The sequence below is a fragment of the Lysobacter sp. GCM10012299 genome (assembly GCF_042649405.1).
GTDB lineage: Bacteria > Pseudomonadota > Gammaproteobacteria > Xanthomonadales > Xanthomonadaceae > Lysobacter_J.
This window is the reverse complement of the sequence record NZ_JBHRZC010000003.1, coordinates 1-57671: the sequence shown is the minus strand read 5'-3', so window position 1 is coordinate 57671 and position 57671 is coordinate 1. Positions and strand designations below refer to the sequence as shown.

49 protein-coding genes (1 of these 49 running past the window's edge) are annotated in these 57671 nt (G+C 64.1%); 41 read left to right on the top strand and 8 right to left on the bottom strand.

What is annotated here, in order from left to right; all coding sequences use genetic code 11:
* From ACFOPO_RS08355 to ACFOPO_RS08320, 8 genes are all read left to right on the top strand, one after another.
* Nucleotides 1–1201: the 3' portion of a hemagglutinin repeat-containing protein gene (locus ACFOPO_RS08355; protein WP_386702736.1), read on the top strand. Its footprint begins 7016 nt before the window's first position; 1201 of the gene's 8217 nt are visible here — the last part of the coding sequence; its start codon lies beyond the left edge, outside the window; the stop codon is at nt 1199–1201.
* A gap of 689 nt (nt 1202–1890) precedes the next feature.
* Entirely contained in the window at nt 1891–2490 is a 600-nt protein-coding gene (locus ACFOPO_RS08350; RefSeq protein WP_386703276.1) for an AAA family ATPase, read from the top strand.
* 426 nt (nt 2491–2916) lie between these two features.
* The gene (locus tag ACFOPO_RS08345) at nt 2917–4152 is read left to right on the top strand and encodes a hypothetical protein (RefSeq protein ID WP_386702735.1); all 1236 of its coding nucleotides are present in this window, start codon (nt 2917–2919) and stop codon (nt 4150–4152) included.
* A complete protein-coding gene (locus ACFOPO_RS08340) occupies nt 4134–5702 on the top strand; it encodes a hypothetical protein (protein WP_386702734.1) in 1569 nt (522 codons plus the stop codon). The genes ACFOPO_RS08345 and ACFOPO_RS08340 overlap by 19 nt, the downstream gene beginning before the upstream one ends.
* Nucleotides 5699–7882: a helix-turn-helix domain-containing protein gene (locus ACFOPO_RS08335; RefSeq protein WP_386702733.1), complete on the top strand. Its 2184-nt coding sequence runs from the start codon at nt 5699–5701 to the stop codon at nt 7880–7882. The genes ACFOPO_RS08340 and ACFOPO_RS08335 overlap by 4 nt, the downstream gene beginning before the upstream one ends.
* Nucleotides 7879–8445 carry a hypothetical protein gene (locus ACFOPO_RS08330; RefSeq protein WP_386702732.1) on the top strand — a complete coding sequence of 189 codons (567 nt, stop codon included), beginning with the start codon at nt 7879–7881 and terminating at the stop codon, nt 8443–8445. Before ACFOPO_RS08335 ends, ACFOPO_RS08330 begins: the two co-directional genes overlap by 4 nt.
* An 863-nt stretch (nt 8446–9308) precedes the next feature.
* On the top strand, nt 9309–9527 hold the full coding sequence (locus ACFOPO_RS08325) for a polyprenyl synthetase (RefSeq protein ID WP_386702731.1): 219 nt from the start codon (nt 9309–9311) through the stop codon (nt 9525–9527).
* Between the two features lie 39 nt (nt 9528–9566).
* Nucleotides 9567–9950 (top strand): hypothetical protein, encoded by a 384-nt coding sequence (locus tag ACFOPO_RS08320; protein ID WP_386702730.1) that lies wholly within the window; start codon nt 9567–9569, stop codon nt 9948–9950.
* A gap of 143 nt (nt 9951–10093) precedes the next feature.
* Here ACFOPO_RS08320 and ACFOPO_RS08315 read toward each other — a convergent pair whose 3' ends face one another.
* Entirely contained in the window at nt 10094–12721 is a 2628-nt protein-coding gene (locus tag ACFOPO_RS08315; protein ID WP_386702729.1) for an excinuclease ABC subunit A, read from the bottom strand.
* Between the two features lie 291 nt (nt 12722–13012).
* Between ACFOPO_RS08315 and ACFOPO_RS08310 the strand changes: the two genes are divergently transcribed.
* The 8 genes from ACFOPO_RS08310 to ACFOPO_RS08275 all read left to right on the top strand — a co-directional run bounded on the left by ACFOPO_RS08310 (nt 13013) and on the right by ACFOPO_RS08275 (nt 20331).
* A complete protein-coding gene (locus tag ACFOPO_RS08310; RefSeq protein ID WP_200607244.1) occupies nt 13013–13666 on the top strand; it encodes a penicillin-binding protein activator LpoB in 654 nt (217 codons plus the stop codon).
* 121 nt (nt 13667–13787) lie between these two features.
* Nucleotides 13788–14276 (top strand): hypothetical protein, encoded by a 489-nt coding sequence (locus ACFOPO_RS08305; RefSeq protein ID WP_386702728.1) that lies wholly within the window; start codon nt 13788–13790, stop codon nt 14274–14276.
* A gap of 14 nt (nt 14277–14290) precedes the next feature.
* A complete protein-coding gene (locus ACFOPO_RS08300; RefSeq protein WP_386702727.1) occupies nt 14291–15118 on the top strand; it encodes a hypothetical protein in 828 nt (275 codons plus the stop codon).
* A 35-nt stretch (nt 15119–15153) separates the two neighbouring features.
* The gene (locus ACFOPO_RS08295) at nt 15154–16401 is read left to right on the top strand and encodes a hypothetical protein (RefSeq protein ID WP_386702726.1); all 1248 of its coding nucleotides are present in this window, start codon (nt 15154–15156) and stop codon (nt 16399–16401) included.
* On the top strand, nt 16398–17414 hold the full coding sequence (locus ACFOPO_RS08290; RefSeq protein ID WP_386702725.1) for a hypothetical protein: 1017 nt from the start codon (nt 16398–16400) through the stop codon (nt 17412–17414). Before ACFOPO_RS08295 ends, ACFOPO_RS08290 begins: the two co-directional genes overlap by 4 nt.
* A gap of 275 nt (nt 17415–17689) precedes the next feature.
* Nucleotides 17690–17950: a hypothetical protein gene (locus ACFOPO_RS08285; RefSeq protein WP_386702724.1), complete on the top strand. Its 261-nt coding sequence runs from the start codon at nt 17690–17692 to the stop codon at nt 17948–17950.
* Between the two features lie 180 nt (nt 17951–18130).
* On the top strand, nt 18131–18835 hold the full coding sequence (locus ACFOPO_RS08280) for a hypothetical protein (protein WP_386702723.1): 705 nt from the start codon (nt 18131–18133) through the stop codon (nt 18833–18835).
* Nucleotides 18836–19002: 167 nt separating this feature from the next.
* Nucleotides 19003–20331 carry a choice-of-anchor Q domain-containing protein gene (locus tag ACFOPO_RS08275; protein ID WP_386702722.1) on the top strand — a complete coding sequence of 443 codons (1329 nt, stop codon included), beginning with the start codon at nt 19003–19005 and terminating at the stop codon, nt 20329–20331.
* 18 nt (nt 20332–20349) lie between these two features.
* On the opposite strand, the gene ACFOPO_RS08270 is transcribed toward ACFOPO_RS08275, so the two are convergent.
* On the bottom strand, nt 20350–21411 hold the full coding sequence (locus tag ACFOPO_RS08270; protein WP_386702721.1) for an alpha/beta fold hydrolase: 1062 nt from the start codon (nt 21409–21411) through the stop codon (nt 20350–20352).
* A gap of 268 nt (nt 21412–21679) precedes the next feature.
* Between ACFOPO_RS08270 and ACFOPO_RS08265 the strand changes: the two genes are divergently transcribed.
* The 4 genes from ACFOPO_RS08265 (at nt 21680) to ACFOPO_RS08250 (ending at nt 26384) form a co-directional block, all read left to right on the top strand.
* Nucleotides 21680–21913, top strand: a complete 234-nt coding sequence (locus tag ACFOPO_RS08265; RefSeq protein ID WP_386702720.1) for a hypothetical protein — start codon at nt 21680–21682, stop codon at nt 21911–21913.
* A 114-nt stretch (nt 21914–22027) separates the two neighbouring features.
* Complete coding sequence (locus ACFOPO_RS08260) at nt 22028–24370, top strand: catalase (protein WP_386702719.1); 2343 nt, start codon at nt 22028–22030, stop codon at nt 24368–24370.
* A gap of 55 nt (nt 24371–24425) precedes the next feature.
* Nucleotides 24426–25589 (top strand): zinc-dependent alcohol dehydrogenase, encoded by a 1164-nt coding sequence (locus ACFOPO_RS08255; protein WP_386702718.1) that lies wholly within the window; start codon nt 24426–24428, stop codon nt 25587–25589.
* A gap of 273 nt (nt 25590–25862) precedes the next feature.
* Entirely contained in the window at nt 25863–26384 is a 522-nt protein-coding gene (locus ACFOPO_RS08250; protein WP_386702717.1) for a hemerythrin domain-containing protein, read from the top strand.
* Nucleotides 26385–26402: 18 nt separating this feature from the next.
* On the opposite strand, the gene ACFOPO_RS08245 is transcribed toward ACFOPO_RS08250, so the two are convergent.
* Nucleotides 26403–35117 carry a GH36-type glycosyl hydrolase domain-containing protein gene (locus ACFOPO_RS08245; RefSeq protein WP_386702716.1) on the bottom strand — a complete coding sequence of 2905 codons (8715 nt, stop codon included), beginning with the start codon at nt 35115–35117 and terminating at the stop codon, nt 26403–26405.
* Between the two features lie 221 nt (nt 35118–35338).
* Here ACFOPO_RS08245 and ACFOPO_RS08240 point away from each other — a divergent pair, with 221 nt between their 5' ends.
* The 6 genes from ACFOPO_RS08240 (at nt 35339) to ACFOPO_RS08215 (ending at nt 41806) form a co-directional block, all read left to right on the top strand.
* Nucleotides 35339–36322: a L,D-transpeptidase family protein gene (locus ACFOPO_RS08240; protein ID WP_386702715.1), complete on the top strand. Its 984-nt coding sequence runs from the start codon at nt 35339–35341 to the stop codon at nt 36320–36322.
* Between the two features lie 39 nt (nt 36323–36361).
* Nucleotides 36362–37057 (top strand): M23 family metallopeptidase, encoded by a 696-nt coding sequence (locus tag ACFOPO_RS08235; RefSeq protein WP_386703274.1) that lies wholly within the window; start codon nt 36362–36364, stop codon nt 37055–37057.
* 73 nt (nt 37058–37130) lie between these two features.
* The gene (locus ACFOPO_RS08230) at nt 37131–39077 is read left to right on the top strand and encodes a response regulator (protein WP_386702714.1); all 1947 of its coding nucleotides are present in this window, start codon (nt 37131–37133) and stop codon (nt 39075–39077) included.
* Between the two features lie 148 nt (nt 39078–39225).
* Nucleotides 39226–39867, top strand: coding sequence for a DUF4142 domain-containing protein (locus tag ACFOPO_RS08225; RefSeq protein ID WP_386702713.1), 642 nt, complete (start codon nt 39226–39228; stop codon nt 39865–39867).
* Between the two features lie 5 nt (nt 39868–39872).
* On the top strand, nt 39873–40877 hold the full coding sequence (locus ACFOPO_RS08220) for a CorA family divalent cation transporter (protein WP_386702712.1): 1005 nt from the start codon (nt 39873–39875) through the stop codon (nt 40875–40877).
* A 158-nt stretch (nt 40878–41035) separates the two neighbouring features.
* Nucleotides 41036–41806, top strand: a complete 771-nt coding sequence (locus ACFOPO_RS08215; protein WP_386702711.1) for a hypothetical protein — start codon at nt 41036–41038, stop codon at nt 41804–41806.
* A gap of 78 nt (nt 41807–41884) precedes the next feature.
* Here ACFOPO_RS08215 and ACFOPO_RS08210 read toward each other — a convergent pair whose 3' ends face one another.
* Nucleotides 41885–42103 (bottom strand): hypothetical protein, encoded by a 219-nt coding sequence (locus ACFOPO_RS08210; protein WP_386702710.1) that lies wholly within the window; start codon nt 42101–42103, stop codon nt 41885–41887.
* Nucleotides 42104–42221: 118 nt separating this feature from the next.
* On the opposite strand from ACFOPO_RS08210, the gene ACFOPO_RS08205 reads away from it, so the two are divergent.
* The 3 genes from ACFOPO_RS08205 to ACFOPO_RS08195 are packed head-to-tail and all read left to right on the top strand — an operon-like array spanning nt 42222 to nt 45579.
* Nucleotides 42222–42986, top strand: a complete 765-nt coding sequence (locus ACFOPO_RS08205; protein ID WP_386702709.1) for a histidine phosphatase family protein — start codon at nt 42222–42224, stop codon at nt 42984–42986.
* Nucleotides 42983–43849, top strand: coding sequence for an NAD(P)H-hydrate dehydratase (locus ACFOPO_RS08200; protein WP_386702708.1), 867 nt, complete (start codon nt 42983–42985; stop codon nt 43847–43849). Before ACFOPO_RS08205 ends, ACFOPO_RS08200 begins: the two co-directional genes overlap by 4 nt.
* 53 nt (nt 43850–43902) lie before the next feature.
* The gene (locus tag ACFOPO_RS08195) at nt 43903–45579 is read left to right on the top strand and encodes an NAD(P)/FAD-dependent oxidoreductase (protein WP_386702707.1); all 1677 of its coding nucleotides are present in this window, start codon (nt 43903–43905) and stop codon (nt 45577–45579) included.
* A gap of 162 nt (nt 45580–45741) precedes the next feature.
* On the opposite strand, the gene ACFOPO_RS08190 is transcribed toward ACFOPO_RS08195, so the two are convergent.
* A complete protein-coding gene (locus ACFOPO_RS08190) occupies nt 45742–46086 on the bottom strand; it encodes a 5-carboxymethyl-2-hydroxymuconate Delta-isomerase (RefSeq protein WP_386702706.1) in 345 nt (114 codons plus the stop codon).
* Between the two features lie 21 nt (nt 46087–46107).
* Complete coding sequence (locus tag ACFOPO_RS08185; RefSeq protein WP_386702705.1) at nt 46108–46602, bottom strand: lipocalin-like domain-containing protein; 495 nt, start codon at nt 46600–46602, stop codon at nt 46108–46110.
* A 109-nt stretch (nt 46603–46711) separates the two neighbouring features.
* On the opposite strand from ACFOPO_RS08185, the gene ACFOPO_RS08180 reads away from it, so the two are divergent.
* Both ACFOPO_RS08180 and ACFOPO_RS08175 read left to right on the top strand, forming a co-directional pair.
* Nucleotides 46712–47551 carry a LysR family transcriptional regulator gene (locus ACFOPO_RS08180; RefSeq protein WP_386702704.1) on the top strand — a complete coding sequence of 280 codons (840 nt, stop codon included), beginning with the start codon at nt 46712–46714 and terminating at the stop codon, nt 47549–47551.
* Between the two features lie 197 nt (nt 47552–47748).
* Complete coding sequence (locus tag ACFOPO_RS08175; RefSeq protein WP_386702703.1) at nt 47749–48498, top strand: glucose 1-dehydrogenase; 750 nt, start codon at nt 47749–47751, stop codon at nt 48496–48498.
* Between the two features lie 21 nt (nt 48499–48519).
* Here ACFOPO_RS08175 and ACFOPO_RS08170 read toward each other — a convergent pair whose 3' ends face one another.
* Nucleotides 48520–49557: a glycoside hydrolase family 43 protein gene (locus ACFOPO_RS08170; RefSeq protein ID WP_386702702.1), complete on the bottom strand. Its 1038-nt coding sequence runs from the start codon at nt 49555–49557 to the stop codon at nt 48520–48522.
* A gap of 348 nt (nt 49558–49905) precedes the next feature.
* Here ACFOPO_RS08170 and ACFOPO_RS08165 point away from each other — a divergent pair, with 348 nt between their 5' ends.
* Nucleotides 49906–50157, top strand: a complete 252-nt coding sequence (locus ACFOPO_RS08165) for a YdeI/OmpD-associated family protein (protein ID WP_386702701.1) — start codon at nt 49906–49908, stop codon at nt 50155–50157.
* 36 nt (nt 50158–50193) lie between these two features.
* On the opposite strand, the gene ACFOPO_RS08160 is transcribed toward ACFOPO_RS08165, so the two are convergent.
* Entirely contained in the window at nt 50194–51012 is an 819-nt protein-coding gene (locus ACFOPO_RS08160) for an arginase family protein (protein WP_386702700.1), read from the bottom strand.
* Here ACFOPO_RS08160 and ACFOPO_RS08155 point away from each other — a divergent pair.
* From ACFOPO_RS08155 to ACFOPO_RS08115, 9 genes are all read left to right on the top strand, one after another.
* On the top strand, nt 51011–51559 hold the full coding sequence (locus ACFOPO_RS08155; protein ID WP_386702699.1) for a DUF4279 domain-containing protein: 549 nt from the start codon (nt 51011–51013) through the stop codon (nt 51557–51559). The two genes, ACFOPO_RS08160 and ACFOPO_RS08155, sit on opposite strands and share 2 nt — an antisense overlap.
* 156 nt (nt 51560–51715) lie before the next feature.
* Nucleotides 51716–52144 (top strand): hypothetical protein, encoded by a 429-nt coding sequence (locus tag ACFOPO_RS08150; protein ID WP_386702698.1) that lies wholly within the window; start codon nt 51716–51718, stop codon nt 52142–52144.
* A gap of 152 nt (nt 52145–52296) precedes the next feature.
* Nucleotides 52297–52665, top strand: coding sequence for a hypothetical protein (locus tag ACFOPO_RS08145; RefSeq protein WP_386702697.1), 369 nt, complete (start codon nt 52297–52299; stop codon nt 52663–52665).
* Between the two features lie 601 nt (nt 52666–53266).
* Nucleotides 53267–53494, top strand: coding sequence for a hypothetical protein (locus tag ACFOPO_RS08140; RefSeq protein WP_386702696.1), 228 nt, complete (start codon nt 53267–53269; stop codon nt 53492–53494).
* 180 nt (nt 53495–53674) lie between these two features.
* The gene (locus tag ACFOPO_RS08135; RefSeq protein WP_386702695.1) at nt 53675–54130 is read left to right on the top strand and encodes a hypothetical protein; all 456 of its coding nucleotides are present in this window, start codon (nt 53675–53677) and stop codon (nt 54128–54130) included.
* 78 nt (nt 54131–54208) lie between these two features.
* A complete protein-coding gene (locus ACFOPO_RS08130; protein ID WP_386702694.1) occupies nt 54209–54607 on the top strand; it encodes a hypothetical protein in 399 nt (132 codons plus the stop codon).
* Between the two features lie 664 nt (nt 54608–55271).
* Complete coding sequence (locus ACFOPO_RS08125) at nt 55272–55706, top strand: hypothetical protein (RefSeq protein ID WP_386702693.1); 435 nt, start codon at nt 55272–55274, stop codon at nt 55704–55706.
* A 173-nt stretch (nt 55707–55879) separates the two neighbouring features.
* Nucleotides 55880–56248, top strand: a complete 369-nt coding sequence (locus tag ACFOPO_RS08120) for a hypothetical protein (protein WP_386702692.1) — start codon at nt 55880–55882, stop codon at nt 56246–56248.
* Nucleotides 56249–57014: 766 nt separating this feature from the next.
* Nucleotides 57015–57449, top strand: coding sequence for a DUF4826 family protein (locus tag ACFOPO_RS08115; RefSeq protein WP_386702691.1), 435 nt, complete (start codon nt 57015–57017; stop codon nt 57447–57449).
* The last annotated feature ends 222 nt before the right edge of the window (nt 57450–57671 follow it).

Here is a 57671-nt window from a genome sequence, read left to right as displayed (position 1 = left end):
GGGTAGGCTCGATGTTGACGTAGGAGGCGCGCTGAACGTCGAAAGTGTCCAAGACACCCAGGCGTACGAGCGGCAACGAGCCGCATGGGGCGCATCGGGCGGGGTGGCAGTTAGTGGTGCAGGTGGGGGCTTAGTCCCAACAGGAAGCGCCCATGCCGAAGGCGGAAAGGATTGGAACAATTATGCGGTGGTCGGCGAGCAATCCGGCTTGCAAGGGACAACGGACAGTACCATCACTGTAGATGGGGACCTGAACCTCAAGGGCGGGTACCTAGCAGGCAATGGCCAATTGGAACTTGGCGGAGGCATCAATGCTAAGACCATTACCGATACGCATGAGAAGGATGGCGGATATGGCGGCGGCGGTGGTGGCTATTCAAAGAACGGCATGCCAACGGTGAAGGCCGTGGGTGGGCGTGTCGATCACGAACATTACGAGGCGGACAACCTTGCGACGGTCGAGATGACCATCGCAGGCAAAGCCCAGGCTGGCAATGCAGCCGCCGATGCTAGCGGGAGTAACAATGCACCGACGATTCATGGAGACCTCAATAGTGACAAGAGCAAGGCGTTGGATGTCAAGCGCGATGAGTCGTACGCGGGTACTGACATGGCATTCAGTGCAAGCGCCCCTGTCCCTAAGAAAGGCAATAAGGTCGACGTGAAGCCGGTTCCTGATTCGGATTCCGATCCGGTCGTCAAGCCAAAAACTCGAGAAGCGGGAACGCAGACCGACGAAGAGAAGCCGGAGCCCAAGGTCAACGGGTCTTACGACATAGACATCCGTTACAAGGGCCAGATCGAGTACACCAAGGCGAAGAACTCGATCCGTGAGATTAATCAGATGAGCAATGCGGATATTAAGGCTCTTGCAACAAAACCAAAGACCATCACCCTAAAGACGCCTGGGGGTGACAAGGATTTCAGTTTCCGGTCGCCGGGGGACTTGAAGCAGCTGCACGGTGTGCCGATCTATGATGGCGAGCATAAGCCAGTGTTCCTTCATGTTATCGACTATGGCAATGGCAGCTACAACGTGGTCTATAAGACGCGCCCGCCCCGTGACGCAGCGCCGCCGGCAAACACGCCGGTAATCCCGAGCTCTCCGAGAGCGCCAATACCCGACGAAGGTTCCCAGGGCCCGGTTCGTCCGGCTTCCCCACCTGCCGATGGCTCGACGGAGAAGGCCACCCAGACGTGACAAGCGAAGTGAAGCGACCTTAGATTGCATCGCTCTAGGGCCATGGATGGCCTTTTCTCGATAGTGAATGACTTCGGTTTGGGCCCGCTGAGTTGCGTCACAGGTCAGAGGCAGCGCGGGGCGCGGCAGGAGTTGATGCACGCAATCGCCACAGCGCCCGATGAGCGGTGGGGCTGGACCTGCAGCGTGCCTACGACCACCGCTGGAGTGGCACCGGGGCTGTTCGTCGGCTTTGCTCGAAGCGCTACTCTCACCGATCGCGCAGGCCAGCCGCGATTCGGTGATACAACTCGGAGCCGCTTAGGCCTGTGCGTTCACGCACGCGGGGCAAGCGTTGCAGTACGGCCTCGGCCTTATCACCGGGCGGAAGATTGCGAGGTTGTCGCGTGGTGATCGTTGCTTTCTCTACAGGACGGCCGGCGCGGCTTTGCGCGGGTCACTGCGATTGCAGCGATTTCCGATTGTCGTGATGGCCGCGCGCTTGAAATAGCCGGAAGAGTTCAAGAAACTCCACTGCGCCCCAGCATGAAACCCTCCCACATCCAGCTGGGAACCCGCCCACCCCGTGGGAGGGAACCTCTTTGGGCCGCGTGGCGATGTCTATTCCCAACTTTGACCAATGATGCACCTATGAGACTTACCAAGCTCCGGCTAAGCGGCTTCCAGTCTTAGGGGAGGCGCCCACCGCGATCACCTTTAGGAAGATGACTTACTTGCTGGGCCCCAATGGCGCGGGAAAGACCACGGTCTTGCAGGTATTGGCGCGGCTGTTTGGTTTTGACCCTGCCCAGCGTCGTATCCGTCGGACGGACTTCAACATTCCAGTGGCGGAGGCGCAGAAAGCAGACACGCGCACGTTGTGGATCGAGGCTGAATTCGAGTTCCCCGAGCTCTCGTCCAAGAGTAAGGCCAAGCACGCCACCATTCCTGTCTACTTCGCTCACCTCCAACTCCCGAGCGCTGACGGCGTTGCGCGTGTCCGTTTCCGCCTAACCGCCACCCTTGACGAAGGCGGGGACATTGAAGAGAAGTTCGAGCATATCTTCGAGACCGATGACGACGATGAGCCAACAAAGACCGTTCCCGCTCACAAGGCGGTGCGCAGTAACATCCAGGTGCACTACCTACCAGCGCGCCGCGACCCTTCTGACCATATTGCGTACACAGCAAATTCTTTGCTGGGCAGGGTATTGCGGGCGGCGAAAGGATCCGTGCATCGCCGCTGCGTATTCCGGTCGAGCTGCCCTCCGGTTCAAATCGACATTGACCGGTCAGAGGCACGCGCGTGAGCTCCGGATTTTTCATCCGCGCCAAAATTCTGGCAACGTATTGATTAAGGTCGATTTATCCTTCTCCCGAAATTCTTGGATCAAGAAAGGATAATTGCTGCAAGATCAGCCTCTTGCCCAGCTTCAATAGCCACATGGCGGCACGGTCTGAGTCGGTTGATGATGGGTCATGAGGATGGGCACTGTTGTGCGGCCGGCGTATGAGCGGTGATCGGCCAGCAAGACCCCCATGGGCCGCTGGCCGTGCTCGAAGGCTCGCGCCAGCAAGATTGAGAGGGAGTTTCAGGGGCAGCCGTTTTCGTTACACTTCTTCGCACCTGACGCATGCACGAAGCTGGCATGACGTCATCCACCAATGCAGGTGGGTAAACCGAAGAACTAGGCGCTTGGGTGGCGTCAATTCCCGTGTCTGCTAAAGGGGGTCGCGTGGCAGCACCATGCAAACTCACCTATCAGATCCTGGCATTCGGAGTGGATCGTCGCGCCACGCGCCATATCGTGGTGCACCGTCAGTCGCGGAAGATTCCGATCGCCCTGTCGGTCTACGAAACCCATCTGGCCCAAAAGTCAGATTCTCCGGCTACGCGGGAGAAGGCATTGCGGCATCTGGCTATGCTCTACACCTGGGCCGACACGCGGGGTCTGAACCTGGACTCTATCTTTTTGTCCGGTCGTTCCCTCGGTGCCCGACAGATCGCGGCCTTTGCTTCGTGGATCAAGCAATCGGCCGGGCATGCCGGGATCGGAGCGCTTCCTCTGAATCTCCGCCGGTCCCTGAACGCTGTCCTGACAGCATGTTCGCAAGCCGAAGCCTTCTTTGTCCGGCAATTTTGTCGCGTGCCTACCGACGCAGTGGGCCACACGCTCCATATCATGGAAGTACTGAATCATCAGAAGTCGAGTTGGAAGGATGAGAAGGCGAAGGATCGCGCGCGATCGGTGGCCCCGGATCTGACGGACGAAGAAATCCAGTGCATTGAGACCTATCTGGATCCACAGCGCGCCGGGGATAGCTCATCCATGGTGGTGCGCGACTATCTGCTCTGGCGCATGTCCATTGAGCTGGGTCTGCGCATCGGTGAATCGCTCGCCATGCGCCTACGCGATTGCCCTTCCCGGGATCAGAATTATTTCCAAGTCGTGCGCGTGGAAGAACGCGAGAATCAAGAGGATTGCCGACACCCCTATGCGCCTCGACCCAAGACTCTTACGCGGGATCTGGGCTTTATTTTGAAAGAAACCCGATTTCCTAGGCTGGTCAACGACTACATTGCCCAACACCGTTTTGAATGGGCGTCGGGTCCCAGGGGGCGGTTTCGACGATTCCTGCTGTCCCATCCGTTCCTGCTCATCTCCCGCGCTGGTGACCCGCTTTCCACGAAGGGGGCGGCCGATATTGCCACGCGGATCAGTCGAGACACCGGGATCGACTTCCACTGGCATCTGGCCCGGCATGCCTTCTTTAACCGTGCCTACGCCGGTGTTTTGGGTGTGGAGGGCGAGGATCAGCATCAGGCACGATTGCAGGACTTGATCCTGTGGGGCGGATGGCAGAGCGAGAAGAGTCTGGACATCTATACCCGGCGTGCGCGCCGGGAGCGGTCGCGGAACGTCCTAATGATATGGCAGACCGGAGGAAGCGAATGGGCAGCACTGAGCTGACACTGGACGAGGCGTCCGGCCTTTGGGTGAGCGCGGACGGGCACCGGTACGTCCGAAACGAGTTTGATCCGGACCATCCGGTGATGGTCGATGTTACCGGCTCGTGCTGGACCGTCACGTATGGCGGACTGAATCATTCGCTCGACTGGAACTCTTTGGGACTTCCCGAGCCGCTGCTTGAGCCGCTGCAACAAGTTCTGATTGCGCGGCTGAGACGCTCAGCCCCCAGCAGCCTCTCCCCTTGGCGACTGACCCTGACAGTGTTGGCGAGGTGTGCCAGTCACTTTCAGATCCCGCTGACGCCCGATTTGTCGTCGATTGGGGCATCGCAGTGGTTGCGGATTTGGCAGACGATGAAAGTAGGGTATCGGACCTGGCTGCGGGAGATCTACCGGGAACTGGCCGATCGGCGGCTGGCAGGGGCGCGGCAAGATATCGTGCTGGAGATGCGCTCGTGGAAGGCACGCCATGAGTTGGTCCACATGCAAAACGTGCTGGACTGGAATCAGGAATCGGGCCCCTTGATCAGCGCGGAGATGGAGGTCTTGCGGGGAGAATTGGCACAATCGGCGCAGGACGAACCTATGGGCGACTGGATCACCCGCCTGTTCGCGCAGGTCTGCCAGGAAACCCTGAAGCGATCCGAGCAACTGCTATCCATGCGCTGCGATGCGCTGAAGGTGTTCCACCCGAAAGCCCAAGGCCATCCGGCTGAGTACTTCGTTGAGGTTCCGGGTGCCAAGGCACAAACCGGTACGCAACGGCTGTGGCCGGTGAGCGAACGGCTGGGCCTGGACTTGGTCAGGTACTGCGAGTGCGACGACATTCGCATCCTCCAAGTTCGGCACGACCGTTTTTTCGTGATTCCCGGCGAGGACGGCGAAAGAGCTTGGGAGGCCTACGGTCAGGTTTCCTCGGCGCTAATGGGGGTGCGGGTTCATGATTGGGCTCGAAAGCGGCGTATCCGAAGTCCCCGCACCGGTCGGCTCCTGAACCTGCGGCCCAAACGCCTGCGTCATTCGGGGGCCACGGCGATGGCCCTTCAGGGCGTTCCGCGTGAAGTGATCCAGGACACTTTGGAACACGACTCCCCGATATCGGCCGATGCCTACATCAAGGCGGTCGGTGCCGAGCTGTTGCCGGTGGTGGAGCGTGCCAGCGACCGGGGAATTGGCAAGGTTTTCGAGGCAATCTCGGGGCGCTACTTCTTCAAGGGTGAGATACGCGACAAGGTCGAGCGGCGCCCGATCCACATCCCGATCGCGCTAAAGAATCCTGCCCCTGCGGTCGTCGGCAGCTGCGGTACCGAGGGGTCGTGCGCAAAGCATCCCTTTTGGGCCTGCTATAACGGGTGTCCCAACTTCCTGGCATGGCGCGAAGCCGATCATGGCGCCGCTCTGGCGTTTGTTCAGGCCGAACTGGATCGATGGAGTCTGGCCGAAGGCGGCAAGGAGCGGAGCAAACTGTTCAAGGATTTCGAGCGCATCGCCACTGCTATACAGGAGGTGATTGACCAGATCAGGGAGACGGGTGCCGAGGGGACGATATGATCCTGCAGCATTTGCGCGCCCGGCTCGCCCAGTGGCATGCCAGTCAAGCCGTGACGGACATCTTGGCCGATCTGGTTGCTCTGGTTCCAACGGGAAGCCACTTCGAGGCTGACCGGTGGGAGTGCCTGGACTGGCGGGTGCTGAACGATAACCGCATCACCGATATCGTCGTCTTTTCCGGAATTGAGCATGCGGCGTTGAAGGTGCTGGCCAAAGTGTGGGTGCTGGATGGACGGCTGAAGTTGACAGCCGGATTGCAGACTGCCCGCAGCCGCATCGTAGCAATGACCTACCTGTCCCGGATTCTGGGCCCCCGAGCGTTGCATACAGTGCGAACGGATGACTTTTCTCAGGCCGAGAAGCTGGTCGCGAAGGAATACGGTCCGGGGACGGCATTTCGAACATCGGCCCACCTGGCGGCGGCGTCAAATTGGTTGGCCACGACGCTCCAGCGGCCGTTGGATTTCCAGAACACGCTCCCGAACCCCCGGGTACACGGCCGCTACGGAACGGAGGCGGGCCGACAAGCCAAGCTGGTCTCGACGCAGGTGCTCGGCGATCTGCTAGCGGCCCGGCATCAAACCGATCTGCATGTTCGTGATCGGTTTTACATCGACACGTTAATGGTGGAGATGGGGACCGGATTTCGGCCCGCCGAGCTCATGACATTGCCCGTCGACTGCATCCTGAAAGAAACCGGCTTGCAGATTCTTCATTTTCCCCGGAAGGGTGGAGCGCCCCTTCCGCGTCCCGTGCCATCGCGATTGGCCGAGGCGGTTGAGCAGGCGCTGAAGAGTATCCAGGAGCTCACCGAGCCGGCGCGCCAGTTCTTGCGATCGTCGGCGGGAACGGGCCTGTTGGATTGGCGCTGCATCCTGCGCGACCCGGAGGCCACGCGCTATTTCGTTCGACAGTGGGCGAGCGCATGGGTGGCCGACCCCAAGCATCGCCTCATCAACCCGGACGGAGCTTGGTGCAACAAGACAGAGTGCTTCGTTGACGCAATCGGCGCGTTGCATGAGGCGGGCGGCAACAAGTCGGAAGCCGCTAGGCGACTGGGCATCAACCGGCACAAACTCCAGTCCTTTCTGGAAGACCAGGAACGGGCGACCCGTGGCGAATTGCCTGGGCTGCGGCGAGTGGGCCGCCGAGGTGAAATGCGCCATGACTGGGACACGGACCGACGCGTGATCTCGGTCCAGCGTCTGATCGCCCATTGCGGCGTGATGCTGACCAAGCACTCCTGCATCGACCTGGTGCAGGACCTGTTGGGCGAGGCCCAGCAGGCACAGTTGCGCGGGCAGCGCTACGCGCAGCCAGAGGCCCAGCCGGAGTTCGAGCGGCGCTTTGCCCGTAACATTGAAGCGCTGGTCAAGACCAAAGACGGTCAACCCTTGCTGATGCAGGATGAGGCATTGTTCGTGCTTCCGCGGTATTTCCTGTCCGATGCCCGGTCAACCCTGGAGGCTGAGCCACAGAATCTGCGTATCAGCAGCCTGGCAAACTGGATGTGCGGTTTTGCACGGTCCCATGGAACGGGCAAGCAAGAGGACAGTGTCTTCAATCGCCTGAATATCATTGATGAAGAGACGGGCGAGGTAGCGAAGTTCACCCCCCGCGACGTCCGCCACTGGTTGAATACCCTATATCAGAACGGCGGGCTGACGGATGATCAGATTTCGCTGATCTTCAATCGTCGCAGTCGTAGGCACACGCCGGAATACGATCAGACACCCAATAACGTCCGTGTCGAACGGTTGAAAAAGGCCGTTCGCATCCAACTAGTCACCGGGCGAGTAGCCGAGACCTACCACGGGGTGTTGTCCGGGTACTCGCGGGAGGAGGCCGAGCGCTATCTGGAAGCGGCGCTGCGGATGATCAATCCCATGCCACATGGCGTCTGCACACTCAACTGGAGCACCGTGCCCTGTCCACATCAGCTCAGTTGTTTTAGTTGCGAGAGCCAAGCGCCTGGGCCCTGCGAACACCTGATCATCGATCCTGGCGATCCCGCACAACGGGAAGAAGTTCAGCGCATCGTCCACGAGTCAACCCTGATCGCGTCCGTAATCGAGCAACAGGGCGTTACAGACTCGCCTCAACTAGATCACTTTCGACGCGTGGCCACCAACGCAAGCACGCTGCTGGATTCGATGCCGAATCAAAAAGGCGTGCAATGAGTACTAAACAAGCCCCGTCAGCTGAAGCGGAAACGTCGTTCGTGTGCCGACAGATTCGCGGGGAAGCACTACGTGCCCGAATTCTCGACGTCATTAGGCAACTCGCGGCCGAGGCAGCTGCTCAGCGCTTGGCGTATGTCTATAACGCCAGCGAGGTTGCCCGCCGGGTACCGACCACCAGAAAGACGCTGGCGAAACATGACAACACGGTATCTAAGGCATTGCTTGATTTGGCCTCACGTAGACGGCAGGTGAATGGTGACGGCACGATCGAACTATTACGGGCGCAGATTGCCAAGTTGCAAGAGGTCATCAAAGAGCAGGAAGGTCTGATCGATGGCCTTAGGCGCCACCATCTTGAAATCTACAGTCGCCTGCGTGCCAACTCAATTGAAGGGGAGCTCTTGGTTCGGCCCATTGTGGCCGCTGAAGCCAGGGCAATGGCGACCTGTCCGACATGCCAGTCTTCGATAGATCAGAAGGGTGGGGGCGGTGTGCTGGCTCCAGTCGCAATTAGAGTGGGATTTGACAAGCCTCGACACGGGCATATGTCGGGGAGTTAGGGCGCGAAGATCCTCGTGACCTCGTCAGCTTCGATTGCGTAAGTTGAAGTTATTCAGGCGATCCCACCGCGACGCCCCGCAAAACCCAGCGCATCGTGGGACAGCATCCATTTCGCAGAAGGACCCGCGCGGCCGCAATGTGTGGCGGCGATTCCGTTGCCTGGAGTCGCTCAGCCGCCGTATCCGGTCGAAGGACTGCGCCGGGCGTGGGTCCGGCAGACCGGCTTCGTCATTCGCGCCGACTGCTTCGCATGCATTGCGTATATGCCCCGCACACTGCTCGACGGCGGGCTCGCCTGGTGGTGTGCTGTCGATCGGACAAGGGGTGCAATTTTTGGTGGAACCTTGCGGTAGCGAAGCGAACCCGCCAGTAAGTATCCAGCTCGAAAGTAGCCAGTAGCGGAGTCGTCCTTGTAGACAAACGCCTACAACTCTAGCGCAATTCCACTCTGCCTGGAAAAGTATCCAGTTGCCCACCAGTTTCTAGAAGTGCGGTTGAGCTGAGGGCAATGCAGGAAAAAGAGGGCTCCGAAAGGAGCCCTTTTTGCTGCCTGCCACCAGCGGCCATATTCTTGATCGGACATCACGGAGGTCTTGCTGCGATGCATGTGCCAAGGATTTACGCGGACTTCAATGGGCTGGTCTGCGGCGTCAAGAACCGAGATCGAACCCGTGTCGCCCTCGACACTTTCGTGTTCCGGATAGATTCGGTATGTCCTTCTTGCGGTGCGGATATGGCGTTGCCAATCGCGCCGCCTTGATCGAAACATTCTTGAAGCAATCCTCCAGCAGGAGCGCCCAGTAATGCAGCGCACGGACCTGCTGGTGCACAATCTGACGTCTCGAATAGATGGGGTCGCATCATGGATATTGAAGCCCTTCTGAGTGCGGCTTTGCGCGAGGCAGGTTATGGGCCGGACGCCATAGGCTCGGCGATGCCAAGGATCGTGCGCATTCTGAAGGCTGAGGATGTGCGTATCGAGATGGGTCGCAGCCTGTCCCGCAAGGAGCGGGAATACGTGCGCCTTCAGCTCGAGCTTGGACTTTCCGTGCCGGAAGTCGTCGCAGGCTTGAAGAAGTGAGCGACAGAAGTCGCGAGCTGTTCGACGGACAAACAGGACATGCCGCATTCTCATCAACAAGCTCTACGCTGGCTGGACCTGGTGATGGCGCAGGCTTTTGCCGAGAGGGACCTGTTGGCCGCACACGTCGCGATCGGCGCCATCACGTCTCTCTGTAGTTGCGGATGCCACGGGTTCGAGTTCGCCGTGCCGAACAATCCCGAGATCAAGCCCATATCAGCTGGGTCGGGCATGTTTTGCGAAATGGCGTTCTCCTCCAACCTCTCCGAAGACGTGGCCATTCTCTTGTTCACGGATGCCCGTGGGTACTTCGCCGGGGCGGATGTAACTTACGGCCCCGCCAACATTGGCCCGATGCCTGACGGGATAGAGGTCAACGCGCTCAAGGGCATTTGGCCCAGCCGCCCTGCTTCGAAGAGTTAGCAGGCCCAGAGTCCGCTTCTGACAAATCACGGCCTTCTTCACGGTTTATGGCAGCGGCTTTGAACACCGGTTTCGCCCTGGCCTCAAGCGACATTGCTTGTGGGCGACATGTTCGGGCCCCTCGCAACCCCTTGCTTTTGGGATCAAGGGAACCACTCTTTCAAGTAAGCAGCGGTTCGACTTTCCTTTGCACGGCTCACGTCTGCAGGCGTTCCGAACGCCACGACGCGCCCGCCTTCATCGCCCGCACCTGGCCCGATATCAACGACCCAGTCGCTGTCAGCTACCACACGCATGTCGTGTTCAATCACGACCACCGTGTTGCCGGCTTCGACCAGGCCATGCAGTTGCGTCATCAGCTTGTCGACATCGGCCGGATGCAGGCCCGTTGTCGGCTCGTCGAGCACATAGAGCGTCTTTTCGCGCTGACTGCGCTGCAACTCCGTGGCCAGCTTGATTCGCTGCGCTTCGCCGCCGGACAACTCCGTCGCCGGCTGCCCCAGGCGCAGATAGCCCAGCCCAATGTCATGCAACAAGGCCAGGACGCGCTGGATGGAGGATTCATTCTCGAAGAACGCCAGCGCATCATCGACTGTCATGTCCAGCACCTGCGCGATGTTCCGCTCCTGCCATTTCACTTCGAGCGTCTTGCTGTTGTATCGACTGCCGTGGCAGGTCGGGCAGGGCGCATAGACGGTGGGCATGAACAGCATTTCCACGCTCACGAAGCCTTCGCCCTCACAGGTTTCACATCGCCCTTTGTCGACGTTGAATGAGAAGCGCCCGGCCGTGTAGTGCCGTGTCTTGGCCAGTCGCGTCGCAGCGAACAGCTTGCGGACGTGGTCGAACAATCCTGTATAGGTCGCCAGGTTTGACCGCGGCGTGCGACCGATGGGTTTCTGGTCGACGTTGACGATGCGTTTCAGTGCATCGGAACCGATGCGTATGCGCCCCGAGGTCGTGGCGATCGGCCCCGGTTGCAGCAGGTCCCCTTCGGGTTCTTCCGCGGGTTGTTCGTGTCCCAGGTGTTCGCCCACCAACTCCACCAGGGCCTGGCCGATCAGGCTCGACTTGCCCGATCCCGACACGCCGGTAACGGTGGTCAATGCACCAAGCGGCAAACGGACGTCGACGTCGCGGAGGTTGTGGCGTCGGACGCCTTCCACTTCCAGCCAGCCTGCGGCTTTCCGTGGCGCGCGGTGTCGCCGGTCAGGCTTGGCGAACAGGTACCGGCGCGTCTGCGAGGGCTCGATGCTCCGTAATCCAGCCGGTGGCCCGCTGAAGAGCACTTGGCCCCCGTGCTGGCCCGCGCCCGGTCCCACATCCACGAGCCAGTCGGCGCGATGCATGATGTCCAGGTCGTGTTCGACCACGAACACGGTATTGCCGGAAGCCCTCAGTCCTTCCAGCGCGGAATACAGGGCTTGGCTGTCGGCCGGATGGAGCCCGGCCGACGGTTCGTCGAGCACGTACACGACGCCGAACAGGTTCGAGCGAATCTGCGTCGCCAGTCGCACCCGCTGCAGTTCGCCCGGCGACAACGTCGGAGTCGACCGGTCCAACGCCAAATAGCCCAAGCCGAGCGCTTCCAGCGCGGCGATGCGCTCGAGCAGGTCGTGGGCGATGCGTTGTGCAGCGATGCGCTTTTCCTGCGACAGATCAGGTGTGCGGCGCACGTCAGCGCTGTCGGAGTGCGCCGTGCTTCCTGCGGCCACCCGCGCAGCGGCGTCCCCGCGGCTACTTGCTCGAGTGCGCCCGCGGCCCGCGGCGGGCTTGTCGAAGCGGCCTTCCGCGGCGGGCCTGAGCGCATCGGCCACACGGCTCAGGGGAAGCCCCGACAGTGTGCCGATATCCAGTCCGGCGAAGGTGACCGACAAGGCGGCACGCTTGAGCCGGCGGCCGTCGCAAGCGGGGCACAAGGCACCCACCATGTAGCGCGCCACCCGCTTCTTCATGAGGGCGCTCTGGGTGGTCGCAAACGTGTGCAGGACGTAGCGACGCGCACCACTGAACGTTCCCATGTAGGCAGGTTCGGTTTTGCGGCGCAGCGCCATGCGGGTTTCAGCTGGGGTGAAACCCGGGTACACCGGCACTACCGGCTGCTCGTCGGTGAACAAGATCCAGTCGCGATCCTTCTTCGGGAGCTTCGACCAGGGGATGTCCACGTCGTAGCCGAGTGTCACCAGGATGTCGCGCAGATTCTGTCCGTGCCAGGCCGGCGGCCAGGACGCGATCGCGCGTTCGCGGATGCTCAGCGACGGGTCGGGCACCATGGACTTTTCCGTCACCTCGTACACGTACCCCAGCCCGTGGCATTCGGGACAGGCGCCTTGCGGGGTATTGGGGGAGAAGTCCTCGGCAAAGAGCATCGGCTGCCTGGGCGGATACGTGCCCGCCCGGGAGTAGAGCATCCGCAGCAGGTTCGACAAGGTGGTGACGCTGCCGACGGTGGATCGGACGTTGGGACTGCCGCGCTGCTGCTGCAATGCCACCGCCGGCGGAAGGCCCTCGATCGAGTCCACGTCCGGCACGCCGACCTGGTCGATCAGACGTCGCGCGTACGGCGACACCGACTCCAGGTACCGGCGCTGGGCCTCTGCATACAAGGTGCCGAACGCCAGCGATGATTTGCCGGACCCGGAGACGCCGGAGAACACCACGAGCGCATCGCGGGGGATGTCGACGTCGACGTCCTTCAGATTGTGCTCACGGGCGCCCCGGACACGAACGAAAGCGTCCGCAGTCCTTGCCTTGTCAGTCCGGGTAGCCATGGACCGATTGGACTACGCAGCCTGCCGCGATCACGTGACGGGCGACTTGAGTAAGTCCCGCGGTCGCAGCCCGTCGCCTGACGCTCCGCGGCAACGTTTGCACTTGCACGTCGCACGATCGAGGCGCACACCCGGGAGTTCATAACTTTTCAGAAGTTTTCAGCACTTCGGAAGCGACTCCCGCCCAGCTTGCGTGATCCACTTCAGCGCTGCCCGCGTGGGGAGGCAGCGCCACCCGGTCAGCTGCGATATCGCAATGCCTGCCGGACGGGTCATGAATCAGGGGGAATCTTGAGCACTAAATTCATTCGGGCCAGCCTGTGGCTGGCGGTTGCGGCATTGCTGTTGGCCGGTGCGGACGCCGCGGCGCGGGAACGCAAGCTGGAGAACCGCAACGGCGTCCAGACCCGCGAGCTGGACCCGTCGCAGAAGGGGCTGGTCACCGGCGTCGGTATCGAGGCCCACGACATCCAATCGATGACCAACCAGATGGCGCGCGACCTGTTCGCCAGCGGGTTCCTCAACGGGCTCAGCAAGCCGCCGCGGATCCTGGTCGACGAGCAGGAGTTCCATAACGAGGGCTCGCAGATCATCAATCGGCGCATGATCACCCAGCGCCTGATGACCGAGCTCAACCGTGCCTCGCAGGGCCGCATGACCTTCATCGGCCAGCGCTACGCCGGCATGGTGGCCAAGCAGCGCGAGCTCAAACGCGAGGGCGTCACCGACGTGGGCACCACCGGCATGACCGGTGCCCAGGCCGGCGTCGACTACTTCCTGGCCGGCGCGATCATGACCCAGGATGCCCGCGACCCGCGCAGTGGCGTGGTGCAGCGCTACAACCAGATCGCCTTCGAACTGGTGGATGCGGAAACCGGTGCGGTCGTCTGGACGGGCATGTACGAGTTCGAGCGTGCCGCCGCCGACGACGTGGTCTACCGCTGACCCAAGCCTGCAAGGGACCCGCCACGCAAAACGACGCGCCGCCGGCGATCGCCGGCCATCGCATGGCACCTGCGTGCCCGCCGGTTCCGCACTCGACAAACCTCCTAAGGAACTCGATCCCATGAAACTCGCCGCTTCCCTGCTGTGCTCCGCCGCCGTGCTCGCGATGAGCCTCAGTGGCTGTTCCACCACGCCCAACGCCCGCCCGCAGGCACTGCTCAAGTGCGACTACAAGGCGCTCAAGGCCAATGCGCTGACCGGCGGCCCGGCCCTGACGTCCATGGCCTACGGGTCGGTCGCGGACATCCCCGCCGATGCAGTGCTGATGAGTGATGCGGGCCTGTATCACAGCGTCATCGTCCAGCAACTGAGCACGCAGAACACGCAAGGCGGCACCGTGCAGGTGAATGCCCGCCTGGCCAACTGCACCGGCGCGGGCATGACCGTGCGTGCGCGCACCGCTTTCCTGGACCAGGCCATGGCGCCGGCAGAGCCGGTGTCGGCATGGCGCACGGTCTTCCTGCCGGCCGGCGGGATGGCGGTGTACCAGGAGTCGTCGTTCTCGACGGCGAAGGTCGCGCACTACTACATCGAACTGGCGCCGAACTGATCCGGGAGTCGACCATGCGCCTTGCGATGACCTGCGCCGTGTCGGTGGCGCTGATGTTCACGGCTGATGCCGCCGCCCAGATGCGCGCAGGCCAGCCACAGGTCCTGGCTCCGACGCCACGATCGGCGCCGCCGGCGGCGACGCCGTGGTCGGTGCTGCGCGGCAAGCTGGGCACGCGAAATCGCGTGATGCTGCTTTGGGACGCCGAGCTCGACAGCGAAGTGAACACCCGCTACCGCGAGGTGGAGACGTTGGACCGTCGCGTACAGGGTGCCGCGGCGCAAGTCGACGGCGTGGTCGACAGCGCTGCAGGTCCGGTGGGCGTGGCAGTCGCCGGTGGCAGCGCGCAGTTGCAGCAACGCAGCGAAAAGTTCGTTGAAGGCGATGCCCCGTCGCGGACGTCGCTGTCCGCAGGCGAGCGGGCGATGCAGTCGGAGTTCATGGCGCAATTGCGCCAGGGCGGCGTGCGCTTCATCGACCGCACCCTGGCCACGCGCCTTGCCGGCAAGTCGGTGCAGGGAGATCGTCCCAACATCCATGCGATCGAAACGCAGGCGCTGATCGGTCACGCCGACTACCTGATGGAAGTGAGCAGCGTTGCCGATGCGCAGGTGCAGTCCGGGCGCCGCTACCACGTGTCGTTGCGCTCGGTGGCCAATGGCGAAATCCTCGTGGACTTCGATACGGCCGCCGATGTCGACGATGCAGGGGTGTTGCCTTACGTTGCCGGCGCCGGCGGGTTCGAGCGCGCCGCGCCACCGGCGCCGACCAGCGCCGACACCGCGCGAGTGCTGGCACGGGAAACCGGGCGCCGGATGGCCGACATGTCGGTGGCCCGATGATCACCCGGCGGCTGATGCACGCGGTTCGAGTCGCAATGCTCTCCGCGATCGCCCTGGCCTCGCCGGCAGTGGCGCAGGACGCCCGCGCCGAACAGGTGCCCGAAAGCCTTCGCAAGTACTACGAGACGCTGCTGGCCGAGGGCGAGTGGGGCGCAGTGCTGAACCTGCAGCGCCTGGGCCTGGAGGCGATCGACCAGGGGCACCTGGATGTGGCGGCACGCGCATTCGATGCGAGCCTGGCGCGCATTGAACTCATCTACGCCAACTCCGACTCGGCGAAAAAGGCGCGTTCGATGTGGTCATCGGAGGGCGTCAAGGACTTCAAGGGCGAGCCGTACGAACGCGCCATGACGTACTACTACCGCGGCCTGCTGTTCATGGCGGAGGGCGACTACGAGAACGCACGCGCCAGTTTCCGCGCCGCCGAGTACCAGGACACGATCTCGAACAACGAGGAGTACGCCGGCGACTTCGGCATGCTGTCGCTGATGGCCGGATGGGCGTCGACCTGCGCGGGCGACGCCGGCATGGCCAAGGACCTTTACCAGCGCGCCGCCACGCAACAGCCGGAAGGCCTGAAGGCACCCGGCGCGGGCCTGAACACGCTGGTGCTGGTGGAGTCGGGCATGGCGCCGGTGAAAACCGCCACGGGCGGCTATGGCGAAGCACTGACCCTGCAGGCTGGCGACAACCCGTTTGTTGCAGTGCTCGCCAACGGCAAAGAACTGCCGGTGCTGGCCGATATCGGCTGGCAGGCCAGCACGCTGGGCGGTCGCCAGATCGACGTGATCCTCGATGGCAAGGCGAGTTTCCGCAAGGGCAGCGATACGGTAGCCGGGCTGGGTGTCGCCGGCGCGACCGTCGCGATCAGCAGCGGCGACTCCGGTGCTGCCGGTGCGCTGGCGGTGGTGGGCATCGCGGCGATCCTGGTCAGCTCGGCAACCAAGCCCAAGGCCGACATCCGCATGTGGGACAACCTCCCGGATCGCATCTACGGCGGCTTCCTCAAGCAGGGCGGCGCAGTGCCGGTGGCCGAGAAGACCGCGGACGGCGAGCTGTATCCGATCGACTCGCCGGTTATCGACCGCACTGCAGGCCGATGCCGACTGATGGTGTACCGCGCGCACGAACCGGGCGCGTTGCGGGCGCAGCCGGTCAGCAACCTGACCGCGGGCGAGCGCAAGTCGCTGCTGAAACGCAACGAAGCGCGCGATGCGAGCTTCCGCAACGAAATGACCCGCCTGTTCGTGTCGAACGGCGAAGCCTTGGCCGGAGGTGAATGACCATGTTGTCCAATGTCATGCGGTCCAACCTGATGAAAGCCGGTGCGTTCGCACTGTTGTCGGTACTGGCATTGCACGCGCGTGCGCAGGACGCCGCCGCGGTAGCCGACCCCGCGGTATGGGGTCCCTACGCCAAGCTGGTGGGCAGGACCTTCAGCGGCGAGGACGTCAGTGGCTGGCCTGGCTACGCCAGTCGCACGCGGTCCATCCAGTGGGAAGTGCCCGGGCAGGTGATGGTCGAGACCGGCGTTTACCCGAACGGCCAGGAACTGCCGCGGATGCGCATCCTGCCGGGCAAGAACCCGGGCGACGTGCTCTTCGACGTGCCGAAGTCGCCCAACGCGACCGGCCATGTGGTCGATGCCGACACGATGGTGTTCGACCTGCCGTTCGGGTACCAGAACGTGGTGCGCGTCCTCGGCCCCGACAGTTATGAAACGCGGACGCTGAAAGAGAAGAGTGGTGAAGTGAAGGCCGTCGCGGTGTATCGCGACAGCAATTCCGACGCGCAGAAGGCGCGCGTTGCCGAACTGGAAGTGAAGGCCGCGGCGGACAAGCAGGCCGCGATGCTCGCGTTGCGTGCGGCCGGCGTGCCGGCTGATCCGGCTACGGACGCGCCGGCCGAGAATGTCCTGGCATACCAGGAGCCCATTCGTGGACCGCACGCCACGCTGCAGATCACGCGCGGCAAGGCATGGGAGGCCAGCGCCTGCTACGCGGCGGTGTACATCAACGGTCGCTGGGCGGCGCGCCTGGAAGATGCCGAGACGGCCCGATTCAAGGTGCCGGCGGGCAAAGTCCAGATCGGCGTTGCTTCCGACCCGCAGGGCCGCGGCACGTGCCGCCTGGGCCAGGCCACGCAGACCGAGCACGAAACGGTGGTGGCCAAGGGCGAGTCGCTGCACGTGTATTTCATCTTCAGCAACGGCCCCAAGTTCAGCGAGGCATTGATCGCACCGGCCGCGCCGACTGCGGCCGCGTCATCCCAGGGTGCGAAGGCATCCGCCCGATAACCGCGGGGCATATCATTTTCGGCGTTGACGCCTGGGATCCAGGTCAGTAGTGATTCCAGGCGTTGGCCACGAACTCGCCTGTTAAGGTTTCTGTTCGCCTGCGGACTGTGATGGCCATCAATGCCTGCGAACAGTCGCGGGAGCAACGCATTCACGCTTTCTTTGCAGCGTGTTCACAGTCCATCAACGTTTTCCAACGCCAGCTGAATTCTCCACATGACTACGGCAGAAAGGTAGTTATATTCCAGCTTCCCCCAAGACGAAGGAGTATTGGCATGTTTGAGAACAAGCAAAAGCTGGTGCGCGCGCTCGGCGTGGCGGCCCTCACCCTGAGCCTTGCCGCCTGCGCCACCTACGATGACGATTTCGCACGCGTGAACTCGCGCCTCGATCAGCTCGACACGAAGGTGCAGAACGCGGCCCAGAGCGCCGAGTCTGCCAATCAGTCGGCACAGCAGGCCAACCAGCGGTTGGATCAGATCGAAGGCCGCGTCCAGGCGCTCGAAGCGGCACCGAGCCGCAAGCCGCGCGGTTAATCGCTCTTAGTTCGCGACGAACGGCTTGAACCGGGACCCGGTGGCCTTTGCTGGCCACCGGTCTCCTTGTCTTCCCTCAGTCTTCTTGTAAGGAATAGTCCTATCCGTACCTGCACACACCCTGCGATCCGGGCCGTTTCCTGCGCGCTTGTAATTGCGCTGGCGTTCGGGAGCGTCGGCGTGGCCAACGCCAAGGCCAAAGCCAAGGCCGAGCCTAAAACCGAGGTCACGGCCGAAGCCAAGACCGAAGATGCCGCCGCGCCACCGGCCTCTGCCGTCGACCAGCTTCCGCCTGGCCAGGACGTGGCCGCCACGGTGATCGAGCTCGCGGGTTGGGTTGTCTCTGCCAATGACGCCCAGGGCTATCCGTTCGCGATCATCGACAAGGCTGCCGCGCAGATCCTGGTGTTCGGCGGTGACGGCCGGCTTCGCGGCGCGGCACCTGGACTCTTTGGCTCGGCGAAAGGCGATCACGTGGCCCCCGGCGTCGCCGGTTTAGCGCTTCGCGAGATTCCGGGCCGGGATCGCACCACGCCTGCTGGTCGCTTTGTCGGCGGTTTCGGTCCGTCAATCGACGCCGGCCGCGTGCTCTGGGTGGACTACGATTCCGCGGTCTCCATCCACCCCACCGCTACTGGCGTCCCGGCCGAGAAACGCGTCGAACGCCTCGCATCGCCTACGCCCGACGACAACCGCATTACGCATGGCTGCATCAACGTCTCGCCCGAGTTTTACGAGCAGATCGTCAGTCCGACGTTCGCGCGCGGCGGGCTGTTCTACATCCTGCCGGATGCAGCGTCGATAGAAGAGACGTTCCCGGAGTTCGCGCAAAGTCGCGCGGCTACGCAACGCGACGATGGAAAACGCGCACGGCACGGCCGCTAGGAATGGGCGCGTCGGCGCCTTCTGATGCTGCCGTGCACAAGCCTGGGCTCACTGTCTGATCCAGCCCGCCAGTCCGGTAGATGAACCGGGCGGACCGGTGAATTTTCAGCGCCTCCTCAGCGTCGTCGGGCAATCGTGTTGCCCCGACGCTCCCAGGAGGCATCGCCATGGCCACTTCGCGCGGTCCTGCTTTGCGAATCCTTGCCTTGACCGCCATCTGCATCTCGGCGGCATGGGCTTGCCGCGCAGACGCTTCGACCATCCCCGTGGCCAACTGCAACGACAGCGGCGCCGGCAGTCTCCGTGAGGCCGTGACGACGGCATCGGATGGCGACACCATCGACGTGGGCGCCACGCCGTTCTGCCTGATCTTCCTGACCAGCGGGCAGATAGAGATTCCGCAGGACAACCTCCGAATCGCTGGCAGGGCCGGCAACCCGGTGACCATCGATTCGAACCAGGCCAGCCGGCTGCTCCACCACAGCGGCACCGGCACCCTCTCGGTGTTCGGGCTCGCCCTGCGCTTCGGAAGGCACACAGAGAATCTTGCGTTGGGCGGCTGCCTGCTCTCGGAAGGCCATGTGGATCTGGAAAGGACGCAGTTCGAGCATTGCGAGGCGGTGGGCGAAGGGCCCGACGCAATGGCTTCTGGCGGCGCGGTGCACGCGCATTCGCTCTGGGCGCGCAATACCCGGTTCGACGAGAACATCGCGTCCGGTACCAATGGCAACGGTGGCGCGATCAGCACCGAGGGGCGAACGACGCTTTACCTGGCCACGCTGGGGGGCAACGTCGCCGCCAACGGAGGAGCCGTGTCCACGCTGGGCGGAGCGACGGTCACTTACTCCTTCATCCTCAACAACGCTGCAACCCGCGACAACGGAGGCATCCAGGCCTCGGGCGGCAGCGTGACGATCAACAAGTCCCTTGTCTTCGGCAACGCCGCCGGTCGTCGCTGCGGGGGCATCTGCGTCACGGGCAGCGGCAGGACGACCGTGCTGGACAGCACCATCGCCTCGAACCGTGCCGCATTCCTTGGCGCTGGCGAGTTGTCCGATGATGCGACGATCAGCAACAGCACCATCGTGTACAACGCCGACACGTCGGGAAGTGAATGCGTCGGCGTCATTCGTGCGCGCAGCCTGCGGCTGGGGAGCACCATCGTGTCATCCAACACGTGCCTGGCGACCGGACAGTTGCCATACGACATCGGCGGCCGCCCGTGGGAGGGCTATGCCCTGACCGGCAGCAACAACCTGATCGGTCGATCCCGCGTCAGGCCCCCGGCCGATACCCTTTCGGTGGACCCCATGCTCGATGTGCTTGCCGACAACGGTGGTGTGTCCGTCACCTATGCGTTGTTGCCTGGCAGCCCGGCCATCGACAGCGGGAACAACAAGGCCGGGCGGCTATACGACCAGCGCGGTCCCGGGTTCCCCCGGGTCGTTGGACCGCGGGCCGACATAGGCGCTTACGAGGTGCAAGCCGGCGAGTAGATGGATCAACCCCGTGCGCTAGAGGCGATCGGCGTCGATGACCGCCTGAGCGAACTCGCGAGGGGCTTCCTGCGGCGGGTTGTGTCCGATGCCTCCGGTAAGGAGGCGGTGCTGGTACTTGCCGGTGAATCGCTTTGCATAACTTTCCGGCAGAGGGTGTGGCGCGCCGTTGGCATCGCCTTCCAGCGTGATGGTGGGCACGGCAATCGGCGGGAACAGGGCAAGCTTCTGCTCGGCGTCGTCGTACTTCGCCTCGCCTTCGGCCAGGCCCAGTCGCCATCGATAGTTGTGGATGACAATGTCCACGTGGTCCGGGTTCTCGAACGCGGCCGCGCTGAGGTCGAATGTCGCGTCATCGAAGTTCCACTTCGGCGACGCCAGCTTCCAGATCAGCTTGGCGAAGTCGTGCCGGTTCTTCGCATAACCGGCGCGGCCACGCTCGGTCGCGAAATAGAACTGGTACCACCATTGCAGCTCCGCCTCTGGTGCCAGCGGCGCCTGTGCCGCCTTCTGGCTGCCGATGAGGTAACCGCTCACGCCGACCAGGGCCTTCACGCGCTGCGGCCACAAGGCCGCGACGATGCCGGCTGATCGCCCACCCCAGTCGTATCCGGCGATCACCGCCTTCGGGATCTTCAACGCATCCATCAGCTGGATCACGTCGTCCGCGAGCGCCGCCGGTTGGCCGTTGCGTGATGTGTCCGCGGACAGGAACCGCGTGGCGCCGTAGCCACGCAGGTTGGGCACGATGACGCGGTAGCCAGCAGACGCCAGTATCGGCGCGACCTCGGCATAGCTGTGGATGTCATAGGGCCAGCCATGCAGAAGGATGACGGGGGGACCTTTCTTCGGCCCTATGTCGACGTATGCGATCTCGAGCACGCCTGCGCGAACCCGCTGCAGTTGCTCGAATGAGGCGCTATTCGCGATAGGTGCGGTCTTGCGCACGGCCTTCGTCTCCGTGACCTGCGCGCTTGCCGGGCCGGTCAGGCCCAGCGGCGCCACCGCGATGCCAAGGGCGCCGCCGCTGAGCAGGCGGCGGCGTTGCTGGTCGGTCGATCCGCGATCGATATTGCCCATGGACATCTCCTCATGTGTCTCTCGTCAGCTACTTGGCAGTATGCGCACAACATCGCGAAACGATGGGTGCGCCTGGCTCAACAGCAAGTTCACCCAGGCGCACCAGGGGCCTGCCTCCGAACCCACCGGGCTGACCGGACTTTGTTCAGCAACTTCACATCACCGCATACGCCCCAGGGAGATAGTGCAATCGGGCGTCCGGGCGCCCATGGGGCTGCCGCCCATTCAGACCAGCTGTCCACGGCGGATTCCAGAATGAGGATCGAACGTGCAAAACGAAGTGCTGTTGGACGGGGACACTCTCTTCGCGAGAGTGATAGACGGGCGCAGGCATGTGCTCAGGATCGGGGCCAGGGTAGGGGCGGTGGCGTTTGCCGATGCCGAGTACTTTTATGACCTTGCGTCGAAGTATTCCGCTTCGGAACTGACGTGGATGGAGAACCGGTTCCTGGCGCACAAGAAGCGGATGCTGCTGGAACTGGCCGGCTCCAGTTCAATTTGAGCCAGTTCAATTTGATCGGGTTCAATTTGATCCGGTTCGATTTGATTCAGCTGCTCACGGCACTGTCATGGACGCATGCCTAGGTTGATCGTCTGCTTCTGGTGGACGATCACAATGGCAACTCGCAAGGGAAAATCGAATACGACCAGCACCGGCGGAGCGCCGAACCTCGCTTCCGGTCCGGTCGCGGACCAGGCGCGCGAAGTGGAAGAGACCGCTTCGCTGATGCCGTTCAACGAGAACAAGGCAGCCGAGTTCACCCAGGAGGGCGCGCATAGTCCGCCCGAGGGCACCGTGGTCACCCCGCCTTCCGAACTGGCCGGCGCCAGCACAGTGTCGGAGGGACAGCGCAACGCTAAAGCCGGTGCGCCCCCGGCTGCAGGCGCCAATCCCACGGTAGGACCATTGGATCGGGTGCGCGTGGATGCCAGCGGCCAGCGCCTGACGACCAACCAGGGTGTACCTGTCGCCGACAACCAGAACTCGCTCAAGGCCGGCGTACGCGGCCCCGCGCTGCTGAAGGATTTCATCCTTCGCGAGAAGATCACCCACTTCGACCACGAGCGCATTCCGGAACGGATCGTGCACGCGCGTGGCTCGGCGGCGCACGGTTTCTTCGAATGCTACGAGCCGATCCCCGACGTGACCCGCGCCTCGCTGTTCCAGGAGGCAGGCAAGCGGACGCCCGTGTTCGTGCGGTTCTCCACGGTGGCCGGTGAACGCGGATCGAAGGACACTGCGCGCGATGTGCGCGGGTTTGCCGTGAAGTTCTATACCGACGAAGGCAACTGGGACCTGGTGGGCAACAACATCCCGGTGTTCTTCATCCAGGACGCGATGAAGTTCCCGGACCTGGTGCACGCGGTCAAGCCGGAGCCCCACCACGGCATGCCGCAGGCGGCGTCGGCCCACGACACATTCTGGGACTTCGTTTCGCTGATGCCAGAATCCACGCACATGCTGCTGTGGGTGATGTCGGACCGCGCGATTCCACGCAGCTTCCGCACGATGCAGGGCTTCGGCGTCCACACCTTCCGGTTCGTCAACGACCAGGGCGAATCGACCTTCGTCAAGTTCCATTGGAACCCGAAGCAGGGAACGCATTCGCAAGTGTGGGACGAAGCGGTCAAGGTTTCGGGCGCCGATCCGGACTTCCATCGACGCGACCTTTGGGAAGCGATCGAGACAGGCGACTTCCCGGAATGGGAACTCGGCGTGCAGCTGTTCTCCGAGGAGCTGGCCGACAGTTTCTCCTTCGATGTGCTCGACCCAACCAAGATAATTCCCGAAGAGCTGGTGCCGGTGACGCCGATCGGACGCATGGTCCTGGATCGCAACCCCGACAACTTCTTCGCCGAGACCGAGCAGGTGGCCTTCTGCACCGCGCACGTGGTGCCGGGCATCGACTTCAGCAACGATCCGCTGCTCGCGGGACGGATCCATTCATACGTCGACACCCAGCTCAAGCGCCTGGGCGGACCGAACTTCCACGAGATTCCGATCAATGCTCCGATCAGTCCCGTGCACAACAACCAGCGCGATGGCATGCATCGCCAGGCCATCCACCGGGGCAGGGTTGCTTACGAGCCCAACTCACTGGCCGGCGGCTGCCCCTACCAGGCCGGCGCGGAAGGTTTCGTGCCGTTCCCCGAACCCATCGATGGCGATGAAGTTCGCGGCAAGCCGGAGAAGTTCGCCGAGCATTTCAACCAGGCAACCTTGTTCTTCAACAGCCAGACGGCGGCAGAGCAGGCGCATATCGCGGCCGCGTTCCGGTTCGAGCTGTCGAAGGTGACCGTGCCCGCTGTCAGGCGACGCGTCCTGTCGATGTTGCGCAACGTTTCCGAGGACCTCGCGAGGCAAGTCGCCGATGGGCTTGGCATGCCGTTGCCCGACGCGATGCCACGCGCCATCGAGCCGCCGACGCCTGAAATCGATCGGTCGCCGACCTTGTCGTTGACCGCGCGGCCCGGCTCGACCGGCATTCGCAGCCGCAAGGTCGCAATTCTCATTGCACCCGGCGTCGATGCCGGGCAGGTGGAGCAGTTCCGAGGTCCGTTGATGAAGGCGGGAGCGGTCGTACGCCTGGTCGGGCCGCGGATCGGGCCGCTGGATGCAATGAAGGGCCAGGTGCTCGAGGCGGAGTCGTCGCTGGAGAACGAACCGGCGCCATTGTTTGATGCCGTGGTCATTCCCGGCGGCGCCGCGCACGTGGAGACCTTGAAGCGCGACGGGCGCGCCGCGGAGTTCCTCAAGGACCAGTATCGCCATTGCAAACCCATCGCGGTGCTCGGCGAAGCGGTTGCGTTGGCCGAAGACGCCGGCGTGTTGCGCGACGACACCGATACCGGTTTGTTCATCGAGGACGAAGCGGATCAGGGTGTCGTAACCGGGTTTATCGAGGCCCTGGCTGCTCACCGCCACTTCGTGCGGGAGAAAGATCCGCCGCTCGTGTAGTTGTTTCACCAATTCGCAGGGGTGCCAGGGACGGCTCCATTCGGGATGCATGCAAATGAAGGCGCTGACATATCACGGCAAGCACGACGTCCGGGTGGAGACGGTTCCAGACCCGGTGCTGGTGGAGAACGACGACATCATCCTGCGTGTCACCGCCACCGCCATCTGTGGCTCCGACCTGCATCTGTACCGCGGCAAGGTCCCCGGACTCGAAGACGGCGACATCCTCGGCCACGAGTTCATGGGCATCGTCGAGGATGCGGGGCAGGGCGTCAGCAAGCTGCGTCGGGGCGATCGCGTGGTCGTCCCCTTCACGATTTCGTGCGGGGATTGCTTCTTCTGCAGCCGCAAGTTGTATTCGGCCTGCGAGACCACCAACCCGGGCCGCGGCGCGATCATCAACAAGAAGGACGTGCGATCCGGCGCCGGCATGTTCGGCTACACCCATCTGTACGGCGGCTACGCCGGCGGGCAGGCGGAGCTGGTGCGCGTACCCAAGGCCAACGTGGGGCCATTGAAACTGCCCGAAGGTTTGAGCGACGAGCAGGTGCTGTTCCTTTCGGACATCCTGCCCACTGGCTACCAGGCCGTGCTCAACGCCGAAGTGGGACCCGGATCATCCCTCGCCATTCTCGGCGGTGGGCCTGTCGGGATGATGGCGGCCGCCAGTGCGCGATTGCTTGGCGTCGAGCGCATCTTCATGGTCGACCGGCACGCTTACCGGCTCGCGTTTGCCGCAGCCACCTATGGGGTTGAACCCATCAACCTGGAGGAAGAGGACGACCCCGCAGCCTATATCGTCGGCGCAATGGACAATCGTGGCGTCGACGCAACCATCGAGGCGGTTGGCTTCGAGGCCAAGGGTAGTACCGTCGATACGGCCCTCACCACGTTGAAACTGGAGGGCAGCAGCGGCAGTGCACTGCGCATGGCCATCGGCGCGACGCGGCGTGGCGGTGTCGTCAGCGTGCCTGGCGTGTACGCAGGCTTCATCCATGGCTTCCTGTTCGGAGACGCATTCGACAAGGGCCTGGCGTTCCGCATGGGACAAACGCATGTGCAACACCATATGCCGGTGTTGCTCGAGCATATCCAGAAGGGCGAGCTGGAACCGCATGCGATCATCAGTCATCGCATGGCGCTGGCCGATGCTGCGCAGGGCTACAAGATCTTCGACGAGAAAAAGGAAGAGTGTCGAAAGGTCGTGTTGACGCCCTGAAGCCCTAGGTACGCTGACGCGTCGGCAACCATTGATGTTGTCGATACGCCCGTAGCTGGCGTTGCCGCGAACGGGCGCGACGCGCAAGGACGCGGGCAAAAGGCAGAACCGCGGCAATCAGAAACAGGAAATAAACCACCAGCACGCTCCCCGGATACTCCGGAGCGCAAGGATCCGGTCCCGGTCGTGAGCAGCATGTGACTGGTTCAGACTTACACACCCTGTGCACCCGGCCACTGCAATGGTGGGTCTCCTACAAATGGTTGACTCGACATGGCACGTGACATTCTCAAGACCCTCAAGACCGAACACGATGAACTGCGTGGACTGTTCGCCGAACTGAAAGAGACCACCGACCGCGGCGTCAAGAAGCGCGAGGGCCTGCTGGAGAAGATCGAGGAAGCCCTGATTCCGCACGCCAAGTGGGAAGAGAAGGTGTTCTATCCGGCGTTCAAGGAGCGGGCAGACCGCGAAGGCCTGCAGACGCTTGCCGAGGCGATTTCGGAGCACCACGCCGTCGAGAACTCGGTGATGCCGGAAGTGCACGCCGCCGATGCGGGCACCCCGGAGTTCGCGGGTCGGACCAAGGTCTTTGGCGAGTTCGTGGACCACCATGCCAAGGAAGAAGAAAAGACCATGTTCAAGATGGCGCGGGAGATGTTCTCCGCCGCCGAACTTGCGCAGTTCGATGAGCAGTACGAAGACTGGAAGCAGTCCGACGCCGCCAGCGCCCTGGTGGCGATGGAGAAGACCAAGGCCGGCGTCAAGGGTGTCGTGAAGTCTGTGATGCAGTGAGGCCGGGCGGGCCCGGGCCTACGGGCCCGCAGCCCTCGGCCAATGCGCTTCGACGCGGTGGAGACTGCCGTCGTCGACCAGGGGGAATTCGAACCCTGCCTGTTCAACGCCATCCAGCGTCAGCGTCGCCGCCCCTGAATCGCGCTGGATCACCTCGATAAGGTAGAGGCTGGTGCCATGGCGGTACTGCAGCTGGTACTCCGGCCAGTCGGCCGGCAGGCACGGGCGCAGGGTCATCACGTCGCCGGTGCGCTGCAGGCCGAGCAGTGATTCGGTCAGCAGCCGGTACATCCAGCCCGCCGAACCCGTGTACCAGGTCCAGCCACCGCGGCCCACATGCGGCGGCACCGCGTACACGTCGGCGGCCAGCACGTAAGGTTCGACCTTGTAACGGGCCGCCTCCTCGGCGTCGCGGGCGTGGTGGATGGGGTTGATCATGCTCGCAAGCTCCCACGCGCGCGTCGTGTCGCCCTGGTGGGCGAACGCCATCGCGGCCCACACCGCGGCGTGCGTGTACTGCCCGCCGTTCTCGCGTACGCCCGGCACGTAACCGCGGATGTAACCCGGATCCTTCGCGGTCTTGTCGAACGGCGGATCCAGCAGCTGGATCAGGCCCGCGTCACGCCGCACCAGATGGCGGTCCAGCGAGGCGAGGGCCTGGCGCGCGCGTTCGGGATCGGCCGCGCCGGACAGCACCGACCAGCTTTGCGAGATCGAGTCGATCCGGCATTCGTCGCTTTCCGTGGAGCCCAGCGGCGTGCCGTCGTCGAACCAGGCGCGGCGGTACCACTGGCCGTCCCAGGCGTGGGTTTCCAGGTTCACGCGCAGTTGCTGCGCCTGCTCGCGGCACCAGTTCGCGAAGGTCTCGTCGCCGCGCCCGCTGGCGACCTCGGCGAAGCGCTGCAGGCCATCAAACAGGAAGAACCCCAGCCACACGCTTTCGCCGCGTCCGGCCTCGCCGACACGGTTCATGCCGTCGTTCCAGTCGCCGGTTCCGATCAGTGGCAGGCCGCGTTCGCCCAGCAGGCTGCAACCGCGCCGCAGCGCCAGCACGCAATGCTCGTAGAACGACTGCTGCAGGTACGACACCACCGGCATGTCGTAATAGGACTCCTCGTCGGGGTTCACCGGACGGCCGTCGATGAAGCGCACGTTCTCGTCCAACACACTGGCGTCCCCGGTAACCTCCAGGTAGCGGCAGGCGGCCAGCGGCAGCCACAGGTAGTCATCCGAGCAGCGCGTGCGCACGCCGCGCCCCTGCGGCGGATGCCACCAGTGCAGCACATCGCCCTGCGGGAACTGGTGCGCGGCGCACAGCAGCAGGTGTTCGCGCGTCAGCGCAGGGTCGGCGTGCACGGTCGCCATGGTGTCCTGCAGCTGGTCACGGAAACCGAATGCGCCGCCAGACTGGTAATAGCCGCTGCGCGCGACATAGCGGCAGGCCAGCGTCTGGTACAGCAGCCAGCCATTGGCCAGTGCGTCGACGCTGGCGTCGGGCGTCTTCACCTGCACGGTCGACAGCAGTCGACGCCAGTGGATGCGCAGGGCATCGAGCGCATCGTGCGCGCGCTGCACGCCCCGCACCTTGGCGGCGACCTGCAACGCTTCACCATGGTCCTTGCCGATGCCCAGCCGGAACACGGTCTCGCGCTCTTCGCCTTCGGCCAGTGCCAGCGGCACCTGGATGGCGGCGCACGGATCCAGGCCCACGCCCAGCCGACCCGAAAGCCGCTCGCGTCGCAGTGCAGCCGGGTCAGCGAGGTTGCCGTTGCGGCCGAGGAACTCGGTGCGATCGGCGGTGTAGCTGCAGCCATTGGCGTCGGTGTCGAAGAACGCGACGCGGCCGCCGAACTCGGTGTTGTACGGGTTGCGCGCCGTCAGCAGGCCGCTGCCGGCATGCAGTTCGCTGACCACGTGCATCTGCGACTTCGAACGCAGGTCGCCCAGCACCCATTCCACGTAGCCGAATGCCGCCAGCCTGCGCGCGCGGCCGGACAGGTTGCGAAGCTTCAGCACCGAGAACTTCACCGCCTCCTCCGTGTCCACGTACACCCACAGCTCGCTGGCGATGCCGTCCTCGACGTGCTCGTAGACGCTGTATCCGAAGCCATGGCGGGTGCGGTAAGCGCCGCGCCCGCGCCGCGGCAACGGCATGGGCGACCAGACGTGGCCGGTTTCCTCATCGCGCAGGTAGAACGCTTCGCCGCCACTGTCGGACACCGGATCGTTGTGCCACGGCGTCAGCCGGAACTCGTGCGCATTCTCGAACCAGGTGTAGCCCGGCGAGCTTTCGCTGACGACGGTGCCGAGCTTGTCGTTGGCCATCACGTTCGACCACGGCGCCGGCGTGGGCGCGCCTTCGCGGGAGACGATCACGTACTCGCGGCCGTCGACGGAGAAGGCACCGGTGCCGTTGTCGAAGATCAGCTCGCTTGCGACCGCGTCGAAAGGCCAGGCGTCGTCCACCTCGCGGGCGGTTGCGGGCGGCGGCAGTCCGGTCGGCGGTTCCAGCCCGGGCAGCTGGGGCTGCATTTCCGGCGGGCCATCCGGGAGCAGGGCGGGGATGATCCGCTCGGGCGGCACGTGGCGGCCGATCTGCGCGGCAAGCGTTCCCTTCTGGTCGCTGATGATCACCCGCGCCACCGACTGCAGCAGGATGCGGTCCTCCTGCGACATCTGGGCCGCGGGACGCACGAAGATGCCGCCGGGGCGATCGAGCACGTTGGCTTCCGGATCGGCCGAGACCATGCCCAGGATCTGGTCCTGCAGCTGCTGCCGGTAGCCGGCCTGGCTCTCGTTCCAGATCACCAGGTCCGCGCGCAGGCCCTTCAAGCGCCAGTAGGCATGGGCCTGCACCATCTGCCGGACCAGCTCGATGTTGTCGGAGTCGGCGATCTGCAGCAGGACGATGGGCAGGTCGCCGGAGATGGCATGCCCCCACAGGCCGGATTGGCCGCGCTGGTTCTGCAGCAGCACGTCTGCATCGGCGCGCAGCAGCGGGTGGGCGTAGACGATCAGTCCGGCGAGGCGCTCGTACAGCTGCGCGTCGGCCTGCGACGCGTTGATCTGGCGCCTGACCACCTGGCTGTGGGTCCAGGCCAGGTCGAACACGCGATCGGCGAGGCGTCGGTCGCGGTACTTGTCGACCAGTTGCTCGCAGGCGCCACGGTCGACACCCACGCCGTAGACCATGTCGATCATCGCGGTCTGTTCCGGCGCCAGTTCGATCCGGCAGCGAATCGCCACGATCGGATCCAGCACCGAGCCGTCGGTGTCCGAAAGTGCTTCGTCGTCCGCGAGCGCACGGGGGTTACGGGGGGTGTTGCCACGACCGAGGAAGCGCGCGCGGTCGGTTTCGTAGGAGATCGCACTGATGTCGGCGTCATGCACGGCGACCAGGTGGAACATCCACGGCGGCACTTCGTCGTGGGCGCGCGCCCGCCGCGTGCACAACAGCGCCTGCTTCTGGCGGACGATTTCCGACTGCACGAACAGGTTGCTGAAGGCCGGATGCAGCTCGTCGGAGATCGCCGGCGCCAGCACGACTTCGGCATAGGTGGTGATCTCGATCGTGCGCGTGCGCCGGCTGCGGTTGGTCAGGCGCAGGCGGCGCAGTTCGATGTCGTCCTCGGCCGAAATGGCGATTTCCAGATGGCTTTCGTAGCCGCGCTTGCGGCCTCGGAACTCGGCTTTCGCATCGGAGAAGATGGCCTCGTACTGCTCGACCGCAACGGCGGTCGGCTGCATCGCGGTGGACCAGAACTCGCCGCTTTCGACATCGCGCAGGTAGCAGAAATTGCCCCAGTGATCGCGGGTGCCGTCTTCGCGCCAACGGGTGACCGCCATGTCGCGGTGCCGGCTGTAGCCGCCGCCCGCACTGGTGAGCATGCCGTGGTAGCGGCCGTTGGACAGCAGTTGCACCGCCGGGCGCGCGGTACTGGCATTGCGGAAGACGCGCAGCTGGGTTTCCGTCTCGCCGGCTGTCGCGCGCGCGGCGCCGACCGTTTCGGCCTCGTGCGGGTGGAACACGCCGGTATGCGGGATGCGCTCCTGCAGCAGCAACAGCGTGGCCTGGAACTCGGCATCGGCGACGAAGCGCTGTTGCATCGGCTGGTCGCGCAACAGGTAATCCAGCGACAGCAGGCCCATGCCCTGGTGGTGGGCCATGAACGACCGCACCACCACGTACTGCTGACCATGCGGCACGCGTGACGGGGTGAAGTCGATCGCCTCGTACAGGCCGAAGTGGCCGCCGAACCCCTGCGCCGCCAACCGCTGCAGGTTCTGGCACGCCGCCTCGGGCGCGACCATCAGCGCCATCATGCTGGCGTAGGGCGCGATCACCAGGTCCTGACCCAGGCCGCGCTTGAGCCCAAGGCCAGGCACGCCGAACGCACGGTACTGGTAGTTCATGCGTGCATCGACGGTGTTGTAGCCGGACTCCGACACGCCCCACGGCACGCCGCGCTGCTCGCCGTGGGTGATCTGCGCATCGACGGCATGGCGCGAGGTCTGGTCGATCAGGGTGTCGCGGTAGCTCGGCATCACCAGCTGCGGCATGAGGTACTCGAACATCGAGCCGCTCCACGACAGCAGCGTGGCATCGCCATTGACCTCGGTCAGCAGCCGACCGAGGGCGAACCAGGTTTCCTGCGGCAGCTGGCCCTGGGCGATCGCCACGAAGCTGCACAGCCGCGCCTCCGACGCCAGCAGGTCGTAGTAGCCGGCATCGAGCCTGTGCTCGTCGAGGTTGTAGCCGATGGACAGCAGGTGCCTGGAGCGGTCGTAGAGGAACTCGTACTCCATCAGCGAGAACTGGCCGGCGACGTGCGCGAGGCGCTCGAGTTGATGAACGCGTTCGCGTGCGCGCGCCTGCCCCGGTGCACCGGCAGGGCGAGCCTGCAGCTGCCGAAGCGTGGGGATGGCCTGCGCTTCCGCGGCACTGGCGGAGGTTTCCTGCGCTGCCAGTTCGGGGAAGAAGAATCGCAGTTCCGCCTGAGCGGACAGGCAGGCTTCGGCCAGCAGGCCGGGCCAGTCCGGTGCGTGCACGTCCTCGCCAAGGGCCGGCCAAGCGCTCGCGATGCCGGCCGCTTGCGCCGTCAATTGCGTCAGCAACCGGTCGGCGTCAGCGACCGTCGGCACATGTGCGCGTGCCGCATCCAGCGTCGTGCGGAAGCTCGCCAGCGCCTTCGCCAGTGCATCGTCGCGACCAAGCGTCTCGGCGGTTTCCTCGAGCACGCCCAGTGTGTCGGCCATGCCGTCGAACGTGCAGGGTGCCAGCACGGGGGCATCCAGCAATGCCAGCAGTCCCTGCCGCAACGTCAGCAGGTGGCCGGCCAGGTTGCCGCTGTCGACCGTGGAGATGTAACGCGGTGGCAGCGGTTGCAGGGTCTCGGTGTCGTACCAGTTGTAGAAGTGCCCGCGGTGGCGCGGCAACGTGTCCAGCGTGGCGAACACCAGCCGCGTGCGTTCCATCACGCCGCCGGTTTGCAGGTATCCCAGGTCGTAGGCCGACAGGTTGCCCAGCAGCGACAAACCGATGTTGGTCGGGGATGTCCGTCTCGCCACGACGAGGGCAGGGTGTTCCTGCACGTTGTCCGGCGGCAGCCAGTGATCCTCGGCGCGGACGTAGGTTTCGAAGAATGCCCAGGTACGGCGCGCCAGCCGCCCCAGGAAGGCACGCTGCGAGCTGGAAAGTTCTGCGTCGCGTAGTGCCGGCGGATGGCCCAGCCAGGCCATGACGACAGGCGACAGGAACCACATCGCCAGCACGGGCGCCGCCACCCACAGCGACATCGGCTGCAGCCAGGCGACCAGCCCGGCTGCGGCGGTGGCGAACAAAGGCGCGATGGCCATGCCGCGCAACTCGGCACCCATGCCGCTGCCGAGGTTGCGCTCCACTTCGCTGGACGGGTTCCATTGCAGCAGGTTCCTGCGGCTGATGAGCAGCCGCCACAGCGTGCGCGAGATCGCGCCCAGGTTCAGGAAGGCTTCGTGGGGCAGGCAGGCCAGGTTGACCGCGGCGCGCTGCAACTGGCGCAGCGTGGACGTGCCGATCCGCAGCAGGTGCGCTTCCAGCGGCATGTCGACCGGGACGACGAAGACGTCGCGCAGCGCCGGCACCAGTACCGGCAGCAGCCACAGGCACAGCAACCACGCCGTCCATTCCAGCGGATGGGACGAATACAGCCAGCCGATCAGAAACAGCGCCGTGGCCGCCACCGGCACCAGGCTGCGGCGCAGGTTGTCGAGCAGCTTGCCGCGCGACAGCCACGACAGCGGATTGCGTTCATAGCCACCACGCGCGCGCGGCACCCAAGGCAGCAACCACGGCAGCAGCTGCCAGTCGCCGCGAATCCAGCGGTAGCGCCGCTTCACGTCGGCGGCGTAGCGCGACGGGTAGTCCTCGTACAGGCGCACGTCGCTGACCAGCCCGGCGCGGGCGTAGCAACCTTCGAGCAGGTCGTGGCTGAGGATGCGGTTGTCGGGGAAGCGGTCAGCCAATGCGGCTTCGAACGCATCCACGTCGTAGATGCCCTTGCCGACGAACGAGCCTTCGCCGAACAGGTCCTGGTACACGTCCGAGACCGTGCGCGTGTACGGGTCGATGCCCGGTTCGCTGCCGAACATGCGCGCATACCGCGTGCTGCGGCGCCCGCTCAGGCTGGTGCCGACGCTTGGCTGGAGGATGCCGTAGCCGTGAACGACGCGGCGCTTGCGCGGATCGAAGCGTGCGCGGTTCAGCGGATGCGACAGCGTGCCGACGAACTCGCGCGCGGCATCGCGCGGCAGGCGGGTGTCGGTGTCCAGAGTGATGACGTAGCGCACATTGCCCAGGACATCGGTTTCCCCGGCCACCCGCAGGAACTCCTCCCGGCCGGAACCGCGCAGCAGCCGGTTCAGTGCCGCCAGCTTGCCGCGCTTGCGCTCGTAGCCCATCCAGCGGCCTTCGCGCGGATTCCACTGGCGCGGACGGTGGAAGAGGAAAAAGCGGTCGCCGCTTTCCGGCGCGTAACGATGATTGAGCAGTTCGATCTGCTGCGCTGCCCGCTCCAGCAGGTCCTCATCGGCCGGCAGCGTCTGCTGGTCCGCATCCAGGAAGTCGGTCAGCAACGCAAAATGGAGATGTCGATCGCGATTGGCCAGGAAGCGCACTTCCAGCCCTTCCACCAGGCTGTCCACGCCATCGGCGCTGCCCAGCATGCTGGGCACCACCACGAGCGTGCGTGATTCGGCCGGGATGCCCTTGGAGAAATCCATGCGCGGCAGCAGTCGCGGCGTCACCAGCACGGTGGCGGCCCAGTTGACCAGGGCGATGCCCATCTCGCTGAAGGCGACCACGGCGAGCACGACCAGCAGCGAGGTCGGCACACCGTGTCGCGCGATGCCGTCCGCTTCGGACAGCAATCCCCAGGCGAACAACGCGGCGATCGTGGCGATCGGCAACAGGTAGACCGGTAGCGGTGTGCGACGCGGCGGCAGGCGCACGGGCCGGCGCGCGCGGGCGGACTCGCCCACCGCGGTCCGCGTCTGCGCCACGCCATCGTCGATCAGGTAGTAGCCGACGTGCGCCTTGCTGTCGGTGGCGGGGGTGGCATGCGCTTCCGCCTGCGCCAGCTGCAGCACGATGTCGGCGACTTCCTGCTCGGCGACGCCGCTGAGCCGGGCGACCTTCTCCACCACGTGGCGGTAGCTGTCGCGCGTGTTGAAGTCCATCAGCGAGTAGGTGCCGGCCGGGTCCTCGCGCAGGCTGCGTTCGACCACGCTCATGTTCTCGACGAACTCGCGCCAGTCCATGTTGGCCAGGAAGCGAAGGCTGCCGATGCTGTTGCTGATCGACACCTGGTCGGCGGCCTGCTGCTGGCTTTCCAGGTGCACCAGTTCCTCGATGCTGTGGCCGCTGTCGGCGGCCCACTGGTCCAGCCAGGTCATCGGCATCGAGAACACCGCACCGCGACCCTGCAATCCGCGCGTCAACTCCGAGACGAACGCGCCCGTCAGCGGCGGCTCCGAGCGGGCCATGTCGGCCAGCACGAGCACCACGTTCTTGGGGTTTTCGGCCGCGGTGGTATTGAGCTGATCGGCCCATTCACTGGCCAGCCGATGGTCCAGCCCGTCGCGCATCACCCGTACCGCCATGCGCCTGAGGTTGTCGATCAGCGCCAGCCTCAGCATGATCGGGATCGCCCACAGTTCGCCCAGCTTCAGCGGCGTGATCGACTGGTAGGCGGCGACGAAGCGGCTGAGGGTTTCGCCATCGATGCGGCCATCGCCGTGTGCGATGGCTTCCAAGGACAGGTCGTACACGCGCGGCAGGCCGGCCGAGTAGCCGTTGCTCAGCGACGGCAGTTCACGGCTGTAGCCCTTCGGCAGATGCCGCCTGGCCGTGTGGATCTGTTCCTCCACCAGGTAGTAGTTGTCGAGCAGCCACTCACCGGCGGGGGTGATGCGCATGTTGACCTGCACCATCTGCGTGAGCATGGCGCAGGCGTCATCGAGCAGGCCCTCGTTCTCCTCGAGCCGGTCGAGCAGGCGCTCGGGCCCGGGGCGCGAACGTATGCGGTGGCTACCGGCCAGGGCGCGGCCGTGCAGTTCCATCTGCTCGGCGTTGAACAGCTGTGAGCGCAGCGGTTCTTCGGCTTGCAGCGTCCGCTTGGTCGCGGCGCGGCGCCAGCGCCACAAACGTCGGCGCAGGCGAAGCCAGCGGCTGAACATCCTCCAGATCTGTGGCATCGGTAAACCTGTGGGCCAAGGGACGGCCAAGGCGTTCATCCTTGCATCCGGGTGGGCACCCGCACGTGAAAACCCCAGTCAGTCCTGCGTGCTTGCGCCTGGCGTGATGGGGCCGTGACGCGTGGAGCTTCAGCTGTCGGACAGTCTGGGCGCGTCGCATTCACATCACAGGCAGAACCCGGCAAGCAGCATGCAGGCCAGGTCCCACTGCCTGGCTTTCCATGAAATCGATACTGCAATCCGCGGCGCTGGCTGCGCTCATCGTTCCTGTGCTCTCCCTTGCCCAAGGCGCTCCAGCGGATGCACCAGCGCTGATGCGCGCGCTCGAGGCATCTGCGATCCAGGGCGACCTCAAGGACGACGCCAACGCGCCCGCGCGGCTCCGCGCGCAGATCCTGCTGGATCGGATGCAGTTCGGTCCGGGCGAGATCGACGGGCGCTGGGGCAGCAACACCGAACGCGCGATCGCGGCGTTCCAGCGCAGCCGCAACCTGGACGCGAGTGGCTCGCTGGATGAAGCCACGTGGCAGGCGCTCAACACGGATGCCGCGCCGGTGCTGGTGGAATACCGCCTCACCGCGCAGGACATCGCCGGTCCCTACACCGCCCTGCCGGACGACATGATGGCCAAGGCGGCGCTGCCGCAACTCGGTTTCGCCTCGCTCGCCGAAGCATTGGGCGAGCGCTTCCACGCCAGCCCGGCGCTGCTTGAGGCGCTCAATCCCGGCGCGGATCTCACGCGCGAAGGGACGACACTGTGGGTGCCGAACGTGCAGGCGGCCGAGCCGGCGAAGGCCGCCTCGGTGATCGTCGACAAGTCCGATGCGTCGGTCATGCTCAGGGACGCGCAGGGGCATGTGTACGCGCGCTATCCCGCATCCACGGGCAGCGAGCACGATCCGTTGCCGATCGGCAAGTGGACGATCAAGGGCGTCGCCCGCGATCCGCACTTCCAGTACAACCCGAAACTGTTCTGGGACGCCGAGCCGGGGCACAAGGGCGCAAAGATCGCGCCCGGCCCGAACAACCCGGTCGGCGTGGTGTGGATCGACCTCAGCAAGGACCACTACGGCATTCACGGCACGCCGGAGCCCGGCATGGTGGGAAAGACCGAATCGCACGGTTGCATCCGCATGACGAACTGGAATGCCGCTACGCTGGCAAACGCGGTGGCGCCAGGCACCCCGGCCCTGTTGCAGCAGTGACGCACCGATACCATGGAGCTGCAGATGTCGCGAAGCTTTCTGGTGTTCCTGCTCGTCGTGCTGGCGGGTGCGAATGTGGGCCTGTACCGGTACTGGCACGACAGGCCTTCGCAAGCGGCCTCCGTGGATCCTTCGCCGGTTCCGGCCGCCACGGTCATGGCGCCAGCGTCGAGCGGCGCCCAGGCACCGGCGTCGCCGCCAGCGAAAGCCGATTCATCCGCCGCGGTGACAACCCGCACGGACCCTCGACCGACGGCTACCACGCCGGTTGCGACCCCGCCGGTCGCGACCAGCTACGCCGGCACCGGGCTCCTGGTTCCCGTGCAGGGAGTCACGGCCGCAGAACTCCATGACACGTTCAGCGACGCTCGCGCGGCCGGTCGCGTACACGAGGCCATCGACATCATGGCGCCCCGCGGGACCCCGGTGCTCGCGGTGGCCGATGGGACGGTCGAGAAGCTGTTCACCAGCGTCCCCGGTGGCCTGACCATCTACCAGTTCGAACCCAGCGGCCGCTACGCGTACTACTACGCGCACCTGGACCGGTACGCCGACGGGCTGCGCGAGCATGCGGCGATCCGACGCGGTGACGTGGTCGGATACGTCGGCAGCACCGGCAACGCCGACCCGTCCGCGCCGCACCTGCATTTCGCCATATTCGAGCTCGGCCCGGAACGGCAGTGGTGGAAGGGCACGGCGATCAATCCGTACCCGGTCCTGAGGGGGGCGCAATAGGTGGGGGTACGGGCCGTCCTGAGGGGCGCGCAGCTGATGTAGCCTAAGCAGCCGACGACTTCTTCCGCCCCCCATGGATCCGCGCGATCTGAACCGCATTTTCGAGAGCCTGCAGGGCGACTCGGCTTTGCTGCGGGCAGTCCCCGGATTTCCGGTGGTCGCCATGACCCGGCAACTGCGATCCATCTCGGCAGACCCGGGCAATACCGTCGGTCGCCCCTTCTTCGAGTTGTTCCCGCAGTCCCCGCATACGCCAGCAAGCGTGGCCGCGCTGACGGCGTCTTTCGAGCGCGTGATCCACACCCGGGCCACGGATCACCACGCGCAGCGACTCGACGTCGTGGATCCCGCCACCGGCCAGTTGGTCGAGCGCTACCGGGAATCGATCAACAGCCCGGTCCTGAATGACGCGGGCGAGGTGGAATACATCCTCCACCAGGTCGAGCTCCGTGCCGCACACGACCACGACCGCCTGTCTGCCCAGTCCGAGCATCAGCGCCTCATCTACGAAACCGCGCTGAACAACACGCCCGATTTCGTCTACGTATTCGGCACCGACCATCGCGCCATCTACGCCAACGACTCCCTCCGCAAGGTCTGGGGCGTCGAGGACGTGCGCGGCAAGGTGTGGATGGAGCTGGGCTACGAGCAGTGGCACGCGGACATGCACGATCGCGAACTGGCGCAGGTGATCGCCACCAAGGCGCCGATTCGCGGCGAGATTCCGTTCACCGGCACCAACGGCCGTCGCATCTACGACTACATCTTCGCCCCGGTTCTGAATGCGGCTGGCGACGTGGTTGCGGTGGCGGGAACCACCCGTGATGTCACCGACCGCCAGGCGGCCGAGCAGATCGTGCGGGAACACGCGGACCGCCTGGCGCAGGCCGATCGCGCCAAGGACGAGTTCCTGGCGACGCTGTCGCACGAGCTGCGCAATCCGCTCGCGCCGCTGCGCAACGGAATCCAGATACTGCGCCATACCACCAGCGCCGACAGTCCGCACGACCATATCCACGCGGTCCTGGAGCGGCAGGTCGACCATCTGGTGCGGCTGGTCGACGATCTGATGGACGTGTCACGCATTACCCGCGGTAACGTGTCGTTGCAGTCGGAGACGGTCGAGCTCAGGACGGTGGTGGAAAACGCCGTCGAGGCCGTGCGACCGGAAATCGACGCCGGTCGCCATCGGCTGTCCATCGAACTGCCGGAGCCTTCACCGGTGCTGCAGGGCGACCGCGTCCGCCTGGCGCAGATCCTGACCAACCTGCTGAACAATGCCGGGAAGTACTCGGAGCCTGGCACTGACATCGTGCTGCGCGGCGTCGTCGAGGATGGCGTGCTCCTGCTCTCTGTCAGCGATGCCGGCATGGGCATGGAGCCTTCGGAAATCCCGCACCTGTTCGAGATGTTCACGCGCGGAGGACGGGCCAGGACTTCACACCTTGATGGACTGGGTATCGGCCTGGCGTTGTCCCGCCGCCTGGCGGCGCTGCACGGTGGCTCGCTGGACGGAACCAGCGGTGGTGCGGGCAAGGGAAGTGTCTTCACCCTTCGCTTGCCCCTGCCCGGCAACGCCGAGGGGCCGCTGGCCGGCGCGGGCCGGGATGCCGCTGTCCGCCTCGACCTGCGCCTGCTGCTGGTCGACGACGACATCGACGCCGGCGACAGCCTTGCCGAGGTGTTGCGACTGTCTGGCGCCGAGGTGCATGTCTTCGACAACGGCCCTGACGCGCTGGAGCAGTTCGCAAGCCTGGATCCGGATGTCGTGATCCTCGACATCGGCATGCCTGGCATGACCGGCTACGACGTTGCCCGTGCACTCAGGGGGCGGGGGGTGCAGGTTCCACTTATCGCCTTGACCGGCTGGGGGCAGCCCGCCGACCGCGAGCGGGCATTTGCCGCGGGCTTTGACCATCATCTGGTAAAGCCGATCGCGATTTCCCAGCTCGTCAGGTTGCTGGCGTCACTGGAGGCATCGGCGACGCGCTCCACGCTTGATTCGCAGGCGACGGGCTGAGTAATTCGTGTCGCCAAGGGTGGCGCTGATCCCGGTCCAGTGAACGCAGCGTGTGCAATACCCGCCCAGCTGAACGCAGCGTTGCCGCGTCACGGCGGCATCATCACCATGAGCCGACGCTCCGCGCAAAACAACCGGAGCTGGAGTGATGACGAAGAAGCTGTTGATCCTCGGCGCAATGGTGGCGGTCGTCATGCTCGCCGCCTGCGACCGCAGGCAGACCGATGGCAATTCCACGGTGGGTGAAGCGCCGGACACGGATGCCGCGGCAGCAAAGACCCAGGACACCGTGCCTACCGCCGCCACGTCGACGCCGGAAACCGCCGTGCCGGCTCCCGCCACTGATGCCAATGCGCCCAATGGCGACACACAGGCCCTGAGCATGCTCGCCGCCATCAACCAGCATGAGATCGATGCGGCGAAGCAGGCGGTTGGCAAAGGCGTGACCGGTGCAGTGGCCGAGTACGCCGCGCTGATGGAAAAGGAGCATGGGGACAACCAGGCGAAGACGCTGCAGATGGTGCAGCCCGTGGACACGCCCGACGTCGCGAAGATGAAGGCCGATGGCCAGCAGGAACTGCAGACGCTGGCTCAGAAGAATGGCGCCGACTACGCCAAGGCCTACATGCAGGCGATGGTGACCGGACATGAGAAGGCGTTGGCGACCATCGATTCCAGCCTGTTGCCGATGGCCCAGAGCGAGCAGGCCAAGACCCACCTGACCCAGACCCGGGCACACGTGGCCAATCACCTGGAACGTGCAAAGGCCATCGTGGCAAAGCAGGGCTGAGCAGCGTGGAGGCCCCTGCGAGCACCGATTCGAGCAGCCCGGCAGAAGGCCCGCTGGCTGGCCGGCTGTTCGACTTGAATGGCGACGACAGGGACGTCGCGCTGGAGGCGGTTTCGCTCGACAACATTTCGGACGATCAACTGCTCTGGATTGATCTGGCGGGCCAGCAGATGCGCGATCTTCCTCGGGTCGCGCAGCAGTTGAAATGGCCCGACGGGCTTGCCGGAATGTTGTCGGGCACCACCCCGCAGCTGAGGATGTTCGGGGACACATTCCTGGTCACGGTGGTGGCTGCGCGCAACGACGGGCAGCTCAGGTTCTCCGGAACGGTGCTGTCGATCGTCGCCGGTCGCAACTACGTGGTCAGCGTGCACCCCGAGCCGATCGACTTCATCCGGGAGTTGCAGCAGCGCGAGGCCGGAAACTCCGAGATCGGCGTGCTCAGCGCACAGAGCTTCGTCGCTTCGCTGCTGGACTGGCACCTGGGCTCCTACTTCGAGGCGGTCTCGGACTTCGAAGCGGCCGACGAACGTCTGGAAACCGGAATCCTCGACGGTCGGCATCGCGACTGCCTGCACTCGCTGCGTGAATTGCGCAAGGCCGCATCACGCCTGCGCCGCATGCTGTCCGCGCATCGCGGCGTCTTCTCCGCCATGGCGCGCCCGGATTTCCTGCCGTCCGCAGGGGAAGAATCCAACGAGCACTACCGGACCCTGGATGGGCATTACCATCGCGCGTGGGATGCGGTCGAAGGCACGCGCGAGATTGTCATCGGCAGCTTCGAGCTCTTCAGCAACCAGACGGCATTGCGCACCAACGACGTCGTTCGCGGGCTGACGTTCGTGACCGTGCTGATCGGCGTGCTGGCGGTGATAGCCGGCGTGCTGGGCATGAACTTCGAGGCGCCCATCTTCAAGACCGGCATGACGGGTCTGCTGGTCGCGATTGCACTCATGCTGGCCCTGGCGGCGGCGGGCGTTGTCATTGCCAAGTGGCGTGAGTGGATCTAGGCAGCTGCCGAGTCCAGTGATGCAAGACATTCCGCTCCATGTCGGGGGGGCATGCTGATCTCGTTCTGTTCAGCACGCGTTCTCTTTCAAAGGGGGTCGCGCACAGTGTGCTCACTGCCAACAGGCAACAGTCGTCGTTCCCCAGTTGGAGCACCTGCATGAATACGCAACACGATAACGACCTCAATCGCGACCCCATCACTGGCACCCCCGGATCGCATCCGGTCGGCGTAGGCGTTGGTGGCGTAGGCGGTGCCGCCGCCGGCGCGGTGATCGGCGCATTCGGTGGCCCCATCGGAATGCTGATCGGTGGCGGTATCGGCGCTGTCGCCGGCGCGCTCGCGGGCAAGGCCGTCGCCGAGCAACTCGATCCCACGCTCGAAAACGAGTACTGGAGCACCCAATACAAGACGCGCCCCTATTACGACCCGCAGTACGACTACCAGAGCGACTACGGCCCGGCGTTCGCCCTCGGCGCGAGCACGCGCTCGCAGATGACCGATCGCGCCTGGGACGAATCGCTCGAGGCGGAGCTGCGGCAGCGTTGGGATGAAGCGCGCGGATCGTCCAAGCTGGACTGGAACCGCGCCCAAGGGCCGGTCAGGGATGCATGGGAGCGCAGCGACCGCACGCATCGCGCATTCCGCGAGACTGATCAGTACTACGGCACGCAGTTCGAGCAGGCGCCGTATCGGGTTTCCGGAGCCTCGTTCGATGATTACCGCCCGGCGTACCGCTACGGCACTGCTGCGCGTACCCACTACCCGAACCAGCAGTGGGACGAAGCCGAACCGAAGCTCGAACGGCAGTGGAACGCCGTCAAGGGCGAGTCCCGCCTGACCTGGACCGAAGCCAAGGCCGCGGTCAAGGACGCGTGGCACAACGTCGAGCGCGTGTTACCAGGTGATGCCGACCGCGACGGCCGCTGAGCCGACTGCGCAGTGTGATGGCGACTCAGGCGCCCCATCTTATCGGGGCGCTTGAGTCCACGCGTCGTTTTGACGCGCCTATCCGGCCCTCGGTCCCAAGTCGTTTTCCAGCAGAATGGCGATCAGCCGGGATGACACGTACTCGGCATGCTCACCAGCGTCGTCCCGTATGTCGTCGGCAATGGCCGCCACGGCCACCAGCAGATCCTCGCGGGCCGGGTACTGCGCTCGCAACGTCGCCATGGCCCCGTCCAGCGCAGCAAGGCGCGATTCAAGCTCATAGAGGGACAGGGCCATTCACGAATTATGCGCTGGCACCCGTTGGATAGCGCATGGACGCTAAGTTCACGGGGACAGCGTGACCCTAATGCCACGCCAGGCGCATTCAGCCGGCCACAGATAAGGAAGTGACGCCTTGAGCCTGAAGCATTCGGACTGGCCGTCCCGGCTGTGGATCGTGCGTCACGGACAGAGTGCCGGTAATGCGGCACGCGACGAGGCCGAGGCACGCGGGCTGGGCTTGATCGACATCCAGACCCGCGATGCCGATACGCCACTTTCATCCCTCGGCGAGCAGCAATCGATTGCGCTGGCGCATTGGTTTGCCAGTCAACCCAATTACCTGCAGCCGGACGTCTTCTACAGCTCCCCTTTTGTCCGCTCAGTGGACACCTGCCGTGCCGTGGCGATTCACCTGGCAGGCGAGCACGTCGACATCGGAATCGACGAACGCCTGCGCGAGAAGGAATTCGGGATCCTCGATCGCTATACCAAGCAGGGCATCATCGCGACCTTCCCCGAGCTGGCACAGCAGCGCGAGCGCGTCGGCAAGTTCTACTTCCGACCCCCGGGCGGTGAAAGCTGGTGTGATGTCATCCTGCGGCTGCGCAGCATCGTCGAGGTCCTGCGTCGAGACCATGTCGGCGATCGCGTGCTGATCGTCGCCCACCAGGTCATCGTCAACTGCTTCCGCTACCTGCTCGAGTGCCTCGACGAGCGGGCGATCCTGGCCATTGACGCCGAGGGTGATGTGCCGAACTGCGCCGTCACCGAATACGCGTTGGAGGGCCAGGGCGACCAGGCGCGCTTCGTCCTGCAGCGGGCGAACTTCGTCGCGCCGGAACTGGCCGCGGAAGCCGAAGTCACACGCGCCCCCGACCGCCCGGCAGGCCCGAAATGAGCGACCGCCCCACGTGCCCGTTGCCGGACGTGGACGACAGCCATGGCAAGGAAAGCCGCGGCAGTGTCCTCGTCGTCGGGGGCTCGGCGGAGATTCCCGGTGCCGTGCTGCTGGCGGGCACGGCGGCCTTGCGCGCAGGTGCCGGCAAACTGCAGCTGGCCAGTGTGCGATCGGTCGCGCCGCTGCTGGCGGTGGCAATGCCGGAGGCGCGTGTGTTTCCGCTGCCGGAGGCGGCCGAAGGCGAAATCGCCGAACTGAGCCCGGCCTTGATGCAAGCCGCCGCCGAGGCGGACGCCATCATCATCGGTCCGGGTTGCGAACCTACGACGCAATGGTGGAGCGACGTGCGCCTGCTGGTCGGTGCCGCAAACGGCGTGGTGGTCATGGACGCCGGTGCATTGGGTGCGATCAAGGACGACCATCAGGCCACCGGCCGCTGCATCCTCACGCCTCACGCAGGCGAGATGGCCGCGATCACCGGATTGTCATTGCAGCAGGTGCAGCACGATCCGCTCACGATCGCCACGCAGTACAGCCGCGACACGGGATGCATCGTGGTGCTGAAAGGGGCGACCACGCACGTGGTCGGGCCGGATGGCTCGTCCTGGCAGCATGCAGGTGGAAGCATTGCCCTGGGCACTTCGGGGTCGGGCGATGTCCTGGCCGGCCTGATCGGCGGACTCGCCGCGCGCGGCGCCTCGCCGGTGACGGCGGCGCAGTGGGGCGTGTACCTGCACGGCATGGCAGGCAGTCGGTTCGAGCAGCAGGTCGGCGAAGTGGGGCTGCTTGCGCGGGAACTGCCTGCCATGATTCCTCCCCTGCTGCGTGAACTTGCGGGCAATCGTGGGTCGCACGAGCCCTGACCGGGTGGGTTTTGGGCATGGCGGACATCAGCCCTCCCGGCCTAAAATTCAACATGATCAGACTTACCGACCTCAACCTGCCGCTGGACCACTCCGAGCAGGACCTGCGCGACGCGATCCTGGCGCGCCTTGGCATCGCCGACCACGAGATGACCGGCTATACGGTCGCCAAGCGCAGCTATGACGCGCGCCGGCGCGGCGCGATCGTGCTGATCTATTCGATCGACGTGGACACCCCGCGCGAGGCCGACATCCTCCGCCAGCTGCAACTGGACGCCGAAGCCGCGGAGTTCGCGCGCAGCCGCGACCGGAGGAAGGTGATGCCCACGCCGGACACGCGCTATAAGTTCGTCGCGCGCGCGCCGCAAGGCCTTCCGCTGCGCCCGCTCGTCATCGGCATGGGGCCGTGCGGTCTGTTCGCGGCGCTGGTGCTGGCGCAGATGGGCTTCCGGCCGATCGTGCTCGAGCGCGGCAAGGCCGTGCGCGAGCGCACCAAGGACACCTGGGGCCTGTGGCGCAAGAAAGTGCTGAACCCCGAATCCAACGTGCAGTTCGGCGAGGGCGGGGCGGGCACGTTCTCCGACGGCAAGTTGTGGAGCCAGATCAGCGATCCGAAGCACTACGGGCGCAAGGTCATCGACGAGTTCGTCAAGGCCGGCGCGCCGGAAGAGATCGCTTACGTCAGCAAGCCGCACATCGGCACGTTCCGCCTGGTGTCGATGGTGGAGGAGATGCGCGCGACGATCGAATCGCTGGGTGGCGAGATCCGCTTCAGCCAGCGGGTCGACGATCTGCTGATCGAGACCGGCAGCGACGGGTCGCGCCACGTGCGCGGCGTGACGCTGCAGGGCGGCGAGCAGCTGCGCGCCGACCACGTCGTGCTGGCACTGGGCCATAGCGCCCGCGACACGTTCGCGATGGTGCACGCGCGCGGCGTGTTCGTCGAAGCCAAGCCCTTTTCGATCGGATTCCGCATCGAGCATCCGCAATCGCTCATCGACACCGCCCGCTTCGGCCCGCAGGCCGGGCATCCGCTGCTCGGAGCGGCCGACTACAAGCTGGTGCACCATTGCCGCAACGGCCGCTCGGTGTACAGCTTCTGCATGTGCCCGGGCGGCACGGTGGTCGCCGCTGCCAGCGAGCCCGGGCGTGTGGTCACCAATGGCATGAGCCAGTACTCGCGCAATGAACGCAACGCGAATGCGGCGATCGTCTGCGGCATCACGCCCGACGATTACGCGCCCTACGGCGAGGGCCCGCTGGCCGGCATCGAGCTGCAACGGCATTGGGAAGCGCGTGCGTTCGAGCTCGGCGGCGGCGAGTACGAAGCGCCGGGGCAGCTGGTGGGCGATTTCCTCAAGGGTCGGGCATCGAGCGAGTTCGGCACGGTGCTGCCTTCGTACAAGCCCGGCGTGCGCCTCGGTGACCTCGCACCATCGCTGCCCGAATATGCAATCGAAGCGATCCGCGAGGCGCTGCCGGCGTTCGAAAAGCAGATCCGCGGTTTCGCGATGCACGACGCGATCCTGACCGGGGTCGAGACGCGCACCTCCTCACCGGTGCGCATCACGCGTGGCGAAGACGGCCACAGCCTCAACACGCGCGGCCTGTTCCCGGCAGGCGAGGGCGCCGGCTACGCGGGCGGCATCCTGTCGGCGGGCGTCGACGGCATCCGCACGGCCGAGGCGGTCGCGCTGGATATCGTGTCCCGCGGCACACGCGCCGCATAGCGGCGCCAGCGTCACCAGGATCGGGACAGGCTCAGGACCAGCGTCGAATGGTCGACGTCCGGCGAGTGCAAGTAACGCGCCTCTTCGCCGTCGCTTGAAACCCAGGCGACCTGCAGGTCACAGCGGGCGATGGCGATGCGGTTGGGGCAACCCCGATCTCCATCACATCATTGCGCGATTGAAGTAGGTCGCCTTCTCGAACTCGGCGACATTCGCGGCAATGCGGGCAAGGCCCGGAAACATCGCGGCCAGCTCACTAACGATGGCCTTCGACAAGGCAGCACGCTGCTCGACGGTGCGCCCCTCCATGATCCAGGCGAAGGTGTGGATGAAGTCTTCGCGCCCGCCACCGACGAAGCAGGTTTCGAACGGGTGCACGCGAACCTTGATGTCCGATTCCTCGAACAGGCCCGTGGCGCTCACCACGCTGTGCACCCGGGTGATGATCGATTCTTCGTCCTGGATCCCCAGGAGTCGCTTGGAACAGTCGACGACGAAGTGCGGCATGTTGTCTCCTTGGTTGAAGCCTCAGTCGAGGCGGTGCCACACGGACAGCGGGATGCTTCCATCTGGCCGGGGTGGCACCTTGTAACGCAGCTCGGCACCGTCAAACGTGTACTGGCGCCTCTGGATGGTGCCTTCCCAGTTGGGGAAGGACGAGCCTTCGATCGCGAACACCAACACCGCGGCGCGTTCGTCGATCGACATCGTGCCGTAATGGGTGCTGCTGCCCATCACTGCGGACTTCATTTCGTCGGTGCTGGCGTCGGCCTTGCTGTCGCTGGCGAAACGCAGGCGCTCGGACTTGAAGATCTGCAACGAATACCGCCCCTTGGCGTCGACGACGAGTCTGCCTTTGGGGCTTTCGCCGTAGTCCCGGGTGGTTTCGCCATTCGGCAGGATCTTGTCCGCGGCGACCAGGGTCCAGGTGCCTTGCAGTGGAAATGCGCTTGTCGGCGCTGGCGCGTCGCGCGCAGCCAGGCCCGCAAGCATTGCGACCATTGCGCCGGTCAGGGTTTTCATGGCGGTGAGTCCTCGGGATGGGGATCGACGAGCCCATCCTAGGGCGCTTGATGGATTCGAAAAACCGATCTACAAGGATATCTGCCATTTCAGAATCGAATGGATCCAGATGAAGGCGATGGACGTGGATGCGGTCAGGGCGTTCCTCCTGGCGGCCGACCTGCAGAGCTTCACCCGGGCTGCCGACGTGCTGGGCACCACCCAGTCCGCCGTCAGCCTGAAGCTGCGGAAGCTGGAAGAGCAGCTGGGCCGGCGACTGCTGGAGCGCACGCCGCGGCATGTCCGGCTGTCGGTCGAGGGGCTGGCCTTCCTCGGTGTCGCACGCGAGCTGGTGTCGTCTCACGACCGCGCGGCCGCCGCCTTCGAGACCGAACAGCGCCGGCTGGCGATCGGCATCAACCAGCAGCTGGTTGGTAGCGAGCTGCCGCTCCTGTTGAAGCGCATGCGCGACCACGATCCGAACCTGCTGGTCGAGATCCGCATCGCCGGCACCAACGAACTGATGCAGGCCCAGGAACGGGGTGAACTCGACGCCGTGCTGGTGCTGCGCCCCGAGGATCGCGGCAAGCGCGGCAAGATCGTGTTCGCGGAAACCTTCTCGTGGTTCGCCGCGGCCGGATGGGAGCCGCGCGCCGGGCAACCCTTGCCGCTGGCGACGCAAGGCGAGTCATGCCGCGTCCGGATGGAGGCCGTGCGCACGCTTGACCGGGCCGGCATCGAATGGCGCGAAGTCTTCGTCGGAAAGGGTGCCGCGATCCTGGGCGCCGCTGCCGTCGCCGGACTCGCGGTGGCACTGCTGGCGCGACGCGCGGCGCCGCCGGGTACGGTCGATGTCAGCGGGCAGCTATCGCTGCCGACGATCCGATCACAGGACGTGATGCTCTACAGCAACCTCAGCGACCGGCGGACGCGCGATGCATTGCGGGTGCTGACGCTGGCATTCCAGTGAAGGCTGGCCCCATGGCTTGATCTCATGGGCCGGCGCCCATCTGCTGCAGCGGGCAAGGGACGCCCGGCGCAGGCCACGGACCAGGTGGCCATTGATTGTTTACTCCGCGGCAACAGCGAGGTGCCGATCGGACGACTGTTTGAAGCGTGATCGGGCCATATAAAGGGCCTACAAGACATCACATTCCAGGTGCTCCAATGAAACGTCTGCGAGGCAAGGTCGCGCTGATTACCGGCGGCAACAGTGGCATCGGTCTGGCAGCAGCGCAGCTGTTCGCGGCCGAGGGAGCGAAGCTGATCATCACGGGAAGACGGCAGGATGCGCTGGACGAAGCGGTGCGCCAGATCGGTCACGATGCCATCGGAATCCAGGGCGATGTCGCCGACATCGAGCATCACGCCCACGTGGCGAAGACCGTGCAGGACCGGTTCGGCGCGCTTGACGTGTACATGGCCAACGCCGGCGTCATCACGATCGCGCACTCGGCCGGCGTGACCGCCGACGAGTACGACGCCCAGTTCAACGTCAACACGCGTGGCGTCTTCTTTGGCGTGCAGTCCATAACGCCGGTCATGCGGGACGGCGGAAGCATCATCCTGACCAGCTCTCTGGCAGCGACGAAGGTACTGCAGGGACACGCCGTGTATGCCGGTACCAAGGCCGCCATCACCGCATTCGCCCGTAGCTGGGCGCTGGAACTGCGCGAGCGACGGATACGCGTCAACGTGCTCAGCCCAGGCCCGGTGGACACCTCGATCCTGTCCAAGCTCGGAATCCCGGAGGCTGAGCGTCCCGCGTTCCTGCAGACCATGGCGGACCTGATTCCTGCCGGACGCCTGGGCGAACCGGATGAGCTGGCCCGGGCTGCACTTTTCCTGGCCAGCGCCGACAGCACGTTCGTCAACGGCATCGAGCTCAACGTCGACGGCGGTATGTTGCTGACCTGATGCCGCCAGGCCTGCCGCGGTCTACCGGGGAGGCGGAACAGATATGCCGGCCTCCGTCTGCACCACCGGCTTCAGGCTCCCGTCTGCGTTGTACTGCAGGTACTCCACCGTCACCGCGCGCCTGCCGATCGAACCATTCTGGTCACCGATGGCCAGCGCGGCGTTATGCAGGAACAGGTACCAGTTGCCCTTGAACTGGGCGATGCCGGGATGGATGGTGAAGCTGTACTTGCCCGAGCCTGTCAGCTCGCCGCGGTAGGTCCACGGCCCCTGGATCGAGGGAGCGGTGGCGTAGGACACCTTCTCGTCGCGGTGTTTCGAGCGGTCCAGCGAGGCGTACGTCAGGCAATACAGCGCACCGCGCTTGTGCAGCCAGGGACCTTCCTCGAAGTGGGGCGGGGTGATGTCGGTGATCGGGCCATCGAGCTCGATCATGTTGGGCTTGAGCCTGGCGATGTAGCACTGCCGATTGCCCCAGGCGATCCAGGTGGTTCCGTCGTCGTCGGTGAACACCGTCGGGTCGATGTCCTCCCAGCTGTGCGTCCCCTTGGGCGTCATGTCGTTGGTGATCAGCGCAGCGCCCTTCGCATCGACGAACGGACCGGTAGGCGTATCCGCCACGGCGACCGCGATGGCCTTGCCCGGTTGGGTATCGTCGTGCTCGACCGCGGCATAGAACCAGAACTTGCCGTTCTTCTCGATCGCCTGCGAAGCCCAGGCGTCGGCCTTCGCCCACTTGAAGTCGGTCGCCTTCATGATCGGGCCGTGATCCGTCCACGTCTTCATGTCGGCGGTCGAATAGACCAGCCAATCGCGCATGTTGAACATCTCGTCGCGCTGGGCCTCGTCGTGGCCGACATACAGGTACAGCCGGTCGCCTGCGACGAGCGGAGCCGGATCGGCGGTGAACTTGTCGTGGAAGAGCGGGTTGCCCTTGGGCGTGGCGATTGCGGCCCTGGCATCATCCCGTGCGTTTGCCGGTTCGGCCGCAATCCAAAGCAGTGCGGTCGTCAGCGCAATGCAGCCGAGCACGGGTAGTGGGCGGAACTCAAGGTGCACGGTCTTTCCCCGGAGGACGCTGTGTATAGAATGCCACCAGCAACGATCTTGGGGGATTAGTGCCATGCGCATGACATGGATGCTTGCAGTGGCAAGCCTGATCGCGCCGGGCCCTGGCAGCGCTGCAGACTTCGACCTGGTGAACTGCGCTATTGCCGGAGAGGCTCCGGCGGATGCGGTCCATGTACCGATGCAGCCGGTGACTATGACAATATGAATCGCGCGTCCTGTACGCGCCGGCTCAGTGAACCCAATGGAGACCAGGAACTCTGGTTCCAGCAGCTTCAGTTCTGACTGGTGTAACGGCTTCGGCACGGGAACAAGAACAGATAGTGATATCGGTGACATATGACCGCTCAAAAACTCGCTGGGGGCACGGTCCACAAGCTGCCTGCTGATCTCCGGGAAGCCATCGAAGCCGATGCCGCGGCCACGACCCTCTGGGCCGACATCACGCCATTGGCACGGAACGAGTGGATCTGTTGGGTCACTTCACCCAAACAGGAAGCGACCAGGAAACGTCGCATCGAGGTCGGCATCGACAAGATGCGAGGAGGCATGCGCAGGCCATGCTGTTGGCCCGGGTGCCCGCACCGCTGACCGGGTGGAGCTGCTCCACACGATGTGCATCAGGGCTTACTTGGCCTGGGCGTTCGGAGCGACCACCGCCTCGCAGAGACGTTCTATCACCCGGCTCCCGGCGCGGGCCTCATCCTCGTCTGCGGGAGCAAACTCGGTCACGGTAAAGCCGACCAGATCCGCTTCGCGTGCAATGCGCCCTACTAGCGCGACCGCATCATCAACGCGCAGCTTTCCGTCGGAATAGGCGACGTAGGGAAACTCAAGCGGATCCAGTGCGTCCAGGTCGAAATGGATGTGCACCGGTCCGTCGATGGCCGCCTGCGGGTCCAGCCGCTGCAGGTCCAGCTCACGTTGCAGTTCCCAATCGCCATCGTCACCCACCTGGATGCCGACGTAGCGGAAGCGGGACGGCTCGAGGGGCATTCCGAGGTACGGCCGCATCGGTCCAGGCGCGCGCCCCAGAATCGCGCTGACCGGCATGCCGTGGAAGTTACCGCTGGGCGAGGTTTCTGGTGTGTTGGCGTCGAGGTGAGCATCGACCCAGATGACCCGAAGATCCGGATGCACGCCCATCAGATAGTCGATGACTGCGACATCCACGGCGCAGTCGCCTCCGGCGGTCAGGACGCGCCTGGCGCCCGAACTGGCGAGGATGTTCTGCGCACTGCGGAACTGCGCGAAGATCGCTGGCCAGCGGTGAATGCCGTGGAGCAGTTCGTCATCGGCCTCGTCATCGCCATGCGCAGGCGGAACCCGGACCAGCGGGGCGAACCGTCCGCAGACGTCCGCGGCCGCCGCGGCGCCGCGCGGCAGGTTCTCGTATCGCCCCGATCCCTGCCACTGCGGGTAAGAAAGACTGAGGTCGAACGGCATGGTTCTGCGCTCCTGTCAGGTTGCCACTATAGCCCCGGGCTTGGTGGGCAGTGGTAGTGTCCGCTTTCGACTAAAAGCGGCCTTTCGAGCGCCGTCCACCTCTCTGGAGGACCTTCTGTTTCCATACCGCTATAAGGTTTCGCTTCGCTTTCGACATCCATCTGCGGATCTGTCGCATTTCACAAACTTGATTGGCATCGAACCGGGCCGCCAATGGACCTCCGGGGAGCTTCGCAGTTCACCGCGCGGCACGTCGCTCGATGGCGTGCGCTCCGATTCCTATTGGTGCGCCTCGATTGAAGTCGGCGAGTCGGATTTCGAGACCTCATTGCTCGCAGTGCTGATCCATTTGGAACAGTTCCGCGACGCCATTGAGTTGAACTCCGTGACGGGCGGTTGTGCCGAATTGTTCATCGGGTTCTTCCTGGAGGCCTTCAATGGCGGCTTCTCGCTCAAGCCAGAACTCCTTGAAAAGTGCGCGTCACTGCACCTGTCCTTGGACTTCGACATCTATGGGCAAGAGGACGATCCTCGCAGTTTGCCCTGATATCCACGGGGGGCGGCCCGAGACAGGGCAAGGTGCTTCGAATGGCCGCTTCTAACCGATGCGGCCATAGGGTCGGGCGGGGTGGTAGGACCAGTGCTAATTTCCGCTTTCGACCCAAAGCGGGCATCTAGCTAAGTGACATCAAGGGGAAACGCCGTGAGGTTTGCTATCGTTTCGGTGGTTTGTGTGTGGCTAACTGCTTGCGCTCTGGAAACGCTCGACACGCACTTCAGCACGGCCAAGGAAGCGATCGATGCAGGCATGGTCGAGAAGGGATGGATTCCCAACTGGATTCCTCAGGACGCGACCGACCTTCGCGAGGTGCACAACCTCGATTCGAACGTGAGCGAGCTTTCGTTCGCTATGCCAAGCGGCAGCCAGGTCCATCTGTCCTCGGACTGCAAGCCGGTCCCGTACGTGGACACTGTTCCGGCGCGGATAGGTCGCGACTGGTGGCCCTCCGAAGATGCGCTAGATGGTTCATATGTGTTCTTCCGATGCCAAGCCGATCACACAGAATATCGGTTCGTCGCGATTAGCAAGTCCGGCGCTAATGTCTTGCATTGGCGCACCTATTCCCGCTGAAGCTCGCAACGCCACAGGCCGTCAATGCGAACCTCCGCTTCTGGCCGCTACCGGTCATAGGGCCAGGCGCGACGGCCGGCGCAGTGCTAACGTCCGCTTCCGACCCGAAGCGGACATTTCACGCTCGGCGAATGGGGGGGTGAGCTTTGAAGATGCCGGACCACGTAACTGACAAGCTTTGGAGCTTCGGCTTCTGCGTGATCGTAATTGTTTGCGGTCCGGGGGCCATGTTCCTGGGTGCCCTGGCCACATCTGCAATGATCGGCAACCCGGTGGGTGGCTCCTATCACGGCACGGATCAGGTGGTCGAGTTTTTCATGCTGTTTGGAAGCTTGTTTCTTGGCATGTTCCTGGCGGCCAGGTCCATCGCCCTCTTGAAGCGCTGCTTCATTGATGTGGATACGTGCCGGCGCTGGCAAGCGCAGTTCGAGCAGAGCATCGCCGCATGGCCCGCACCATTGCAGCGTCTTTTCAAGATCATCGATGGTATGGCCTCTACTGACGCGAAAGATGCGCATTAGGTCGCGCCGAATGACCGGATTGCCTTGGTCACGGGATTCCGCTTCCGGCCCGTTGGGGTCTTTGGCACGACTCGATATCGAAGGGTCAATGTGAGCAATCGCCCAAAGCTGAGGAGAGACCAGAAGGCGAAGTTGCGAGCGGATCACTTGGCGCAGGTGGCGCGCCAAAAGATCGATCAGCGTACTCGCCGCAGGGCAGCCGTCGCGAATGCCTTCAACACTAGGGAGAAGGTGCGTCATCTCTTGAACTTTGTGTGGAAAGCGACTGGCGGCCCCATCGTGGCGATAACAGGCTGGTCGCCATTCTCCAAGGGCCGCAAGGGACCGCCGGCCTGAGAATCCGTTGACGCCGTTGGGCTTAGTGGGGGCGCTTGCGAGCGTCCGCTTCTGGCCGATACCGGACGCTCGGCTAGATCCACTGCCGGGGGCGGTGCTAACGTCCGCTTTCGACCCAAAGCAGCCATTCGACGGCACCGTTCCGGCTCGGTTCGCTCATTCCGGTATACGTCGGCTTGTTAGCCGGACTCTGCTTGCATAAGCTCAATCCCAGACCCGCGGACCCATCTAGGTCTGGGTAGGTCGCCGCACATGGGGGAGTCTAATGAACTGGAAGAGGGGCATCACACGGCTTTACTTGGTCGGCTGGGCCGTTTGGCTCATAGCGATTTCAACGAGGACGGCGCTGCTTGTTACGGCGGGCGCACACAATGGGGAGCTGGGCATGGCTTTAGGTATCTTCGCCTGGCTCGGCCTGGTTCTTCCCGGCGGCGTGTTGATCGCATTGCGCTGGGCGTTGGACGGTTTCGCTCAACCCGGCAATAGCGGCTAACAATTCATTCAAGCCGAAGGCAGCCGGACTCGTACTAATGTCCGCTTCCGACTGCGGGGCGGGGGCCAGGGCCGGTGCTAATCTCAGCCTGTAGCTAAATCGGAAGTCGCAGTCCATTCCATGGGCTGTGGCGCCAGACGCATACCAGGGACCTGCGCGTCCTCTCAATGGTCGGATCGGATGGACTTTCTTCGTATCTTCAAACACGAATCGGGCCGGTCCAAGCAGTCAAGGTTCACCGTCCCGGCGCTGACTAACCTGCTTACCCAGCATGGGTTCAACTACGTCGGTTTCATTGCCGAAACCGACACCATGCGAGGCACCGAGAATCACCGGTTTAGCAACGGTCATGTGACCTTCAACTTCGGCTTTGCGTACTCGATCTATGGCGAGGACCTGATCACACTCGAGGATTCGACTGGCAAGACAGGCGGCGCATATCTTTCCTACTACGTTGACTACGCCTGCCTTCGAAACAGCTATCGGGACGCAGGCCTGTCGCACGACGAGGCCCTCGCAAATGCACTCCAGGGCCATGTTGATGATGTTGTCGCCCTCTATCGGTTCGTTCGTAGCCAAGGCAGAACCATTCCACTCAAGGCCGATAGAGAACGAATGGCCGCTGCTGGCCGTTAGCGGACATTAGGGCAGGGCTGACGCCAGGACCGGTGCTAATGTTCGCTTTCGACCCAAAGCGGACATCTGATCTTTGCCATGAAAGGACTCAATCGTACTCGCCTCACATTGCTGGCCTCCCCATTACTTGTGCTTGTCGGGATGGCAAGCGCGACGGAAAGTCCCCTTGCTCCTCAGTGGCTTGTCGGGACGTGGACCAAGACCGTCGACGAAGATCAGGGGCCGCCGGACTCCATCACCTTTCGAAGTGACGGCACGTTTGCGACGTACGACGATCGATGCCGCGCGCACACCAATACCTATTTCGTGAAGAATGGATTGGTGTTCCTGCTGATTCCGCTGGAGAAGGGGCCCATCGCCCTCGTGCTGGATGCAGGCGATGACCATGCGACCATGAGGTTCACATCGCCGCGGACGCGGAACAACGCTGTGTACGTACCATCCGAAGGTCCGCACTGTCGATTGCAGGAAAGCTGATCCCGGCAAACGAGGTGGTGCAATGTTTCACTGCACCGGACCCACGGGTCCGTCTATATGGTGTTAGGCCTACCAGTGACCTATCAGCGACTCCTGACGGTCCTATCTGCGGCCCTCCTGTTGTTACTGGGATGCGCGCCAGCACCCTCACCGCCCAGCTCCGTTACGAGTCAAGCGCCGCACCCTCCCGCCCTCCCAGTCGACCAGGGAGACGTCGGGCACTTCCACGACTGCTCTGCGGAACCGCGCAGAGCGCTGTCAGTGCGTGAGCGGTGCGAGATTTCCGCGCTAAAGGCCCGCTGCACCGCCCTCGATGACTGCCTTGTTACCTGTCTCAGCAGCCCAGATGGCGTGTTCCTCCACCACGGATGCGGCGGGGTTTGCACCCTGTGGCGTCATCGCCCCAGTCCGCTTCCCAAGGCTATTGACGCTTGCGAGAGCGTGCCTGGCGATTCGGGGCTTCTACAAACTCGGCGCAGGGCTAACAATCCATTCAAGCCGACGCCGCTCCGCGGCTCGGCATAATTCAGGCGTTCGCGAATGGCCGTTTGTGGCCGAAAGCGGCCATCGCGCCGCGCGGGACGGGGCGGGGCGGTCGGACCAGTGGTGATGCCCGCTTCCGACCCAAAGCGGACATCTTTCGCAAACTCGTACGGGGGTATGAATGAAAATTGCATTCCCGCTCGCCTTGGCTGCGTTGGGCGCGTTGTCAGGCACTCAGCATGAGCTGGTCATCGGCGGAATCACGCTTGGTCAATCGGAATCATCCGTGATCGGTACCCTCGGGAAGCCGGCAAGCCGGAGCGTCAGTGAAACCACCGATTACCTGCCCGTTACCCTCACGTACCCCGGCTTCACGATTGGTCTTGACGAGAAGGGCGTTGGACGCTTGCTCTCGTCCAGTAGTCGTTATTGCACTCCCGTGGGCGCATGCCCGGGCATGCGCCTTGTCGACGTCCAACGCATCTACGGGCCCGAGATGAGGGTGGAGCAAGTCGACGGAGCGCCGAAGGGGTATGTCTTCGATGAGGGTTGCTGGCTCGCATTCGCCGTGAAGTCCGCAAACATCGACACCATTGAGGTCACTTGCATGCCTTGAGCGGCGTTGCGAGAAATGGCCGCTTCTGGCCGATAGCGGCCATCGCGCCGCGCGGAGCGGGGCGGTCGGACTGCTGCTCATGTCCGCCTTCGACCCGTAGCGGCCATTCAGGCCGTGTTCCAGCCCTGACTCGCTCCCTACCCAGAAGTCCTTTTGAGGTGGTCTTTCGTCCCATGAAACCCATGCTTTCAATCTTGCTTGTTGCAACGCTATCGCTCCTTGCGTCGTGCGATGCGCCTGGCGAGGGTCAAAAGGCACAAGCAGGTAAGGCGCTTGGTAGCAGCGTGGCTACGGCTCTTGAGCATTTCATGGCTGAGAAAGGGCATTACCCAGAGACCTTGCCTGAGTTGCATCCCAAGTACCTCACCTTCGTACCCAAAGAATCGGGGCATGGGGATACAGAAGGCACACTGTTTAGCTACGCCAAGCAACTGGACGGCAGCTACCGGCTTTCCTTCAGCTACTTCGGTCCGGGAGCAAATGAGTGCTGCCTTGAGGCGCCTCGCCAGCCACTGCTATGGGTTTGCCGCGGCCACTACTAATTCGTCGCGCGCGGACCGTTCTGTGATGTCCGCTTCTGGCCGTTAGCCGCCATTGGGTCGGGCGGCGCAATCGAACCAGTGCTAATGTCCGCTTCCGACCCATAGCGGTCATTGACCAGGCATTCCAGCCGAACCCCCGGGTCCGCCTATTAGGCAGATTGCCCCTTTGAACTCTGCAATCGAATTTCACGACTCTGACGTTCGGTCCATCGAATCTATCGATGGCTGTGTACGTATTGTCTTTTCCAGCGCTTATGTTCACCACAGCGCCGGCCGGCCCGGCATTGATCCAGGTCAGGGGTTTTGCCAGTCAGCCGAACTAGTCTTCTTCAACAGCGAGTGTTCAGTTCTAGCACCGGACTGCGTCGGCGCCATTTCGGACGGCTCTGTGCGGATTGGGGCGCAATCTTTCGAGCTGCTCCAATTGCCATGCTCAATCTCAGGTGATATTTCGGCGAACTTCGTGTTTACATCCGGCGCGCGGATTAGCATCACTGCTCGTTCGTTAGACTGCATTCCAATCGGAAGTCCTACGTTCGTGGAAACCTACGAAGACTGACAATTCAGTCAAGCCGACGCCGCTCTGCGGGCCCTCTCAACCCGGACGTTGGGGAATGGCCGCTTGTGGTCAATAGCGGTCGTTGGTCGGGGCGGGGCGGTCGGACCAGTGCTAATGTCCGCTTCCGACCCAAAGCGGTCATTGGTCGGGTAGGCCACCAGGCACCGGCCCCGTGGTTCTGTCCAATTAGGTTGCTGGGGTTCATTGATGGACTACGACGATCCGGCGGTGGAAGAGCAGTGGTGCTCTGACCGTCGCAGTCAGGTAGCGGCGTACCTGGCAACAGAGCAGGTAACACACGGCCAAATCGGTGACTGGCCTGCTTGGCACTTTGCGCCGTACGTATCCATCTGGGCCATCGAAAGTCATTCCGAGCTCGGATGGGTTGGCTGGTGGGTCATCTGTGGCGATCTTCCGACAGATTACGTTTCCGCCTCGTCCATCAAACACCCTCGTGATGCCATGCTTGCCTTTGCGCATCGCTGGCGTTCCGCGGCCGAGTGCTTGGCCTTAGGCCAATCCCCGCCTGGGTTTTCATTGGGCGCCCCATCAGACGGGGTGGCGCTTGCCCCGTTGTTGGCGGCCCGCGCAGGACTTCTCCAAGATTTCGCCACAGACACAGAATTGTGGGATGAGCCCTGAAGATGCATTGAAGCCGGAGCCGCTTCGCGCTCCGGCTAGACTCTGGCGTTGGCGAATGCCCGCTTGCCGATAGCGGTCATTAGGGCGGGCTGGACGCCTGACTGGTGCTAATGTCCGCTTTCGACTGCGGTTTCAACCGGTCGATGCAACACACTGAGAGCTGCCTAGGCAGCGGGAGTGTTGCAGATGAAGTACCGGGCAAGGATCTGTTACACGGAAAGC

Excerpts from the sequence above, each read along its gene's own strand:
- ACFOPO_RS08340 (WP_386702734.1), top strand. The coding sequence starts at position 4,134 with ATGGGCAGCACTGAGCTGACACTGGACGAGGCGTCCGGCCTTTGGGTG.
- ACFOPO_RS08335 (WP_386702733.1), top strand. The coding sequence starts at position 5,699 with ATGATCCTGCAGCATTTGCGCGCCCGGCTCGCCCAGTGGCATGCCAGT.
- ACFOPO_RS08330 (WP_386702732.1), top strand. The coding sequence starts at position 7,879 with ATGAGTACTAAACAAGCCCCGTCAGCTGAAGCGGAAACGTCGTTCGTG.
- ACFOPO_RS08325 (WP_386702731.1), top strand. The coding sequence starts at position 9,309 with ATGGATATTGAAGCCCTTCTGAGTGCGGCTTTGCGCGAGGCAGGTTAT.
- ACFOPO_RS08320 (WP_386702730.1), top strand. The coding sequence starts at position 9,567 with ATGCCGCATTCTCATCAACAAGCTCTACGCTGGCTGGACCTGGTGATG.
- ACFOPO_RS08315 (WP_386702729.1), bottom strand. The coding sequence starts at position 12,721 with ATGGCTACCCGGACTGACAAGGCAAGGACTGCGGACGCTTTCGTTCGT.
- ACFOPO_RS08305 (WP_386702728.1), top strand. The coding sequence starts at position 13,788 with ATGAAACTCGCCGCTTCCCTGCTGTGCTCCGCCGCCGTGCTCGCGATG.
- ACFOPO_RS08300 (WP_386702727.1), top strand. The coding sequence starts at position 14,291 with ATGCGCCTTGCGATGACCTGCGCCGTGTCGGTGGCGCTGATGTTCACG.
- ACFOPO_RS08295 (WP_386702726.1), top strand. The coding sequence starts at position 15,154 with ATGCTCTCCGCGATCGCCCTGGCCTCGCCGGCAGTGGCGCAGGACGCC.
- ACFOPO_RS08290 (WP_386702725.1), top strand. The coding sequence starts at position 16,398 with ATGACCATGTTGTCCAATGTCATGCGGTCCAACCTGATGAAAGCCGGT.
- ACFOPO_RS08285 (WP_386702724.1), top strand. The coding sequence starts at position 17,690 with ATGTTTGAGAACAAGCAAAAGCTGGTGCGCGCGCTCGGCGTGGCGGCC.
- ACFOPO_RS08275 (WP_386702722.1), top strand. The coding sequence starts at position 19,003 with ATGGCCACTTCGCGCGGTCCTGCTTTGCGAATCCTTGCCTTGACCGCC.
- ACFOPO_RS08270 (WP_386702721.1), bottom strand. The coding sequence starts at position 21,411 with ATGGGCAATATCGATCGCGGATCGACCGACCAGCAACGCCGCCGCCTG.
- ACFOPO_RS08260 (WP_386702719.1), top strand. The coding sequence starts at position 22,028 with ATGGCAACTCGCAAGGGAAAATCGAATACGACCAGCACCGGCGGAGCG.
- ACFOPO_RS08255 (WP_386702718.1), top strand. The coding sequence starts at position 24,426 with ATGAAGGCGCTGACATATCACGGCAAGCACGACGTCCGGGTGGAGACG.
- ACFOPO_RS08250 (WP_386702717.1), top strand. The coding sequence starts at position 25,863 with ATGGCACGTGACATTCTCAAGACCCTCAAGACCGAACACGATGAACTG.
- ACFOPO_RS08245 (WP_386702716.1), bottom strand. The coding sequence starts at position 35,117 with ATGCCACAGATCTGGAGGATGTTCAGCCGCTGGCTTCGCCTGCGCCGA.
- ACFOPO_RS08240 (WP_386702715.1), top strand. The coding sequence starts at position 35,339 with ATGAAATCGATACTGCAATCCGCGGCGCTGGCTGCGCTCATCGTTCCT.
- ACFOPO_RS08230 (WP_386702714.1), top strand. The coding sequence starts at position 37,131 with ATGGATCCGCGCGATCTGAACCGCATTTTCGAGAGCCTGCAGGGCGAC.
- ACFOPO_RS08225 (WP_386702713.1), top strand. The coding sequence starts at position 39,226 with ATGACGAAGAAGCTGTTGATCCTCGGCGCAATGGTGGCGGTCGTCATG.
- ACFOPO_RS08215 (WP_386702711.1), top strand. The coding sequence starts at position 41,036 with ATGAATACGCAACACGATAACGACCTCAATCGCGACCCCATCACTGGC.
- ACFOPO_RS08210 (WP_386702710.1), bottom strand. The coding sequence starts at position 42,103 with ATGGCCCTGTCCCTCTATGAGCTTGAATCGCGCCTTGCTGCGCTGGAC.
- ACFOPO_RS08200 (WP_386702708.1), top strand. The coding sequence starts at position 42,983 with ATGAGCGACCGCCCCACGTGCCCGTTGCCGGACGTGGACGACAGCCAT.
- ACFOPO_RS08195 (WP_386702707.1), top strand. The coding sequence starts at position 43,903 with ATGATCAGACTTACCGACCTCAACCTGCCGCTGGACCACTCCGAGCAG.
- ACFOPO_RS08190 (WP_386702706.1), bottom strand. The coding sequence starts at position 46,086 with ATGCCGCACTTCGTCGTCGACTGTTCCAAGCGACTCCTGGGGATCCAG.
- ACFOPO_RS08185 (WP_386702705.1), bottom strand. The coding sequence starts at position 46,602 with ATGAAAACCCTGACCGGCGCAATGGTCGCAATGCTTGCGGGCCTGGCT.
- ACFOPO_RS08180 (WP_386702704.1), top strand. The coding sequence starts at position 46,712 with ATGAAGGCGATGGACGTGGATGCGGTCAGGGCGTTCCTCCTGGCGGCC.
- ACFOPO_RS08175 (WP_386702703.1), top strand. The coding sequence starts at position 47,749 with ATGAAACGTCTGCGAGGCAAGGTCGCGCTGATTACCGGCGGCAACAGT.
- ACFOPO_RS08165 (WP_386702701.1), top strand. The coding sequence starts at position 49,906 with ATGACCGCTCAAAAACTCGCTGGGGGCACGGTCCACAAGCTGCCTGCT.
- ACFOPO_RS08155 (WP_386702699.1), top strand. The coding sequence starts at position 51,011 with ATGGTTCTGCGCTCCTGTCAGGTTGCCACTATAGCCCCGGGCTTGGTG.
- ACFOPO_RS08160 (WP_386702700.1), bottom strand. The coding sequence starts at position 51,012 with ATGCCGTTCGACCTCAGTCTTTCTTACCCGCAGTGGCAGGGATCGGGG.
- ACFOPO_RS08145 (WP_386702697.1), top strand. The coding sequence starts at position 52,297 with ATGCCGGACCACGTAACTGACAAGCTTTGGAGCTTCGGCTTCTGCGTG.
- ACFOPO_RS08140 (WP_386702696.1), top strand. The coding sequence starts at position 53,267 with ATGAACTGGAAGAGGGGCATCACACGGCTTTACTTGGTCGGCTGGGCC.
- ACFOPO_RS08135 (WP_386702695.1), top strand. The coding sequence starts at position 53,675 with ATGGACTTTCTTCGTATCTTCAAACACGAATCGGGCCGGTCCAAGCAG.
- ACFOPO_RS08130 (WP_386702694.1), top strand. The coding sequence starts at position 54,209 with ATGAAAGGACTCAATCGTACTCGCCTCACATTGCTGGCCTCCCCATTA.
- ACFOPO_RS08125 (WP_386702693.1), top strand. The coding sequence starts at position 55,272 with ATGAAAATTGCATTCCCGCTCGCCTTGGCTGCGTTGGGCGCGTTGTCA.
- ACFOPO_RS08120 (WP_386702692.1), top strand. The coding sequence starts at position 55,880 with ATGAAACCCATGCTTTCAATCTTGCTTGTTGCAACGCTATCGCTCCTT.
- ACFOPO_RS08115 (WP_386702691.1), top strand. The coding sequence starts at position 57,015 with ATGGACTACGACGATCCGGCGGTGGAAGAGCAGTGGTGCTCTGACCGT.